General features: G+C 66.4%; 57 protein-coding genes. 29 read left to right on the plus strand and 28 right to left on the minus strand.

What is annotated here, in order from left to right; translation table 11 throughout:
• The first annotated feature begins 173 nt into the window (after window positions 1-173).
• From ACZY0X_RS06400 to ACZY0X_RS06410, 3 genes are all read left to right on the plus strand, one after another.
• Window positions 174-1,520: an MFS transporter gene (locus ACZY0X_RS06400; RefSeq protein ID WP_463768820.1), complete on the plus strand. Its 1,347-nt coding sequence runs from the start codon at window positions 174-176 to the stop codon at window positions 1,518-1,520.
• 20 nt (window positions 1,521-1,540) lie between these two features.
• Window positions 1,541-2,953: an FAD-dependent oxidoreductase gene (locus ACZY0X_RS06405; RefSeq protein ID WP_463768821.1), complete on the plus strand. Its 1,413-nt coding sequence runs from the start codon at window positions 1,541-1,543 to the stop codon at window positions 2,951-2,953.
• 77 nt (window positions 2,954-3,030) lie between these two features.
• On the plus strand, window positions 3,031-3,807 hold the full coding sequence (locus ACZY0X_RS06410) for an IclR family transcriptional regulator (protein ID WP_463768822.1): 777 nt from the start codon (window positions 3,031-3,033) through the stop codon (window positions 3,805-3,807).
• Between the two features lie 10 nt (window positions 3,808-3,817).
• Here ACZY0X_RS06410 and ACZY0X_RS06415 read toward each other — a convergent pair whose 3' ends face one another.
• The 3 genes from ACZY0X_RS06415 to ACZY0X_RS06425 are packed head-to-tail and all read right to left on the minus strand — an operon-like array spanning window position 3,818 to window position 6,117.
• Window positions 3,818-4,456, minus strand: coding sequence for a sensor domain-containing protein (locus ACZY0X_RS06415; protein WP_463768823.1), 639 nt, complete (start codon window positions 4,454-4,456; stop codon window positions 3,818-3,820).
• An 18-nt stretch (window positions 4,457-4,474) separates the two neighbouring features.
• On the minus strand, window positions 4,475-4,951 hold the full coding sequence (locus ACZY0X_RS06420; RefSeq protein ID WP_463768824.1) for a hypothetical protein: 477 nt from the start codon (window positions 4,949-4,951) through the stop codon (window positions 4,475-4,477).
• Complete coding sequence (locus ACZY0X_RS06425; protein WP_463768825.1) at window positions 4,948-6,117, minus strand: Rieske 2Fe-2S domain-containing protein; 1,170 nt, start codon at window positions 6,115-6,117, stop codon at window positions 4,948-4,950. Before ACZY0X_RS06425 ends, ACZY0X_RS06420 begins: the two co-directional genes overlap by 4 nt.
• A 141-nt stretch (window positions 6,118-6,258) precedes the next feature.
• Between ACZY0X_RS06425 and ACZY0X_RS06430 the strand changes: the two genes are divergently transcribed.
• Window positions 6,259-6,792 (plus strand): gamma carbonic anhydrase family protein, encoded by a 534-nt coding sequence (locus ACZY0X_RS06430; RefSeq protein WP_463768826.1) that lies wholly within the window; start codon window positions 6,259-6,261, stop codon window positions 6,790-6,792.
• A gap of 10 nt (window positions 6,793-6,802) precedes the next feature.
• Here the strand turns inward: ACZY0X_RS06430 and ACZY0X_RS06435 are convergent, their stop codons facing one another.
• The 4 genes from ACZY0X_RS06435 to ACZY0X_RS06450 are packed head-to-tail and all read right to left on the minus strand — an operon-like array spanning window position 6,803 to window position 10,460.
• Window positions 6,803-7,156: a nuclear transport factor 2 family protein gene (locus ACZY0X_RS06435; RefSeq protein WP_463770525.1), complete on the minus strand. Its 354-nt coding sequence runs from the start codon at window positions 7,154-7,156 to the stop codon at window positions 6,803-6,805.
• A 50-nt stretch (window positions 7,157-7,206) separates the two neighbouring features.
• Window positions 7,207-8,385 (minus strand): thiolase domain-containing protein, encoded by a 1,179-nt coding sequence (locus ACZY0X_RS06440; protein WP_463768827.1) that lies wholly within the window; start codon window positions 8,383-8,385, stop codon window positions 7,207-7,209.
• Window positions 8,385-9,452, minus strand: a complete 1,068-nt coding sequence (locus tag ACZY0X_RS06445; protein ID WP_463768828.1) for a thiolase domain-containing protein — start codon at window positions 9,450-9,452, stop codon at window positions 8,385-8,387. Before ACZY0X_RS06445 ends, ACZY0X_RS06440 begins: the two co-directional genes overlap by 1 nt.
• Before the next feature lie 15 nt (window positions 9,453-9,467).
• The gene (locus tag ACZY0X_RS06450; RefSeq protein ID WP_463768829.1) at window positions 9,468-10,460 is read right to left on the minus strand and encodes a Zn-ribbon domain-containing OB-fold protein; all 993 of its coding nucleotides are present in this window, start codon (window positions 10,458-10,460) and stop codon (window positions 9,468-9,470) included.
• Window positions 10,461-10,530: 70 nt separating this feature from the next.
• Here ACZY0X_RS06450 and ACZY0X_RS06455 point away from each other — a divergent pair, with 70 nt between their 5' ends.
• The 3 genes from ACZY0X_RS06455 (at window position 10,531) to ACZY0X_RS06465 (ending at window position 13,551) form a co-directional block, all read left to right on the plus strand.
• Window positions 10,531-11,562, plus strand: coding sequence for an LLM class F420-dependent oxidoreductase (locus ACZY0X_RS06455; protein ID WP_463768830.1), 1,032 nt, complete (start codon window positions 10,531-10,533; stop codon window positions 11,560-11,562).
• A gap of 100 nt (window positions 11,563-11,662) precedes the next feature.
• On the plus strand, window positions 11,663-12,343 hold the full coding sequence (locus tag ACZY0X_RS06460; protein WP_463770527.1) for an acetoacetate decarboxylase family protein: 681 nt from the start codon (window positions 11,663-11,665) through the stop codon (window positions 12,341-12,343).
• Window positions 12,340-13,551 (plus strand): cytochrome P450, encoded by a 1,212-nt coding sequence (locus tag ACZY0X_RS06465; RefSeq protein ID WP_463768831.1) that lies wholly within the window; start codon window positions 12,340-12,342, stop codon window positions 13,549-13,551. The genes ACZY0X_RS06460 and ACZY0X_RS06465 overlap by 4 nt, the downstream gene beginning before the upstream one ends.
• A gap of 70 nt (window positions 13,552-13,621) precedes the next feature.
• On the opposite strand, the gene ACZY0X_RS06470 is transcribed toward ACZY0X_RS06465, so the two are convergent.
• The gene (locus tag ACZY0X_RS06470; RefSeq protein WP_463768832.1) at window positions 13,622-14,638 is read right to left on the minus strand and encodes a LacI family DNA-binding transcriptional regulator; all 1,017 of its coding nucleotides are present in this window, start codon (window positions 14,636-14,638) and stop codon (window positions 13,622-13,624) included.
• Between the two features lie 102 nt (window positions 14,639-14,740).
• Here ACZY0X_RS06470 and ACZY0X_RS06475 point away from each other — a divergent pair, with 102 nt between their 5' ends.
• The 3 genes from ACZY0X_RS06475 to ACZY0X_RS06485 are packed head-to-tail and all read left to right on the plus strand — an operon-like array spanning window position 14,741 to window position 18,203.
• A complete protein-coding gene (locus ACZY0X_RS06475) occupies window positions 14,741-16,366 on the plus strand; it encodes an amidohydrolase (protein ID WP_463768833.1) in 1,626 nt (541 codons plus the stop codon).
• On the plus strand, window positions 16,366-17,829 hold the full coding sequence (locus ACZY0X_RS06480; protein ID WP_463768834.1) for an APC family permease: 1,464 nt from the start codon (window positions 16,366-16,368) through the stop codon (window positions 17,827-17,829). The genes ACZY0X_RS06475 and ACZY0X_RS06480 overlap by 1 nt, the downstream gene beginning before the upstream one ends.
• Complete coding sequence (locus tag ACZY0X_RS06485; protein ID WP_463768835.1) at window positions 17,829-18,203, plus strand: hypothetical protein; 375 nt, start codon at window positions 17,829-17,831, stop codon at window positions 18,201-18,203. Before ACZY0X_RS06480 ends, ACZY0X_RS06485 begins: the two co-directional genes overlap by 1 nt.
• Before the next feature lie 89 nt (window positions 18,204-18,292).
• Here the strand turns inward: ACZY0X_RS06485 and ACZY0X_RS06490 are convergent, their stop codons facing one another.
• The gene (locus tag ACZY0X_RS06490; RefSeq protein WP_463768836.1) at window positions 18,293-19,105 is read right to left on the minus strand and encodes a crotonase/enoyl-CoA hydratase family protein; all 813 of its coding nucleotides are present in this window, start codon (window positions 19,103-19,105) and stop codon (window positions 18,293-18,295) included.
• Window positions 19,106-19,138: 33 nt separating this feature from the next.
• Between ACZY0X_RS06490 and ACZY0X_RS06495 the strand changes: the two genes are divergently transcribed.
• From ACZY0X_RS06495 to ACZY0X_RS06505, 3 genes are all read left to right on the plus strand, one after another.
• Window positions 19,139-20,827 carry an acyl-CoA synthetase gene (locus ACZY0X_RS06495; RefSeq protein ID WP_463768837.1) on the plus strand — a complete coding sequence of 563 codons (1,689 nt, stop codon included), beginning with the start codon at window positions 19,139-19,141 and terminating at the stop codon, window positions 20,825-20,827.
• On the plus strand, window positions 20,827-21,948 hold the full coding sequence (locus tag ACZY0X_RS06500; protein WP_463768838.1) for an NAD(P)H-dependent flavin oxidoreductase: 1,122 nt from the start codon (window positions 20,827-20,829) through the stop codon (window positions 21,946-21,948). The genes ACZY0X_RS06495 and ACZY0X_RS06500 overlap by 1 nt, the downstream gene beginning before the upstream one ends.
• A gap of 103 nt (window positions 21,949-22,051) precedes the next feature.
• Entirely contained in the window at window positions 22,052-22,444 is a 393-nt protein-coding gene (locus ACZY0X_RS06505; RefSeq protein WP_463768839.1) for a VOC family protein, read from the plus strand.
• Here the strand turns inward: ACZY0X_RS06505 and ACZY0X_RS06510 are convergent.
• The 8 genes from ACZY0X_RS06510 to ACZY0X_RS06545 are packed head-to-tail and all read right to left on the minus strand — an operon-like array spanning window position 22,384 to window position 31,533.
• A complete protein-coding gene (locus ACZY0X_RS06510) occupies window positions 22,384-23,103 on the minus strand; it encodes a helix-turn-helix domain-containing protein (protein ID WP_463768840.1) in 720 nt (239 codons plus the stop codon). The genes ACZY0X_RS06505 and ACZY0X_RS06510 overlap by 61 nt on opposite strands.
• A gap of 10 nt (window positions 23,104-23,113) precedes the next feature.
• Window positions 23,114-24,253, minus strand: coding sequence for a Rieske 2Fe-2S domain-containing protein (locus tag ACZY0X_RS06515; protein WP_463768841.1), 1,140 nt, complete (start codon window positions 24,251-24,253; stop codon window positions 23,114-23,116).
• A gap of 5 nt (window positions 24,254-24,258) precedes the next feature.
• Window positions 24,259-25,800, minus strand: coding sequence for an FAD-binding protein (locus ACZY0X_RS06520; protein ID WP_463768842.1), 1,542 nt, complete (start codon window positions 25,798-25,800; stop codon window positions 24,259-24,261).
• Complete coding sequence (gene casI / locus ACZY0X_RS06525) at window positions 25,793-27,448, minus strand: steroid-22-oyl-CoA synthetase (RefSeq protein WP_463768843.1); 1,656 nt, start codon at window positions 27,446-27,448, stop codon at window positions 25,793-25,795. The genes ACZY0X_RS06520 and casI overlap by 8 nt, the downstream gene beginning before the upstream one ends.
• Window positions 27,441-27,674, minus strand: a complete 234-nt coding sequence (locus tag ACZY0X_RS06530) for a hypothetical protein (protein ID WP_463768844.1) — start codon at window positions 27,672-27,674, stop codon at window positions 27,441-27,443. The genes casI and ACZY0X_RS06530 overlap by 8 nt, the downstream gene beginning before the upstream one ends.
• The gene (fadD17, locus tag ACZY0X_RS06535) at window positions 27,671-29,221 is read right to left on the minus strand and encodes a long-chain-fatty-acid--CoA ligase FadD17 (protein ID WP_463768845.1); all 1,551 of its coding nucleotides are present in this window, start codon (window positions 29,219-29,221) and stop codon (window positions 27,671-27,673) included. The genes ACZY0X_RS06530 and fadD17 overlap by 4 nt, the downstream gene beginning before the upstream one ends.
• A 5-nt stretch (window positions 29,222-29,226) precedes the next feature.
• The gene (locus ACZY0X_RS06540; protein ID WP_463768846.1) at window positions 29,227-30,324 is read right to left on the minus strand and encodes an acyl-CoA dehydrogenase family protein; all 1,098 of its coding nucleotides are present in this window, start codon (window positions 30,322-30,324) and stop codon (window positions 29,227-29,229) included.
• Between the two features lie 30 nt (window positions 30,325-30,354).
• On the minus strand, window positions 30,355-31,533 hold the full coding sequence (locus ACZY0X_RS06545; protein ID WP_354523691.1) for an acyl-CoA dehydrogenase family protein: 1,179 nt from the start codon (window positions 31,531-31,533) through the stop codon (window positions 30,355-30,357).
• Window positions 31,534-31,717: 184 nt separating this feature from the next.
• Here ACZY0X_RS06545 and ACZY0X_RS06550 point away from each other — a divergent pair, with 184 nt between their 5' ends.
• The 12 genes from ACZY0X_RS06550 (at window position 31,718) to ACZY0X_RS06605 (ending at window position 43,654) form a co-directional block, all read left to right on the plus strand.
• On the plus strand, window positions 31,718-31,909 hold the full coding sequence (locus ACZY0X_RS06550) for a ferredoxin (RefSeq protein WP_463768847.1): 192 nt from the start codon (window positions 31,718-31,720) through the stop codon (window positions 31,907-31,909).
• Between the two features lie 13 nt (window positions 31,910-31,922).
• Window positions 31,923-32,852, plus strand: coding sequence for a 3-oxoacyl-ACP reductase (locus ACZY0X_RS06555; RefSeq protein ID WP_463768848.1), 930 nt, complete (start codon window positions 31,923-31,925; stop codon window positions 32,850-32,852).
• 260 nt (window positions 32,853-33,112) lie between these two features.
• A complete protein-coding gene (locus tag ACZY0X_RS06560) occupies window positions 33,113-33,877 on the plus strand; it encodes an MlaE family ABC transporter permease (protein ID WP_241403000.1) in 765 nt (254 codons plus the stop codon).
• Between the two features lie 64 nt (window positions 33,878-33,941).
• Window positions 33,942-34,784: an MlaE family ABC transporter permease gene (locus ACZY0X_RS06565; RefSeq protein WP_463768849.1), complete on the plus strand. Its 843-nt coding sequence runs from the start codon at window positions 33,942-33,944 to the stop codon at window positions 34,782-34,784.
• A gap of 12 nt (window positions 34,785-34,796) precedes the next feature.
• Window positions 34,797-35,999, plus strand: a complete 1,203-nt coding sequence (locus tag ACZY0X_RS06570) for an MCE family protein (RefSeq protein WP_463768850.1) — start codon at window positions 34,797-34,799, stop codon at window positions 35,997-35,999.
• Complete coding sequence (locus tag ACZY0X_RS06575; protein ID WP_463768851.1) at window positions 35,999-37,033, plus strand: MCE family protein; 1,035 nt, start codon at window positions 35,999-36,001, stop codon at window positions 37,031-37,033. The genes ACZY0X_RS06570 and ACZY0X_RS06575 overlap by 1 nt, the downstream gene beginning before the upstream one ends.
• Window positions 37,026-38,084 carry a virulence factor Mce family protein gene (locus ACZY0X_RS06580; RefSeq protein WP_463768852.1) on the plus strand — a complete coding sequence of 353 codons (1,059 nt, stop codon included), beginning with the start codon at window positions 37,026-37,028 and terminating at the stop codon, window positions 38,082-38,084. The genes ACZY0X_RS06575 and ACZY0X_RS06580 overlap by 8 nt, the downstream gene beginning before the upstream one ends.
• Complete coding sequence (locus tag ACZY0X_RS06585) at window positions 38,081-39,472, plus strand: MCE family protein (RefSeq protein WP_463768853.1); 1,392 nt, start codon at window positions 38,081-38,083, stop codon at window positions 39,470-39,472. The genes ACZY0X_RS06580 and ACZY0X_RS06585 overlap by 4 nt, the downstream gene beginning before the upstream one ends.
• A gap of 50 nt (window positions 39,473-39,522) precedes the next feature.
• A complete protein-coding gene (locus ACZY0X_RS06590; protein WP_463768854.1) occupies window positions 39,523-40,704 on the plus strand; it encodes an MCE family protein in 1,182 nt (393 codons plus the stop codon).
• Window positions 40,705-42,441 (plus strand): MCE family protein, encoded by a 1,737-nt coding sequence (locus tag ACZY0X_RS06595; RefSeq protein ID WP_463768855.1) that lies wholly within the window; start codon window positions 40,705-40,707, stop codon window positions 42,439-42,441.
• Window positions 42,438-43,160, plus strand: coding sequence for a mammalian cell entry protein (locus tag ACZY0X_RS06600; protein WP_463768856.1), 723 nt, complete (start codon window positions 42,438-42,440; stop codon window positions 43,158-43,160). The genes ACZY0X_RS06595 and ACZY0X_RS06600 overlap by 4 nt, the downstream gene beginning before the upstream one ends.
• Window positions 43,160-43,654 carry a mammalian cell entry protein gene (locus ACZY0X_RS06605; RefSeq protein ID WP_463768857.1) on the plus strand — a complete coding sequence of 165 codons (495 nt, stop codon included), beginning with the start codon at window positions 43,160-43,162 and terminating at the stop codon, window positions 43,652-43,654. The genes ACZY0X_RS06600 and ACZY0X_RS06605 overlap by 1 nt, the downstream gene beginning before the upstream one ends.
• A 6-nt stretch (window positions 43,655-43,660) precedes the next feature.
• Here the strand turns inward: ACZY0X_RS06605 and ACZY0X_RS06610 are convergent, their stop codons facing one another.
• From ACZY0X_RS06610 to ACZY0X_RS06625, 4 genes are all read right to left on the minus strand, one after another.
• On the minus strand, window positions 43,661-45,151 hold the full coding sequence (locus ACZY0X_RS06610) for an alpha,alpha-trehalose-phosphate synthase (UDP-forming) (protein ID WP_463768858.1): 1,491 nt from the start codon (window positions 45,149-45,151) through the stop codon (window positions 43,661-43,663).
• Window positions 45,151-45,315 carry a hypothetical protein gene (locus ACZY0X_RS06615; RefSeq protein WP_241403009.1) on the minus strand — a complete coding sequence of 55 codons (165 nt, stop codon included), beginning with the start codon at window positions 45,313-45,315 and terminating at the stop codon, window positions 45,151-45,153. Before ACZY0X_RS06615 ends, ACZY0X_RS06610 begins: the two co-directional genes overlap by 1 nt.
• A 58-nt stretch (window positions 45,316-45,373) precedes the next feature.
• Window positions 45,374-45,730: an intersectin-EH binding protein Ibp1 gene (locus tag ACZY0X_RS06620; RefSeq protein WP_463770529.1), complete on the minus strand. Its 357-nt coding sequence runs from the start codon at window positions 45,728-45,730 to the stop codon at window positions 45,374-45,376.
• A gap of 154 nt (window positions 45,731-45,884) precedes the next feature.
• Window positions 45,885-46,244: an intersectin-EH binding protein Ibp1 gene (locus ACZY0X_RS06625; RefSeq protein WP_463768859.1), complete on the minus strand. Its 360-nt coding sequence runs from the start codon at window positions 46,242-46,244 to the stop codon at window positions 45,885-45,887.
• A 254-nt stretch (window positions 46,245-46,498) separates the two neighbouring features.
• Between ACZY0X_RS06625 and ACZY0X_RS06630 the strand changes: the two genes are divergently transcribed.
• A complete protein-coding gene (locus ACZY0X_RS06630) occupies window positions 46,499-47,338 on the plus strand; it encodes an SDR family oxidoreductase (protein ID WP_463768860.1) in 840 nt (279 codons plus the stop codon).
• On the opposite strand, the gene ACZY0X_RS06635 is transcribed toward ACZY0X_RS06630, so the two are convergent.
• Entirely contained in the window at window positions 47,335-48,225 is an 891-nt protein-coding gene (locus tag ACZY0X_RS06635; RefSeq protein ID WP_463768861.1) for an NAD(P)-dependent oxidoreductase, read from the minus strand. The two genes, ACZY0X_RS06630 and ACZY0X_RS06635, sit on opposite strands and share 4 nt — an antisense overlap.
• A gap of 23 nt (window positions 48,226-48,248) precedes the next feature.
• Between ACZY0X_RS06635 and ACZY0X_RS06640 the strand changes: the two genes are divergently transcribed.
• Window positions 48,249-48,683, plus strand: coding sequence for a YdeI/OmpD-associated family protein (locus ACZY0X_RS06640; RefSeq protein ID WP_463768862.1), 435 nt, complete (start codon window positions 48,249-48,251; stop codon window positions 48,681-48,683).
• A gap of 11 nt (window positions 48,684-48,694) precedes the next feature.
• Here ACZY0X_RS06640 and ACZY0X_RS06645 read toward each other — a convergent pair whose 3' ends face one another.
• From ACZY0X_RS06645 to ACZY0X_RS06670, 6 genes are all read right to left on the minus strand, one after another.
• Entirely contained in the window at window positions 48,695-49,036 is a 342-nt protein-coding gene (locus ACZY0X_RS06645) for a DUF732 domain-containing protein (protein WP_463768863.1), read from the minus strand.
• A 50-nt stretch (window positions 49,037-49,086) separates the two neighbouring features.
• A complete protein-coding gene (locus ACZY0X_RS06650; protein WP_463768864.1) occupies window positions 49,087-49,560 on the minus strand; it encodes a (2Fe-2S)-binding protein in 474 nt (157 codons plus the stop codon).
• Window positions 49,553-50,428, minus strand: a complete 876-nt coding sequence (locus ACZY0X_RS06655; RefSeq protein WP_463768865.1) for an FAD binding domain-containing protein — start codon at window positions 50,426-50,428, stop codon at window positions 49,553-49,555. Before ACZY0X_RS06655 ends, ACZY0X_RS06650 begins: the two co-directional genes overlap by 8 nt.
• A 10-nt stretch (window positions 50,429-50,438) precedes the next feature.
• Window positions 50,439-51,149, minus strand: a complete 711-nt coding sequence (locus ACZY0X_RS06660; RefSeq protein ID WP_463768866.1) for an SRPBCC family protein — start codon at window positions 51,147-51,149, stop codon at window positions 50,439-50,441.
• A 2-nt stretch (window positions 51,150-51,151) separates the two neighbouring features.
• A complete protein-coding gene (locus tag ACZY0X_RS06665) occupies window positions 51,152-53,512 on the minus strand; it encodes a xanthine dehydrogenase family protein molybdopterin-binding subunit (RefSeq protein ID WP_463768867.1) in 2,361 nt (786 codons plus the stop codon).
• Window positions 53,513-53,616: 104 nt separating this feature from the next.
• Window positions 53,617-54,774 (minus strand): XdhC family protein, encoded by a 1,158-nt coding sequence (locus ACZY0X_RS06670; RefSeq protein WP_463768868.1) that lies wholly within the window; start codon window positions 54,772-54,774, stop codon window positions 53,617-53,619.
• 147 nt (window positions 54,775-54,921) lie between these two features.
• Between ACZY0X_RS06670 and ACZY0X_RS06675 the strand changes: the two genes are divergently transcribed.
• Entirely contained in the window at window positions 54,922-55,929 is a 1,008-nt protein-coding gene (locus ACZY0X_RS06675) for a VWA domain-containing protein (RefSeq protein ID WP_463768869.1), read from the plus strand.
• A 50-nt stretch (window positions 55,930-55,979) separates the two neighbouring features.
• Window positions 55,980-56,240: a hypothetical protein gene (locus ACZY0X_RS06680; RefSeq protein WP_463768870.1), complete on the plus strand. Its 261-nt coding sequence runs from the start codon at window positions 55,980-55,982 to the stop codon at window positions 56,238-56,240.
• The last annotated feature ends 3 nt before the right edge of the window (window positions 56,241-56,243 follow it).

The following is a 56,243-nucleotide window of genomic DNA, read 5'->3' on the forward strand; positions in this document are numbered from 1 at the left end:
GTTGCACTGGCTGAAGCGCATTCAGATCGAGATCTGACACAGGCTGTTGACACTGTGTTGTGACCCCGCTTACAGTAACCACCATCCCGATAGACGGGGTTTTATTCCGATAATCGGAATATGGTCTGAGATCAACGCGAAGAGGGTGAGACGTCGCAATGGAGCGAGCCCGAGTGGCAGTGGACGACGAACGCGAGAAGTCACCGATCAAGCGGGTCGCGGCGGCCAGCCTCATCGGCACGACGATCGAGTGGTACGACTTCTACATATACGGAGCGGCCTCGGCGACGATCGTCGGGACCCTCTTCTTTCCGGGTTTCTCGACCCTTGCCGGCACCCTTGCGGCGTTCAGCACATTCGCCGTCGGATTCATCGCACGGCCGCTGGGCGGGGTGTTCTTCGGACACTTCGGCGACCGGATCGGGCGCAAGAGAATGCTCATCATCAGCCTGCTGCTGATGGGTGCGGCGACGTTCGCCATCGGTCTGCTGCCGACATTCGACGCGATCGGCGTCTGGGCGCCAATCATTCTGGTGAGCCTGCGATTCATCCAAGGGTTTGCCGTTGGTGGCGAATGGGGCGGTGCGGTCATCATGGCCGTGGAGCACGCACCTCGGAACCGGCGCGGCTTCTACGGCAGTTGGCCCCAGATGGGCGTGCCCATCGGGCTACTCATGTCGACGGGCCTGTTCGCGGTGTTCGCGGCGATGCCGGATGACGACTTCCGAACGTGGGGATGGCGAGTGCCGTTCCTGCTGAGCATCGTGCTCGTCGCCGTCGGTCTGTTCATCCGGCTCCGCGTCATCGAGACGCCGGTGTTCGACAAGCTGCAAAAGGAGGGAGCTGTCGCGAAGATTCCGTTCTTCGAGCTTCTTCGGTCCAACACGAAGAATGTGCTGCTCGCCGGCGGCATCTATCTCGGTCACGGGGTGCTGTTCTATGTGCTGAGCGTCTTCACCCTGTCCTGGGCCACCACCGAGCTGGGGATGCCCAGAAGTGTCTTCTTCACCGGAATCATGATCGCCGCCGCGTGTCAGGCAGTCCTGGTCCCCATCTTCGGTCGGCTCTCGGACAGCCTCGGCCGCCGGCGGACATACGCCATCGGTGCGGTGTTCGCCACGCTGTGCGCCTTCCCGCTCTACTGGATGATCGGGACCGGCGTGCCGGCTCTGGTGTGGACGTCGGTGGTCGTTGTCCTGGGCGTGGCGCACCCGATGATGTACGCGCCGACTGCGGCCCTGTACGCCGAGATGTTCCCGCCTCGTGTTCGCTACAGCGGGGCATCTGTCGGTTATCAGATCGGCGGCGCGACAGTGGGATTCGTGCCACTATTCGCCGCGTCCATCGTCGGCTGGGCCGACGGCGCATCCTGGCCGATCTCCGTCCTGATCATCGTGAGCACCGTCATCGGCCTGATCTCCATCTACCTCGTCAAGACGACCTATGGCGACGACTTCACGGGTTCAGCTGAGTCCTTGGACACCGCGGATCTCGAGACCCTCACGAAAATCGCTGATTAGAAGAGAAAGTGGGAACGAATATGACCAACGAATATGACTACGACGTCGCTGTGGTGGGTGGTGGTACCGCCGGCGCGTTCGCCGGGATCGCAGCGGCCGCGACGGGTGCCAAGACGATCGTCATCGAGCAGTACGGTTACCTCGGCGGCATCCTCTCGCTGGGTATGAACCTCCTGGGATCGGCTGACGCAGAGGGGTATTGGGCGCTCGGCGGCTACCCCCGGGACATCGTTCGCGACCTGATCAAGAACGAGCACGCGACACCGCCGGTGAAGGACAGCCTCTTCGGCTCGATCCTCGCTCAGGATCCCGAGCCGTTCAAGATCTTCCTGCTGCGCGCGGCCAGGGAACACGGCGCAGATCTGCTCTTCCACACCATGTTTCTGGGCGTGGAACGCGAGGGTGATCGCGTCGCGAAGTTGACCGTCGCGAACAAGGCCGGTATCTCGACCATCAAGGCGAAGTACGTCGTCGACGCGACCGGTGACGCGGACGTGGTGGCGCGGGCAGGTGGCGAGTTCGTCTTCGGCAACGGGACAGACCGGGTGACCCAGCCGGTGAGCAATATCTTCCGCGTCGGCGGGGTCGACCTGGCCAAGGTGTGGGACTACCTCGAGGAGCATCCGGAGGACCGCACCGCTCCGACCGGCTGGACCGGGACGGGGTACACGATGGATTACATCCGGAACACCCCAGGCGTGCACCTCATGGCATTCCAGAACCTGATCCAACAGGCCAAGGACGCCGGTGATTTCACGATGCCGCGTAACCGTCTGGGTATCTACACCCTCCCCGGGCGCGACGATGTCGTCATCAACCTGACCCGGGTACACGGCATCGACGGAACCGATCCGTGGGACGTCAGCCGCGCGGAGGCAGAGACCCAGCTGCAGACCTACGAGGCGCTGCACTTCCTGCGCAAGTACGTGCCCGGCTTCGACCGCTGCTACCTGGCGAACCTCCCGCACCAGTTGGGTGTTCGGGAGTCGCGGCACATCGTCGGCGAGCACACCCTGACGCGCGAGGACGTCCTCGCCGGTCGGGACTTCGAGGATCAGGTCGGACGCGGTGCCTATCCTCTCGACATCCATGACACCGGAATCGGTGCCAAGGTGCTCGGGACGAAGGTCGAGGGCGGCGGTATCACACTGCAGTACCTGTCCCGGTCGTATGGGATTCCGAAGCGCGCGTTGATCCCCAACGGGCTGGACAACGTCATCGTTGCCGGCCGGTGCATCAGCTCAGATCACGAGGCCGCAGGGTCCGTGCGTGGCCAGGCCGTCTGCATGGTGAGCGGTCACGCCGCAGGCACGATCGCTGCGTTGGGCGCACAGAGTTCCGGCGTGGCTCTGCGCGATATTCCGCACGGCGACGTCCAGGACGTGCTGCGGCAGCAGGGTGCGGTGCTTGAGCGCAACCAGCTGATCGACTGACAAAGCGCAGTGAGGCCAAGGTCGCCATGCCGGAGTTCTCCGGACCTGCGTGTTCCGACGGGAGTTAGGATTCCGGCATGGCGACTGATGGCACCCTTGCCAAGGGCTTCATCTTGCTTGACGTACTCGTTGATCACCCCGATGGCGTGACCGTGACCGGGCTGTCTCGGGAGGTCGACCTGCCGCCCAGCACGGTTCATCGGTTGCTCACCGAGATGGTTCGCATCGGTCTCGCGCGCATCGACCCACAGAGCCGGCGGTATCAACTGGGTATGAAGCTCTTTGAGCTGCACCACCGCGCCTCCGAGGTGCGCACGCTGCCGGAGGTGATGCTCTCGGTCATGCGCCGACTCGCCGACAGCACCGGTCGAACCATCTTCATCGGTGCCCGCGAGGGCGCGGAGTACTACTACGTGGAACGGCTCGGTGGATCCGACCGAGTGCAGATCAGGGCCTATGTGGGGGAGCGGCTGCCGCTGCATGCGGCGGCCGGCGGCAAGTGTCTTCTGGCATTTCTTCCGGCCGCTGAGCAAGAGGAAATCATCAGGCAACTGCACTGGGAGAAGTTGACGCCCAATACCCACATCAATGAAGTGGACTTCCGCAGGGAACTGCGCCAGGTTGCCGAAAGTGGATATGCGGTGAACGACGGCGAGATTCAGCGGGGCATCCGAGCGGTCAGCGTGCCGATCATGAAGGGCGCAAGGCCCGCATACGCGCTGACGGTGTCCGCTCCCGACTTCCGGATGCCGCTCGACGAGATCGCCACGTTCCTCCCTCAGCTGCGAGACGCCGCGCAGGAGATCGCTCTCCAATTGCCGCGCGATGAGGATCTGTCGGTGCGCTCCGCCTGAGGGCGACAGGTCACGCGGTCAGATTGGCGAGTGCCTCAATACGATCCAGCGCGTCTCGAGCCAGTGCCAACACGTCATAACCGTTGACGGTTCCGCACGTGGAGATGCCCACGGCGGCGTTGTGCGCGGCGACGTATGCGCTGTCGCAGGCCCAGTCGGTGGCGGTGAGAGACCACAGCACGATATCGGGTGAACCGGATTCCACCGGGGGCCCGAGCCTGAAGACGTAGGTGCGGTCGCGCATGGTGGTGACCCGCAGGGGCGTGTCCCGACACGATTCGATGGTTCTCCGCGTCCGGTCGAGTGCGTCGCGTGCATCGAAGTCGGCCGGGTAGACGCCGGCCATCTCCTCGATGACCACCCCGTGGCCTGCGGTATCGGACCAGTGCCCACCATCGGTTGCGGCCGGGTCGAGGTCAAAGATGAAGGGCGGGTCAACTTCCCGGGCTATCCCACTGCACTGCTGCGGTTCGACGGTGGCGAACAGATTGCCGTCGACATCCTCGACACTCGGGCTCAACAAGTCACGGACCTGCCCAGCGGTGATGGGTGCGACCGCTGGCTCGGCCTGTGGCCGCGCAGTGTCGACGACCTGCGTGCAGCCGGTGAGAACGGCGCCGAGCACGAGCACCAGTCCCGGTTTCCACATGGCCAGGACAGTAGGCGCTCAGCCGTCGCCGGGGGAGGGGGCAGAGGACACTTCCTCCAGGCAACCCTCGGCCACCGCGTGCTTGATGCTGTCCGACAGCCGTGGGCACGATCGGCTGCGACTGCTGTTGCCACCGCCGGCGCGAATCTCGGAGAACACGGCGCACCGGGACGAGGCGTCCGAGTTCCACTGCACCGTGGTTTGGCTGGGGCCCAGCTTCTTCACCGCGACAGTGGCGTGGCAGAACCGGCAGTCGACCGGAACGAGACCTGCGGTGAGGTAACGCTCCCGGTCCTGGCGGCTCGCCTCGCGGATAGCGGCGGCGCGCGCCGGGTCGGCCGCGAAGTCAGGTGCCTTCGACCACGACCCGCTCGCCCGGCCCTCAGCCGTCGGGTGGTCGGTGCCGTGCTCGTCGTCATGGCCGCTGAGCTGCAGCATCGAGCGGGCCAGGCGGTCTACGTCTGGTGCCTGGGTCCGCTCGCCGCTGGTGGTCATGTCGCCGGCTGTTCCTCGGCGGCCTTCTCCTCGGCCTGCAGCGCCAGGTTCTCCTCGACCTGCACCTGCCACTTCTCAATGGCAGCCGTGGTGTCGACCTCGGTCTCGAAGCGGTCGGTCATATCGGCGGTGACATCCGCTGCGTCCACGTAGAACTGCTGGTACCAGCGACGCATCTGGTAGACCGCGCCGTCCTCCTCGACGAGCAGCGGGTTGTCGATGCGCGTCTTGTGCTTCCAGATCTCGACGTCCTGCAGGAACCCCTTGCTGACACCCTCGGTGAACACTCGGGCCAGCTTGTCAGTGGTCTTGTCGTCCAAGCCCTTCGGCTTCTCGACGATGACGCCCCACTGCAGTACGAACGAGTCCTGGCTGACCGGGTAGTGGCAGTTGATCAGGATGGACTCGGCCTTGAAACCGCCGTAGTTGTTGTGCAGCCAGTTGATCATGAACGACGGCCCGAAGTAGCTGGCCTCCGAGTCCAGGTGTGCCTCACCGTAAGTGGTGCCCATGTCGCCAACGTCCGGGCGGCCGACGTTGTGCAGGTACTGGCTGGCGATGTGGCCCTCGAACACGTTCTTGAAGTACGTCGGCATGCCGTAGTGGATGTAGAAGAAGTGCGCCATGTCGGTGACGTTGTCGATGATCTCGCGGCAGTTGGAGCCCTCGATCAGCATCGTGTTCCACCGCCAGTCGGTCCAGTCGTCGCTGTCGAACTCCGGGATCTCGGGGATGCGCACCTCGGGCTGCGGCGGGTTGCCCTCGACGTCGTGCCAGACGAACAACAGGCCACCGCGAACGTCGGTCTCCCATGCGCGGGTGCGGGCCAGGCGCGGCGTGCGCTTGGCGTAGGGCACCAGCTTGCACTTGCCGTCGCCGCCCCAGCGCCAGTCGTGGAACGGGCAGGCGACCTCGTCACCCTTGATGGTGCCCTGGGACAGGTTGCCGCCCATGTGCCGGCAGTACCCGTCGAGGACCTTGAGATCGCCGTTCGAGTCGGCGAAGACCACCAGCATCGTGCCGAAGATCTCGATGCCGTGCGGCTTGCCGTCCAGGAAATCCTTCACCGGTCCGAGGCAATGCCAGCCACGCGCGAACCGTTCCGGCAGCGCGCCGGTGTCGATCTCGCGGATGTTCGCGGTTTCACCAGAGATTTGGGTACTCACGGTGGGCCTCCCGTTTCTGAGCTTCTAACTAGAACACGTTACAGTTTTTCACCCCTGGAGCGCAATGTGAGCAGGTAGATGGGCTCTTCCGCAAGTGCTCATCGCCAGCCAACCGCGTCTACCACGCGGTATATGTAGGAGATGCCGCTGTATTCATTCGAGGGACGATCCCCAGTGATCGATCCGAGCGCGTTCGTCGCACCCACTGCGACGCTGGTCGGGGACGTTCACGTCGAGGCGGGGGCGTCGGTGTGGTTCAACGCGGTCCTGCGCGCGGACTTCGCCCCCATCATTATCCGCAAGGGCGCCAACGTGCAGGACTGCAGCGTTCTGCACGCACCGCCGGGCATCCCCACTGATATCGGGCCGGGCGCGACCATCGCGCACAGCTGTGTCATCCACGGTGTGAACGTCGGCCCCGAGGCGGTGATCGCCAACCATGCGACAGTGCTCGACGGAGCGGTCATTGGACGGCGCAGCGTGATCGCGGCGCACTCGCTGGTCGTCGGCGGCACCAAGATCCCCGACGAGGTGTTCGTCACGGGTGCGCCCGCCAAGGTCCGTGGACCGATCGCAGGGACCGGCGCGCAGATGTGGGTGGACACCAACCCGGGCGCCTATCAGGACCTTGCCCGGCGGTATCAGGCCGGGCTGGAACTCATCACCGAGATCTGACGCGTCCCGCTCAGAGCTTGCGTGCGCTTGCCGTGGCCTTGTCCAGCTCCCAATACGCCCGTAGCGCGACCATCTGGCCGTCGCCGTTGACCCGGTAGGTGAACACGCCCTCGGCGGTCACCTCGTATCCGCTGGATCGGATCACGATGCTGCCGACGTTGGCCTCCTCGTCACCGCAGATGTAGGTCTTCTCGAAGTTGAACGTCAGCTCGCTCGGGGCGATCGCCATGTCGTAGAACTTGGCGATCGCCGCCTTGCCGCGGTGCCCCTTGCCCTCGGGGTCGAAGTGCGACGGCCCGATCGGGTCCTCGATGACGGCGTCGTCGGCGAAGACCGACAGCCAGGCCTCCTTGTCATGGGCCATGGCCGCCTCGCGGGAACGCTTGCCCGCGAGGTGAACCGGCGCTACGTCACTCACTTCGAGACCGGCTTGTCGGCCGACACCACCCACATCGAGTAGTACTGGGAGCCACCGCCGTACGCGTGACCAAGGGCCTTTCGGGCGCCCTCGACCTGGTGGTCACCCGCCTTGCCCATGACCTGGATCGCCGATTCGGCGAAGCGGATCATGCCGGATGCGCCGATCGGATTCGAGGACAGCACGCCGCCCGAGGCGTTGAACGGGATCTTGCCGCCGATAGCGGTCTCGCCAGCCTCGGTGAGCTTCCAGCCCTCGCCCTCGGCGGCGAAGCCGAGGTTCTCCAGCCACATCGGCTCGAACCAGGAGAACGGCACGTAGACCTCGGCGACGTCGATCTCGTCGATTGGGCTGGTGATGCCCGCGTCCCGCCAGAGGGCAGCCGCGGCATCGCGACCGGCCTGCGGGTTGACCTGGTCGCGACCCGAGTAGGCCAGCGGCTCGGTGCGCAGCGCGGTGGCGTGGATCCACGCCACCGGATGGCCGTCGGCGACACGGCGATCCGCGATCTCCTCGTTGCCGATCACCATTGCGCAGGCGCCGTCGCTGGACGGGCACGTCTCATCGAAGCGAATGGGATCCCACAGCATCTGCGATGCCATCACCTTGTCCAGGGTGATGTCGGGCTGATGCAGATGCGCCAGTGGATTCTTGGCGCCGTTGAGGCGATCCTTCACCGCGACCATCGCCCCGATGTGGCTTGGTGCGCCGGATCGCCGAATGTAGGACCGCACGTGGGGTGCGAAGTAGCCGCCCGCGCCTGCGCCGACGGGCTTGGTGAACGGCACCGGAATGCTCAACGCCCACATGGCATTCGATTCGGACTGCTTCTCCCAGGCCATGGTCAGCACGCGCTTGTACTTGCCCGACTGCACCAGGCTGGCGGCCACGATCGCCGTCGACCCGCCCACCGACCCGGCGGTGTGCACCCGGATGAGCGGCTTACCCGTCGCACCGACCGCGTCGGCCATGAAAAGTTCGGGCATCATGACGCCCTCGAAGAAGTCGGGCGCCTTGCCGACCACCACGGCGTCGATATCGTCGAACGTCGAACCGGAGTCCTGCAGCGCCCTGTCGATGGCCTCGCGTACCAGGCCGTTCATCGACACGTCTTGACGTTTGGCGACGTACTTGGTCTGCCCGGTGCCCAGGACCGCGGCGTTCCGACCGGCCATCAGTTGTCCTTCCCTTCCATCACGGCAACCAGGTTCTGTTGCAGCGCAGCGCCACTCGTGGCATGCGCCAGCACCCGACCCGCTGAACCGTTGAAGATGTGCCGAGCGGCGAAACCGATGCGTTCCAGACCGGCGACGAACATCGGATTGGCCGCCAACGCCCCACCGGACGGGTTGACCACGGCGTTCGAACCGAGCCCGATGGCCTCGGTGAGGATCAACTGCTGATGGCTGAACGGTGCGTGCAGCTCCGCCACCTCGATCGAGCCCGCATCGCCTCCGGTCGCGGCGGCCGCAGAGGCCGCCGTCGACGTCGAGACCGTCAAGTCGCGTGCCCCGAGCACCGGTGTCTCGATGCGGTGCTCAATACCGGTGATCCAGGCGGGACGTTCGCGGAGTTCGCGGGCCCGATCGCCTGCGGCGAGCACTATCGCGGCCGCACCGTCGGTGATCGGCGCGATGTCATGGCGGCGCAGCGGATCGGCGAAGTACGGCCGGGCCAGCAGCTCATCGATGCTCTTGGCGGGCTTCTCCGAATCGGTGCGCTCGGAGACGGCGAAGGAGTCCAACGCCACCTGCGCCATCTGCTCGGCGGTCCACTTGCCGGCGTCGAGGCCGAAGCGGGCCTGCAGACCCGCCATCGACACCGAGTCGGGCCACAGCGGGGCCAGGGAGTAGGGGTCGGTCTGCAGGGCCAGAATCCTGCGCAGGACGCCGGCGCTGGACTTGCCGAAGCCGTACACCAGTGCGGTGTCCACCTGGCCGGTCAGCAGTTTGATGTAGGCCTCGTACAGTGCCCAGGCTGCGTCCATCTCGACGTGTGACTCGTTGATCGGGGGTACCGCACCGATCGAGTCGATCGCCGAGATGAACGAGAACGCCCGACCGGCAAGGTAATCCGAGGAGCCCGAGCACCAGAACCCGATATCGGTCTGTTTGATGCCCAGCTCCGCGTACAGCTCGGCGAAGCACGGCATCAGCATCTCGACGCCGTTGGTGGTGCCTTCGGTGCGGCGCACATGCGGAGCATGCGCAAAACCGACCACCGCGACATTGCGATCCGTCATCTTCTTCAACCGCCCTTAGAGGTGGTGCTTGTAGGTGTCGTAGTCGGCGTCGGGCTCACCCGTCGGCCGGAAGTACTCGATGTTGTCGATGCCAAGGCCCCACTCATCGCGGGGCCGCCACACGGCCTCCACTCGCATGCCCATCCGCACCTCCGCGGCGTCGATCTCGAGGATCAGGTGCAGGAATGGGATGTCGGCACCGTCCAGCAGCACGTAGGCCGCGACGTACGGCGGCTTGATGCGCTGGCCGGCGAACGGGATGTTGATGATGGCGAACGTCGTCACCGTGCCACGGTCGGGCAGCTCGACGTACTGATCGAGCGCCTGGCCGGTCCCCGGATCGGCCTCCTTGGGCGGGAAGTACACCTTGCCGTTGTCCCCGGAGCGCGCCCCGAGCAGCTTGCCCTCCTCGAGTCCACGCAGGAACGTGCTCTCGGGAAGCGATGCGGTGTGCTGGATCTCGAGGGTGCTCGGGCAGACGAGCATCGTGACCGGGTCCCGGTCATCGGCCGCGTCGGGCACCTCTTCGGCGTCCTCGCCGAGTTCGAAGTACGCGATGTCGGTGATGGCACCGATCGGCTCGTCGGCCCAGTGCACGTGCACCCTGGCACCGGTGCTGATCGCGTCGGGCGTCCCGGCGTCGACCGCGTGCAGCAGGGGGGTGTCGGCTCCGTCGAGTGTGATCAGTGCCCAGGCGAACGGACGGCGCAGCGGCTGTCCCTCCAGCGGGTTGGGCTGCCACGTCCACGACACCACCGTTCCGACGCTGGCCACCGGGACGACCTCGCTCAGGGGTGCGTAGGTGACCGGGTCATACTCAGCAGGAGGTACGTGCACCCGGCCATCCGATCCGCGCACACCGACGACATGTCGGCCGCGCAGCTCGGTGAAGAAACGACCGAGTACCGGACCTACTGAACGGGTGTAGTCGAATGACAGCTTCAGGGGAGCCGAAAGTGGAGACTCATGGCCGTCGATCTGGGCCGGACTGCTTTGGCTGGCGCTCACGGCATCGAGTAGAACAGGTTCTAACAATCGTCGCAAGGACGGGCTCACCAGCCCAGGAAGGTTGGCTCGCATGAAGTTGGGTCTGCAGCTGGGATATTGGGGCGCGCAGCCCCCGACCAACCACGCGGAACTGGTGGCCACCGCCGAGGAATCGGGTTTCGACACGGTCTTCACCGCGGAGGCCTGGGGGTCCGACGCCTACACGCCACTGGCGTGGTGGGGACGCGAGACCACCCGCATGCGGCTCGGAACGTCGGTCATCCAGCTGTCGGCGCGCACGCCGACGGCGTGCGCCATGGCCGCGCTGACGCTGGATCACCTCTCCGGAGGCCGACACATCCTCGGTCTCGGGGTGTCGGGTCCGCAGGTCGTCGAGGGTTGGTACGGGGCGAAGTTCCCCAAGCCCCTGGCCCGCACCCGCGAGTACGTCGATATCCTGCGCCAGGTGTGGGCGCGCGAGGCCCCGGTGCACAGCGACGGCCCGCACTACCCCCTGCCGCTGACGGGTGAGGGCACCACCGGGCTGGGCAAGAACCTCAAGCCGATAACGCATCCGCTGCGCGCCGACATCCCCGTCATGCTCGGCGCCGAGGGGCCCAAGAACGTGGCGCTGGCCGCCGAGATCTGCGATGGCTGGCTGCCGATCTTCTACAGCCCGCGCATCGCCGACATGTACAACGAGTGGCTCGACGAGGGCTTCGCGCGGCCCGGTGCCCGGCGCACCCGCGAGACCTTCGAGATCTGTGCGACCGCGCAGGTGGTCGTGACCGACGACCGGGCCGGTGTCATGGAGTTGATGAAGCCGCACCTGGCGCTCTACATGGGCGGCATGGGGGCTGAGGACACCAACTTCCACGCCGACGTCTACCGCCGAATGGGCTATTCGGAGGTCGTCGATGAGGTGACCGCCCTGTTCCGCAGCAATCGCAAGGACCAGGCCGCGTCGGTCATCCCCGACGAACTCGTCGACGACTCGGCGATCGTGGGCAACCTCGACTACGTCAAGGAGCAGATCAAGGCATGGGAGGCCTCGGGCGTCACCATGATGGTCGTCGGAGCTCGCTCACCCGAGCAGATCCGCGACCTCGCCGCGCTGGTCTAGTAGACACTTTCTTGCAGTTGTCTAGAACACGTTCTAGATTTGGCGTGTGACCGACGCCATACCTCCCTCGCAGCACACCATCGCGGGCACGGTCCTCACCATGCCGATCAAGATTCGCGCCGCCACACAGCACATGGCGATGTTCTCGGTCGACGCTGATGCCGCGCAAGCGATGATCGACTACAGCGGTCTGCGGGTCTGCCGTTACCGGCCCAACCGTGCCGTCGCGGTCCTCATGCTCATGCGCTACATCGACGGCGACCTGGGGGAGTACCTCGAGTACGGCACCAACATCATGGTGAATCCTCCGGGGTCGAACGAGAGCGGCATGCGCGCGCTGCAGTCGGCGGGCGCCTTCATCCATCACCTGCCCGTGGACCAGGCGTTCACTCTTGAGGCGGGGCGATCGATCTGGGGCTACCCGAAGGTGATGGCGGACTTCATTGTCAGGGACGGCCACAACTTCGGGTTCGACGTGACCATCGATGGTCAGTTCGCGGTGGGCATCGACTTCCGGCCCGGGCTGCCCGTGCCGTCGAGGTTCACCTCCAAGCCGCAGGTGCATCCGACCTATTCGCATCTCGACGGCGTCACTCGCGAAACCGCAGGGGAGATGACGCTTTCCGGCGTCCGCTACCGACTCGGTGGCGCAACAGTCCGGCTTGGCCAACATGCCTACGCCACCGAGCTCGCGTCACTAGGCTTCCCCAAACGCGCGATGATTTCGAGTTCAGCCGACAACGTCGAGATGACATTCGGCGACGCCAAGGAGATTGCATGACAACGGTTCTTGCCAACACCCGGCCCGACGTCGACCTCGCCGACGGCCGCTTCTACGCCGACGGCAAGGCGCGCGAGGCCTACCGCTGGATGCGGGCCAACGAGCCGGTGTTCCGGGATCGCAACGGGCAGGCCGCGGCGGCGAGCTACGCCGCGGTGCTGGACGCCGAGCGCAATCCGGAGCTGTTCTCCAGCGCGGGCGGCATCAGGCCCGATCAGCCCGGTATGCCCTACATGATCGATATGGACGATCCCGCACACCTGTTGCGGCGCAAGCTCGTCAATGCCGGCTTCACCCGCAAGCGGGTGATGGACAAGCTGCCCTCGATCGAGAACCTCTGCGACACCCTGATCGACGCGGTGTGTGAACGCGGTGAGTGCGACTTCGTCCGAGATATTGCGGCGCCGCTGCCGATGGCGGTGATCGGCGACATGCTCGGCGTCGCACCCAAAGACCGCGACATGCTGCTGCAGTGGTCCGACGACCTGGTCTGCGGCCTCAGCTCGCACATCGACGAACTCACCATGCAGAAGGTCATGGACACCTTCGCCGCCTACACCGCGTTCACCATGGACGTCATCGCCAAGCGGCGCTCAGAGCCCACAGACGATCTGTTCTCCATCCTGGTCAACTCCGAGGTCGAGGGACAGCGGATGGACGACGTGGAGATCGTCATGGAGACCCTGCTGATCCTCATCGGTGGGGATGAGACCACCCGTCACACGCTGTCGGGCGGCACCGAACAGCTACTGCGCCACCGCGATCAGTGGGATGCGCTGGTGGCCGATCCCGATCGGTTGCCCGGTGCCATCGAGGAGATGCTGCGCTGGACCTCGCCGGTGAAGAACATGTGCCGAACTCTGACGGCCGACACCGAGTTTCACGGCACAGAACTGCGCAAGGACGAGAAGATCATGCTGATGTTCGAGTCCGCCAACTTCGACGAGAGTGTGTTCGGCGACCCGGAGAACTTCCGCATCGATCGCCAGCCCAACAGCCACCTGGCGTTCGGATTCGGCACGCACTTCTGCATGGGCAATCAGCTGGCTCGCCTGGAGCTCTCGCTGATGACCAGCCGAATCCTCAAGCGGCTGCCCGATCTACGCCTGGCTGACGGAGCCGAGGTGCCCCTGCGCGCGGCCAACTTCGTGAGTGGGCCCGAGGGCATGCCGGTGGTCTTCACTCCCACCAAGAGGATCCTCGACTAGCGCGCCCGATCCTCAATTGTGAAAATCACGACGAAATCGGCCTGAGAACGTCGTCATTTTCACAATCGGGTCACTGACGCGCTGAACTTGCGCGCACCCGTAGCGTGCTGGGCACATAGACCGGTCCGCGTACGTCGCGGCCGTCGATGCGATCGATCAGAAGTTCCACCGCCGCCTCGGCCTGCCGGTCGGGGTGCAAGTCGATGGCAGTGACCGCCGGCTCGCTCTCACGCGCCTCCCGGCCGTCGATACCACCCACCACCAGAACGTCCTGCGGGACGCGTAGTCCCCGTTCGCGGCACGCGGTCACGACACCGTTCGTGTAGCCCTCGGCCGTCGCGTAAATGGCATCCGGAGGTTCGGGGCCGTCAAGCAATCGGCAGGCGGCCTGGTAGCCGGCGCGATGGTCGAATTGCACCGGCACCCGCACTCTCAGGTCCGGGAATCCCGTCTCCTTGCACCACGCCGAGTACGCCTCGTCGATGTCGATCGACCAGGCTCGGGTCCATGCCGTCGTGAGCAAGGCGATGCGGCGCGCACCCTGTGCCCGCAGGTGTTCCAGGACCAGCCGGGTGTTGGCGGCATTGTCGCCGGCCACGTAATGGACGCGATCGGGCCTGCCCGCGTCGCGCTCGATGGACACGACGGGAATTCCGATGCCCTCCAGCAGTTCGATCTGCGGATCGGACGCAATCGGATCGCACAGGAGGACCCCGTCGGGATTGATCGCCTCCCACTCCTCCGCGGTGGTGAGTTCCGGCGGGAGGACGAGCGCCCGCTGGTGCTCGAAGGCCGCCGACGCCGCGGTGGCGGCGATGGCCATGTAGTAATCGAGCGCCACGATCTGACGCGCGACCTCCCGGCCGTCCTCGCGCGGCAGGATGAGGACCAGCGACCCGGTCCGGCCGCGCCGCAGCGCCCGGGCTGTCGCGCTCGGCCGGTAGCCGAGCCGGTGTGCCGCGGCCCGCACGCGTTCGATGGTTACCGCGCTGACCTCACCCTTGCCGTTGAGCGCGTGAGAGACCGTGGTGGCCGAGACCCCGGCGGCATCGGCCACATCGCGGATGGTCACTCGAGCACGGGCCACGGGCTCACTTTACTCCGCAGAACCCTCGGGAAAGCGTCAGAAGAGCCAACCCAAATCGGTAAGGGCTTGACCCAAATCGATTTGGGTCTACGATTCCTCCCCATGGAACATGTGCTACCCATCACATCTGGTTCGGGGTTGATCGTGAACGCCGACATCCGCACCCTGGACACCGATCAGCCCAGGGCCGAGGCGGTCAGTTGGGTCAACGGGAGGATCACCGCCGTCGGCACCACCGCCGAGGTGCTGGCCGCCGCGCCCGCCGGGGCCGACCCGATCGACCTGCGCGGCGCAGCACTGACACCGGGTCTGATCGACTCCCACATCCACCCGGCCTGGGGCGCCGAGCTGTCCCGGGGAGCCGACCTGGCCGGGTGCACCACGCTCGAACAGGTACGCACCGCGTTGCGCGCCGAAGCCGCGCGGACACCGGCCGGCCAGTGGGTCCGCGCCTGGAACCTCGATTACGCCGCGTTCTCGGCAACCGGCATACACGCCGAACTGGTCGACGAGGCGGTCAGCGGCAGGCCCCTCATCGGTGTCTTCTACGACCTGCACACCGCCATGGTCTCGACCGAGGCGATCCGACAGAGCGGACTGACCGGCCGCGAGACCTTCCCCGACGCTGCGGCCGTCGTCGTCGACGACGCGGGCCGGCCGACCGGCGAACTCAAGGAACCCTCGGCGTACCAACCCCTGACCACGGCGCAGGCTGAGACGGATACCGCGGCCGTCCTGGATCGGCTGGCCGGTGTCCTTGGCGGGCTCAATCGGGTCGGTGTGACCGGCGGTGTGGTGATGGACGCCAGTGCCGCCGACCTCGACACCTACGCCGCGCTCGACGATGCGGGTCGGCTCTCCGTGCGACTCGTCACCGCGCTATGGCATCACCCCGACCGCGACGACGCGGGAGTCGCCGAGTTCATCAAGCTCGCCGCGCGCAGCGGCCCACGCTGGCGTTCCGGGCTGATCAAGATCTTCAGCGACGGCGTGATCGACACCGGAACCGCATGGCTGCGCGAGCTCGACACCTGCGGATGTGGATCGCATCCATTCTGGCCGGACCCCGAACGCCTTCGGGACGTGATCGCTCAATACACCGCGGCCGGAATACAACTCGCGATCCATGCGGTCGGCGACCAGGCCGTCTCGTTCGTCCTGGACTGCTATCGAGATGTGGGTGGCGGCGGCACCGTGCGACACCGGTTGGAGCATCTGGAACTACTCGAGGACGACGACGTGAAACGGCTTGCCGACCTGCAGATCACCGCGTCGATGCAGCCGCTGCACATGCAGTGGCGACAAGCCGACCACAGCGACTCCTTCGCCCGGCGACTCGGACGCCGCCGCGCCGCCCAAGCCTTCCGGGTCGCCGACGTCATCGCCGCAGGCGCTCCGGTATGCCTCGGCTCGGACTGGCCGGTCGCGGATTCCGATCCCAGGTACGGGATGGCCTGGGCCCGGTTGCGTCGCCGTCCCGGCGACCGCGACGGGCACGTCTTCGAGCCGGACCAACGACTCTCGGGTGAACAGGCCCTGCTTGGCTACACCGCGTGGGCGGCCGACGCCCTCGGCGACACCGACCGTGGCCGAATCCGGGTGGGGGCCAGGGCCGACCTGACGGCCTTTGCCGACGATCCCGTGCGGGTGTCCGCCGACGATCTGATCGACCTACCGATTCCGCTCACCGTCGTCGACGGCGAGATCGTTCACCGAGAGGACGTCTGATGACCGACAGCACCAGCGCACCGGCCCCGCCAACCGCCCGTTGGGTACCACGCCGATCGATCGGAGTGTGGGGACTGGTGTTCTTCGTCGTCGCGGCCGCTGCGCCACTCGCGGTGATGTCCGGTGTCGCACCACTGGCTGTGATGTTCGGCGGTGTCGGTGCGCCCGGCGGATATCTGCTGGGCGGAATCGTGATGGCGGTGTTCGCCGTTGGGTTCACCGCGATGAGCCGGCACGTCGACAACCCCGGCGCGTTCTACGCGTACATCTCGCGCGGGCTCGGCCGTACCGTCGGACTGGGCGCGGCGTTCGTCGCGGTGCTGTCCTATGTCCTCATCGCCGTCAGCTTCATCCCTGCGATAGGGGTATTCGCCCACGACACCGTGCTGTCACTGACGGGCGTGGACATCGCATGGCAGATCTGGGCGGTTGTCGGCTGGCTCGCAGTCGGTGTCCTCGGCTACCTGAACATCACCCTCAGCGCCAAAGTGCTCGGAGTGCTGCTGGGCCTGGAGGTCCTGGTGCTAGTGGTGTTCGCGGTGCCGATCATCGTCCAGGGCGGTGCCGAGGGCCTCAGTTTCGGCAGTTTCAACCCGGGCAACGTGTTCGGTGCCGGTGTCGGCGCGCTGTTCGTGCTGGCGTTCGGAGCTTTCCTCGGATTCGAGTCGACGGCGATCTACAGCGAGGAAGCCAAGGATCCCAAACGTACTGTGCCGCAGGCGACTTTCATCGCCGTCGGATTCCTCGCGCTGTTCTACACCGTCGTGCTCTGGGCGGCGATCATGGCCTACGGCCCGGAGCAAGCCGTCGTGGTGGCGACTGAGGATCCGACCGGCATGTTCTTCACCGCTACCGAACAATGGGTTGGCGCACCCGTTGCCAACGCCATGCACGTGCTGATCGTCACCAGCGCGCTCGCCGCGGCGCTGGCCTTCCACAACGCAAGCGCGCGCTATCTGTCGGCCCTGGCCACAGAGCATGCGCTGCCATCCCCGCTCGCCCGCCGCTCGAAGTCCGGCTCGCCCGGCGTGGCCAGCCTCGCCGTCTCGGCTGTCGCGGCCGTCATCGTCGTGGCCTTCGCGCTTGCCGGCGCCGATCCCTACACCCACACGTTCATCTGGCTCAACGCGATCGGCATCCCGGGCATCATCGGTCTGCAGGCACTGTGCTCGGCCGCGGTCGTGGCCTTCTTCCGGCGGGATCCCCACGGCCACGGTGTCTTCACCCGACTCATCGCCCCCGCGGTCGCCACCGTGGCGTTGACCGGCACACTGATACTCATCGTCATCAACTACGACCTGCTCACCGGGGCCGGGGCCGCCACCAACACGGCGCTGATCCTGGTGCTCCCCGTGACCTTCGTCGTGGGTCTGGTTGTCGCACGCATCCTGCGGGCTCGCCAGCCCGAGACCTATCGACAACTCGCGACGGTACGTCCGGATGAACCGACGAGCGTGGGTTGATGAGCGCATTCGTCATCGCGGGAGTTCTCGAGCTAACCGTTGGCGTGCTGACCGGCTGGCTGATGGTGGCGGCCGGCTCGGATCGCTGGCGAACCCGGCTGCGGATGACCGACACCCGGCGGATCCGGCAAGGTCATCTGGACCTTCTCATCATGGGCGTCATCCTCGTCGCGCTCGGTGCCGCGGATCTGCAGCTGCCGGCCGTGGCGACGGTTCTGATCATCGGAGGATCCTGGATCGCGCCGCTGTTGTTCTTCCCTCTGGCGTGGAAGCCGTCGCTCGCCGACTGCCGACCGTTGAACTGGCTCGACCGCGCCGGGTTCGTCATGCTGACGGTGGGCTACCTGATCACCGCCGTCACGGTGGTGTTCTGAACGTCCGCCGTTTGTGAATCTGACGACGAAATCTGCCGAATAGCGTCGTCAGATTCACAAATGAGAGCAAGGGGCTCGCGCAGCGAGAGCTACTTCATCTGGAAGTTCGGGGGCCGCTTCTCCTTGAACGCCAGCGGGCCCTCCTTGGCGTCATCGCTCAGGAACACCGGGATGCCGTTGGCGGTATCGGGCTTGAAGGCCTCTTCCTCGTGCATGCCCTCGGCCTCGCGAATGGTCTTCAGGATCGCCTGCACCGCGAGCGGACCGTTGTTGTTGATCACCTCGGCGATCTCGAGTGCCTTGTCCAGCGCGGTGCCGTCGGGCACGACGTATCCGATGAGCCCGTAGGACAGGGCCTCGGCGGCCGTGATGTGTCGTCCGGTCAGCAACAGGTCACACGCGATGGTGTACGGAATCTGGCGGGGGAGCCGCACCGCGGAACCGCCCATCGGGTAGAGGCTCCACTTGGCCTCGGAGATGCCGAACTTGGCGCTCTCACCCGCGATGCGGATGTCGGTGCCCTGCAGGATCTCGGTGCCACCGGCGATCGCGGGGCCCTCGACCGCGGCGATCAGCGGCTTGCGCAGCCGGCGGCCCTTGAGCAGGCCCTCGATCTTCGACGGGTCGTAGGCACCGCTCTTGAATGCGTCCCCGGGCGGCGCCTTGGTGGCGGCCTTGAGGTCCATGCCCGCGCAGAAGTAGCCACCGGCGCCGGTCAGGATGCAGGTGCGGATCTCGGGATCCTCGTCGACGCGGTCCCACGCCTCGACCATTATCCGCATCATCTCGCCGCTGAGCGCGTTGCGCGCCTCGGGGCGATTGAGCGTCACGATCAGGGTGTGTCCGCGCTGCTCAATGAGGGCGTCAGGGGCCTTCTCCGGATTAGTGGAGGTGTCGCTCACGGATATCCGCCTTCCAGCGTTGATGCCACAGACTTGTCTCGAAATGTAACACGTTCTAGTTTAGGTTCTGTGGCCCTGAATATTGCCGATCTTGCCGAGCACGCGATCGATGCCGTGCCTGACCGTGTCGCCCTGATCGCGGGCGACGAACAGCTCACTTATGCCGGGTTGGAGGAGAAGGCGAACCGCTTCGCCCACTACCTCATCGACCAGGGCGTCAAGAAGGACGACAAGGTCGGCCTCTATTGCCGCAACCGCATCGAGATCGTCATCGCGATGCTCGGCATCGTGAAGGCCGGTGCGATTCTCGTCAACGTCAACTTCCGCTACGTCGAGGGAGAACTGCGCTACCTGTTCGAGAACTCGGACATGGTGGCGCTGGTGCACGAGCGCCGGTACGCCGACCGCGTGGTCAACGTGCTGCCCGAGACACCGAACGTCAAGACCATTCTGGTGGTCGAGGACGGCAGCGATGATGACTACCAGCGCTACGGCGGCGTCGAGTTCTACTCCGCGCTGGAGCAGAGCTCGCCCGAGCGTGACTTCGGTCCGCGCAGTGCCGATGACATCTACCTGCTCTACACCGGTGGCACCACGGGCTTCCCGAAGGGTGTGATGTGGCGCCACGAGGACATCTATCGGGTGCTGTTCGGCGGTACCGACTTCGCGACGGGCGAGCCCATCGCCGATGAGTACGACCTGTCCAAGCAGGCGGTCGCCAACCCGCCGATGATTCGCCTGCCGATCCCGCCGATGATCCACGGCGCCACGCAGTCGGCCACCTGGATGTCGTTGTTCTCCGGTCAGACCGTGGTCCTGGCGCCGGAGTTCAACGCCGACGAGGTGTGGCGGATGATCCACGAGCACAAGGTGAACCTGCTGTTCTTCACCGGTGACGCCATGGCACGTCCGCTGCTCGACGCGCTGCTCGCGCATCAGGACGAGGGCAACACCTACGACCTGTCATCGCTGTTCCTGCTCGCGAGCACCGCCGCGCTGTTCTCCACCAGCATCAAGGAGAAGTTCCTGGAGTTGCTGCCCAACCGCATCATCACCGACTCGATCGGATCCTCGGAGACGGGCTTCGGCGGTACCAGCATCGTCGCGAAGGGCCAGTCGCACACCGGCGGGCCGCGCGTCACGATCGACAAGAACACCGTCGTGCTCGATGACGACGGCAATGAGGTGGTGCCGGGTTCGGGCGTGCGCGGCATCATCGCCAAGCGCGGTCACATCCCGGTCGGCTACTTCAAGGACGAGAAGAAGACCGCCGAGACGTTCCAGACGATCAAGGGTGTGCGGTACGCGATACCGGGTGACTACGCCGAGGTCGAGGCCGACGGCAGTGTGACGATGCTGGGCCGTGGGTCGGTGTCCATCAACAGCGGTGGCGAGAAGATCTACCCCGAAGAGGTGGAGGCCGCGCTCAAGGGGCATCCCGATGTGTTCGACGCCCTTGTTGTCGGCGTGCCCGACCCGCGCTTCGGTCAGCACGTCGCCGCCGTGGTGCAGGCGCGCGAAGGCGCCCAGCCGACGCTGGCGGAACTCGACGCGTTCGTGCGCAACGAGATTGCGGGATACAAGGTGCCACGCAGCCTCTGGCTGGTCGACGAGGTCAAGCGCTCGCCGGCGGGCAAGCCCGACTACCGGTGGGCCAAGGACACGACCGAGGAGCGTCCGGCTGATGACGTCCATGCCAAGCACGCTGGAGCTAGCACCTGATGCGCACTGAACTCTGCGATCGGTTCGGCATCGAGTACCCGATCTTCGTCTTCACCCCGTCGGAGAAGGTCGCGGCGGCGGTGACTCGCGCGGGCGGGCTGGGCATGTTGGGCTGCGTGCGGTTCAACGACGCCAACGATCTCGAGGACGTCCTGCAGTGGATGGACGCCAACACCGACGGTAAGCCCTACGGCGTCGACATCGTTATGCCCGCCAAGGTGCCGACCGAGGGGACCTCGGTCGACATCGACAAGCTGATTCCGCAGGGTCACCGCGATTTCGTCGCGAAAACCCTTGCAGATCTCGGTGTTCCGCCTCTGCCCGAGGGTGAGGAACGCAATGAGGGGACACTCGGCTGGCTGCACTCGGTTGCCCGGAGCCACGTCGAGGTGGCGCTGAGACACCCGATCAAGCTGATCGCCAACGCGCTCGGCTCACCGCCCAAGGACGTCATCGACCAGGTGCACGCCGCGGGTGTGCCGGTGGCTGCGTTGGCGGGTAGCGCCAAGCACGCCCAGCGTCACGCCGAGAACGGCGTCGACATCGTGATCGCCCAGGGCCACGAGGCGGGCGGCCACACCGGTGAGATCGCCTCGATGGTGCTGGTACCCGAAGTCGTTGACGCGCTGGGTAGTGAGACCGCGGTGCTGGCGGCGGGTGGTATCGGAAGCGGTCGCCAGGTCGCCGCCGCCCTCGCGCTCGGCGCGCAGGGGGTCTGGATGGGATCGGCATTCCTCACGGCCGCCGAGTACGACCTCGGCGTTCGGACGGAGAGCGGTGTGTCGGTGGTGCAGCAGGCGCTGCTTGCCGCGACCTCCAGCGACACCGTGCGTAGGCGCGTCTACACCGGCAAGCCCGCGCGGCTGCTCAAGAGCCGGTGGACCGACGCCTGGGACGCCGAGGGCGCACCCGAGCCGCTGCCCATGCCGCTGCAGAATGTCCTTGTGAGTGAGGCGCATCAGCGGATGAGCGAGTCATCGGACCCGACCACGGTCGCGATGCCCGTCGGTCAGATCGTCGGCCGGATGAACGAGATTCGGCCCGTTGCCGACATCATCGCCGAGCTGGTGGCTGGTTTCGAGGATGCGACCAAGCGCCTCGACGGTATCCGCGAGGGCTAGGAACCAACCCTCGTTCATGGCCGTGTAGCTGGGCGGGCTTCACCTGAGCACGTGTCCGATTTGTTCATGACTCGCCCCGCCGAGGCGTTTAACGTCAGTGCACATGGAGATCCTCGTGCAGTCGACCGTCGTCGAGATCGTCGCCAATGACATTGGCCGATCCCTTGAGTTCTATCGACTCCTCGGGCTCGACGTGCCGCAACCCCAGGGGCCGCATGTCGAGGTGGCTCTACCGGGCGGCAACAAGCTCGCCTTCGACACAGAAGACGTGATCGCGGGAATGCACCCGGGGTGGACGCCGCCGACTGGACCGGGTCGGGTGGCCATTGCGTTCGGGCTTGCAGCGACCAGCGATGTGGACGCGGTCTATGAACGGCTCACTGCTGCAGGGCACCCGGGCACGTTGGCACCCTTCGATGCGCCGTGGGGCCAGCGCTATGCGACGGTCGAGGACCCCGACGGCACCTCGGTGGATCTGTTCGCGGCGCTGTCGTAGGTCAGCACGCGCAGCGGCACACCGGAGAACTCGCGCGCCTCGCGGTGCAGGTGCGACTCGTCGGAGTAGCCGGCGTCTGCCGCAGCTGTCGTCGTCGACTGTCCGGTGCGCAGCAGTGCCAGAGCCCGCCGAAAGCGCATGATCCGGCGCAGTGTCGCGGGTCCGTAGCCGTACACGGCCAGGCATTGGCGCTGCAGAGTCCGTGCCGACCAGCCGAGTTCGCGGGCGACGCCGCTGACCGCGGCGCCCCCGGCCAGGCGTGAGGTGACGTGATGCACCGCGGGCAGTGCCCATGGCGAGGTCTGTGTCCTGGCGGGCCGTGACAACAGGTCTGCCACGACAACATCGAGGCGCGCAGAGGCGACGGCGCACACCGAATCCAGTGGAACTCGCTGATCTCTGAACTCGGAGGCCGGCACACCGAGCAGACGGGGCAGCACGCCGGGGCGAAACCGCAAGCCCGCGAACGACTCCGCCTCTCGATGGCTGATGTGGGCGCGTGTGTCGGGCCCGGCGATCATGATTCGACCACCCATGATGATCAGATCCATGCAGCCGTCCGGGAGCACACGCGCCGCGCCACCTGGGCCGTCGAGGGTCCAGGTCGTCTCGATCAGACCGCGCAGAGATGTGGGCGCAGGCCCCTCGCGATATCCCACACCGCCCAGGCTACTGCCGGGCAGCGACCTGGTCGCGGGCGGCGAGATTGTCGGTCACCTCCTGATGCCACACGTCATAGGCGTGCGTGGTGTCCACCTCCATCTCGAATCGGTCGGTCATATCGGGGGTGACATCGGCCAGGTCCACATAGAACTGCTCATACCAGCGGCGGTGCTGGTAAACGGCGCCGTCCTCCTCGGTCAGCAGCGGATTATCGATACGCGTCTTGTTCTTCCAGATTTCGACGTCCTCGAGGAAACCGTCGCCGAAGGAGCGGTTCATCGCAGCGGCGAGCTTGGCGGCCTTATCGGCGGGCAATCCCTCCATCTGCTGCACAGCCACACCCCACTGGAGCTGGAACGAGTTGTGGCTGACCGGATAGTGGCAGTTGATCAGCGCCACTTCGACGGTGAAACCGGGGCCGAGGTCGTTGTGCAGCCAGTTGATCATGTAGGCCGGACCGAAGTACGTCGCCTCGGAACGCAGATGTGTTCCTTCCCAGAGCTTTTCCGGATTGGCGGTGAAATCCGGCCGGGGCTTGGACTCCATGAACTGGCTGGCGGTGTGGCCCTCGATGACGTTCTTGAAGAACGTCGGGTAGGCGTGGTGGATGTAGAAGAAGTGCGCCATGTCGACGTTGTTGTCGACGATCTCGCGGCAGTGGGCGCCCTCGATCAGTATCGAACTCCACTGCCAGGGCGACCATTGGCCCTCGTTGTAGCCCTCGATGGTGGGCGGGGTGAGTTCCGGGGCCGGCGTTGACCCCTCGGGATCGTGCCAGACCAGCAGCTGGCCGTTGACCTCGTCGGTGAGCCAGCTGCGAGTGCGGGCCAGACGCGGTGTTCGCTTGGCGTAGGGGACAAGCGTGCACTTACCGTCACCGCCCCAGCGCCAGTCGTGGAACGGGCAGGCGATGGAGTCGCCCTTGACGGTGCCCTGCGACAGGTCGCCGCCCATGTGCCTGCAGTAGCCGTCCAGGACCTTGAGGTCGCCTGCCGAGTCGGTGAACACCACCAGTTTGGTGCCGAAGGCGGTGATGCCGTGCGGTTGACCGTCCCGGAAGGACTCCGCCAGGCCCAGACAGTGCCAGCCGCGCGCGAACCGGGACATCGGTGCGCCGGTGTGGATTTCGCGAATATGATCCGTCATCGCCTCTACTCCTTGATCATGTCTCGCACCGCCAAGTGCGAGAACACCATGCTGGTGCCGATCGGATTGCCACCGCCCGGGTAGGTGGTGCCGCTGGGGGCGGCCATTGTGTTGCCTGCCGCGTACAGGCCGCCGATCACCTTGCCGCTGGTATCGAGCACTCGAGCCGCCGAGTCGGTCCTCAGACCTCCCTTGGTGCCCAGGTCGGAGACGCCGAATGCGGCTGCATGGAACGGCGGACGCGCTATGGCGTACAGCGGCGGCGCACCTCCCGAGAACGCCCGATCGTAGGGTTCGTCGCCGCGGCCGAAATCCCCATCGACACCCTGCGCCACGAAATCGTTGAACCGCGCGACGGTCTGGACCAGATTGCCCGGCGGCACACCAATTTTGGCGGCCAACTCCTCAAGAGTGTCGGCGGTGTGCCAGAGCCCGGCCGCGACATACTTCTCGGGCTCGACCATCGACACGTTGGTGGCCTTCACCGGAGGAACGCCGTCGTCGGTGTCGTCATAGACCATCCAGTACGGCACCGACGCGGTTCCCGCCGCGATCGCGGCGACGATCTCCCGGCCGAGACGGTCATACGGTGCCGACTCGTTGACGAATCTCTTGCCGTCGCGGTCGACGAAGATGCCGCCGGTGAACCACAGTGCGAATGCCGAGCGTCCGTCCGGGTGAGTCAGGCCAGGCGACCACCAGGCCTGATCCATCAGGTCGGTGTCGGCGCCGGCTTCGATCCCCGCCAGATGCGCCAGGCCCTGATTGCCCCACGGGCCCATGGTGTCCCGGGAGGACCCGGGAACACCGTAGCGCGCCCGCATCTCGTCGTTGTTCTCGAAGCCACCCGCGGCCAGTAACACGCCGCGACGCGCTCGGATGGCGGTGCGCTTGCCTGCGGTTTCCACGATGGCGCCCACCACCGCGCCGTCCTCGACGACCAGTTCGGTCAGCGCGGTGTTCAGCAGCACCGAGCTGTGCGGGTATTGCCTTGTCGCGATGAGGAATCGGGCGATCAGGGCGCGGCCGCCCACGAAGTAGTCGTCGGGCTGCGGCGCGCCGAGGCGATCAGAGTCGAGCGGCCCGCGGATCAACTCGCGCAGATCCGGCGCCGCGGCCACCTTGAGCGCCTTGGCGGCGATATGCCGCATACCGTCGGCGCGCGCCTTGGGGGCCTTGCCGAAATAGTCCGGCCAGGGCAGCAGCTGGAACTTCAGCAGGTCGTCCTGTTCGAGGTAGGAGATCAGCGGTGCGCCGCTGCGGACGTAGGTCTCCTGCAGTGCGCGCGGGGTCCGGTCGCCGACCACGGCGGTGTAGTACTCCAACGCATCGTCGATGGTGTCGTCCGTGCCGGCGCGCTGCAGCACCGGATTGACGGGAAACCACATGCCGCCGCCACCGGAGTATGCGGTTGTGCCGCCGAACTTCTCGGTCGCCTCGACCAGAATGACGTCGAGTCCCTCCCGGGCAGCGGTGTAGGCGCCGGTGACCCCACCGGCACCAGAACCGGCCACGATGACGTCGACCTCGGTATCCCAGTCAGACAAGGCTTTCCCTTCCATGTCGAATGAATTCATCGTCAAGTTCGCGCTTGTCCCCATCGGTCATCCGGTGGTATTCGGGGTGGTCCCGACCGATCCAGCGGTAGACCGGTTCGTCGCAACGCCAGCGCTGCGCCTGGAGGTCGCGCTTGAGCACCTTGTTCGACCCGGTCACCGGTAGGTCCGCAGAGAGCCGGATGAGCCGTGGAATTCCCTTGCTACCCAGGTCATTCTGCGCAGTCAGATAGCTCGCCAGAGCGCCGATGTCGAAGCTGTCCGGATCGGCAACCTCGAGTGCCGCCATCACCTGGTCGCCCGAGCGGGGATCGGGCACTCCGTACACGCCTGCCGCGATAACCCTCGGATGACGGCGCAGGACCCGCTCGATGACCAGGGCCGACGTGTTCTCGCCATCGACTCGGATCCAGTCGCCCCGGCGTCCGGCGAAGTACAGGAAGCCGGCCTCGTCGATGTAGCCGAGGTCACCGCTCCAGTACCAGCCGTTGCGCACCCGCTCGGCGTCGGCGCCGTCGTTCTTGTAGTAACCCTCGAAACTGCGTGATCCGTTCTTGTCGACGATCTCCCCGATCGCGGCGTCGGCGTTGGTCACCCGACCGTGCGGATCGAGGATCGCCCGCGGGCAGTCGTGGAGTGTTTGGGGATTGACGATCGCCACGTCGTCGTGTGCCGGACGCCCGAGTGCACCCGCGGGCGCGTTGGGCACCACCGTGGCCACCGCGCCGCCCTCGCTGGACCCGTAGCCCTCGAAGAGCTGCGCGCCGAACCGTCGCCGGAACTCGGCCTGATCGTCCGGGGAGGCCTCGGTGCCGAAGCCCCGGTTCAGCGTGTTGTCGGCGTCATCCGGTTCCTCGGGGGTGGCCAGTAGATAGCCCAGCGCCTTGCCGACATAGGTGAAGAACGTCGCGCCGAAGAACCGGACATCGGACAGGAATCCGGACGCCGAGAACGCCGGGGTGAGGCAGACCGTCGCGCCGTTGGCGAGCGCTGGCGCCCACAGCGCCATGATGGCGTTGCCGTGGAACAACGGCATGCAGCAGTAGTCGACGTCCTCGCGCACGTGACCGAACTTGTCCGTCGCCGCGTACGCCACCGCCGCCAGGCGTCCCTGCGTGCAGCGGACCGCCTTGGACGTGCCGGTGGTACCGGAGGTGAAGAGCAGCAGCACGAGTGAGTCGGGACCCGCGCTCGTCCCGATGGGTTCGGTACGGCGCGCGGCCACCGCTGACAGGTACGCCGGATCGTCGATCACCAGGAACCGGTCGGCGTCGAGGCCGAGGTCGAGCTCGCGCAGCCGCGCCATGCCCGAGCTGTCGGTGACAATCAGTTGGCAGTCCGCGTGCCGGATCTCGGCGGCCAGTTCGGTGCTGCCACGGGTGGGGTTGATGCCCACGATGGTGGCACCGGCCAGGGCTGCCCCGCCGAGCCAGAAGATGAAGTCAGGCACGTTCTGCAACAGCACGCCGATGTGGAACGGGCCGTCGGCCCGAAGCGCCTCGGCCAGCGCACCGCGCGCGGCCGATTCGCGGACCACCTCGTCCCAGGACCAGTCCTGGGTTCGGGTCCGCAGCCCGAGCCGCTCATCGCCGATGCGATCGAGCAGCATTGTGGCGATGTCGTTGCGAGGCTCAGGCATGGGCGTAGTCGCCGACCTGCTGGGCGGCGACGCCCGGGTAGATCACCTTGAGCCAACTCTCGGTCATCACACAATCATCGTCGACGGCGAGGCGGTCGATGTCGAAGACCAGCACATTGGCGCCACTTTCCTCGAACGCCGTGTAGGGGCACCCAGGTGTCACCAGTCGCAGCACCGAGACGGGGTCCGAACCCAGCTCAGAGAGCCGAACTCGGGGGAGCGTCATGGCCGGGCGATCGGGTACACCGCGTCGGTGCAGTCGGTTCCCTCCGCCGACAGCAGCCGCTTGATGACCTTGAACGTCTCGGTGCGGGGCAGGTTCGTGCCGATCCGGACGAACGATGGCCACTGCTTGGGGCCGAGATCGGGTTGTTCGGTGAGGAATCCGATGAACCCCTCGGGACTGAACTCGACACCGTCGCGCAGTACCAGCGCGGCCATCACCTGGTCGCCGACCGCCGGATCGGGGATGGCATAGACCGCCACCTCGATGGTGTCGGGGTGGCGCAGCAGAATTCGTTCGATCGGTGCGGTGCCGAGGTTCTCGCCGTCGACGCGCATCCAGTCGCCCAGACGTCCGGCGAAGTACGCGTACCCGTCCTCGTCGCGGTATGCCAGATCACCCGTGTGGTAGACGCCGCCGGCCATCCGCTCGGCCTCGGCGCCCTCGTCGCGGTAGTAGCCGCGGAACCAGCCACGCCCGGTCGGGTTGATCAACTCGCCCACCTTGCCCGGTGGGCACGGCGCACCCGTCTCGACGTCGACTATGGCGACCTCGTCGGTCAGCGGACCGAGCGAACCCGCGGGAGTGTCGGGTGTCCGGGCGATGGCGACGCCACCCTCGGTGGACCCGAAGCCGTCGACGACCGTGACGCCGAACCGCTCGCTGAACCGCACCAGGTCACGCGGCGCGCCCTCGTTGCCGTACAGGATCCGCAACGGGTTGTCAGCGTCGTCGTCGCGCGGCGGCGTCGCCAGGACATAGGACAGTGGCTTGCCGACGTAGTTCGCATACGTCGCGCCGTGGCGCCGGATGTCCGGGATGAACTGTGATGCGGAGAACTTGCGCCGCAACGCGATCGACGCGCCGGCGGCCACTGCGACGGCCCACCCGGCCAGCACCGCATTGGAGTGGAACAACGGCATCGACAGGTAGCACACGTCGGCGGCCCCGAGCCCGAACCGTTGCGCGAGCATCACGCCGGGCACGGCCACCTTGTCGTGGGTGATGCGTACCGCCTTGGGCTCGCCGCTGGTCCCGGAGGTGAAGATCAGCATGAAGAGATCGCCGGGATCGGCATCGGCGAACGTGACGGGCGCACCGCGGTGTGCCTCGAGTTCGGCCGTCCAGTCGCTGGATTCGACGCCCTCGGATTCGACCCCCTTTGATGTGACGTCGATGACCGCAACCCCGGGATCGCATGACGCCCACGCCTCGACATCGTCGGTGAGGATCACCTGGCAGTCGGCGTGCGCGACGTCGCGGGCCAGTGCCGCACCGCGGCGGGTCGGGTTCAGGCCAACCACGACCAGTCCCTCCAGCGCCGCCGCGACCAGCACGCTGGAGAAGAACGGTGTATTGCCCAGCAGGACACCGACGTGCGGTGGCCTGTTGGGATCCAACCTTGCCCTCAGCGCAGCAGCGAGCACGGCGGCCGACGCGATGTGGTCGCGCCAGCTGATGAAGTTCTCGCCGTCGTGCACTCCGCGGTCGGTGACGCCGGCAAGCGGCAGCACCAGGTCACCGACCGTCGGGTTGAGCGGGGTGGTCACCTGGTTCAGGCGGGCGTCTCGGCGAGTTCGCGGCCGATGCGCAGCAGCGCACCGGTGGCTCCGCCGACCGCGAACTCTGTCTGCTTGGCCGCCAGGAAGTACCGGTGCACGGGGTGGTCTGTGTCGATGCCCACGCCACCGTGCACGTGCACCGCGGTGTGGGCCACCCGGTGGCCAGCCTCGGCAGCCCAGAATGCCGCACTGCTGACCTCGAGGTCGGCCGGCAGATCCTCTGAGAGCCGCCATGCCGCCTGGGTCAGGGTCAGGCGCAGGCCCTTGATGTCGATGTACCCGTCGGCCAGGCGCGACGAGACGGCCTGGAAGCTGCCGATCGGCCGGTCGAACTGTTCACGCTCGCGGGCGTACAGGGCCGTGAGCTCCAGAGCGCGCTCGACGACCCCGAGCTGAAATGCGCTGCGGCCCAACGTGCCGTGGGTCCTCAGCCAGTCGAGCACGTCTTGCCCGCCGACCACGCGGTCGGCGGAGACCTCGACACCCTGCAGGTCCAGGTGTGCCACGCTGCCATGGCCCGTGGTGCTCAGTGATTCCACCGACACCCCGGCATCGGTGGCCGCGACGAGAAACACCGTCACGCCCGACTCCGTCTCGGCGGGTACCAGGAACGCGTCGGCGACCGGACCATAGGCGACCAGCGCGCGGGTCCCCGTCAGACGGTGCCCGGCGCCGCTGGCGGTTGCCTGAACCGGGCCCTGACCCATGTCGCCGTCGAGTGCAACGGTCAGGATCTTCTCGCCAGCGATCGCAGGGGTGGCCCAGTCGGCCTGCAGCGCAGGCGTTCCGAACTTGGCCAGGGCGCCCGCGCCGAGCACGACCGACTCCAGGTAGGGCACGGCGGCCATCTGCCGCCCGAGGGCGACCAACACCGCGACCTCCTCGAGAACGCCGAACCCGCCGCCGCCCAACGCCTCCGGCGCGGTGGTCGACAGTGCGTCGGCGTCGATCAGCTTGGTCCACAGGTTGCGGTCGAAGCGCTGGTCGAGCCCGTCCAACTCGCGCTGGTGTTCCGGCGTGCACACCGATTCGGTGATGGTGCGCACCAGGCCACCCAGGTCGGTGGCTGCCTCAGTTGTGGTGAAGTCCATGTTCTTTTCCTCGTGTCCTTGGATCGCCGGTTAGCGGTTGACCCGGGGCAGCCCGAGGGCCACCATGCCGATGATGTCGCGCTGGATCTCGTTTGTGCCGCCGCCGAACGTGAGGATCAGGCAGGAGCGGTGCATGCGCTCGACGCGACCGCGCAGTAGCGCGCCGGGGGTGTCGGTGCGCAGGGTTGCGGCCGTGCCCAGGACCTCCATCAGGAGGCGGTAGGCCTCGGTGGCCAGCTCGGTACCGAAGACCTTGGCTGCCGACGCGTCGGCGGGTGAGGGCGCGGCCTCAGTGGAGGCCAGTTCCCAGTTGATGAGCTTGAGTACCTCGGCCTTGGCGTGCACCCGGGCGAGGTTGAGCTGCACCCACTCCGAGTCGATCAGCCGCTTGCCGTGCGCGTCCTTGGTGTTCTGCGCCCATTCGCGAACTCCGTCGAGTGCGGAGAAGATCGGCTGCGCCGAGACCAGGGCCACGCGTTCGTGGTTCAGCTGGTTGGTGACGAGCTTCCAGCCGGCGTTCTCCTCGCCCACCAGGCTGGACGTCGGAACCCGGACATCCTGGTAGTAGGTGGCGCTGGTGTCGACGCCGGACATGGTGTGCACCGGTGTCCAGGAGAAGCCCTCGGCCGTCGTCGGCATGATCAGCATCGAGATACCGCGGTGCTTCTTGGCCTCGGGGTTGGTGCGCACGGCCAGCCAGACGTAGTCGGCGTAGGCGATGAGGCTCGTCCACATCTTCTGGCCGTTGATGACGTAGTCGTCACCATCGCGTACCGCGGTGGTGCGCAGCGCGGCGAGGTCGGTGCCCGCGCCGGGCTCCGAGTAGCCGATCGCGAAGTGCAGGTCGCCGGACGCGATCTTGGGCAGGAAGAACTTCTTCTGCTCCTCGGTGCCGAACGCCATGATGGTCGGCGCGACGCTGTTGATCGTCAGGAATGGCACCGGCACATTGGCGATGGAGGCCTCGTCGTTGAAGATCAGACCGTCCATCGGCGGACGGGCCTGTCCGCCGAACTCCTTCGGCCAGCTCAGCGTCAGCCAGCCGTCCTTACCCATCTGCGCGACGGTCTCGCGGTAGACGTTGCCACGCCCCATCTCGCCGTCGCTGGAGCGGAGCGCGTCGGCGCGCTCGGGTGTCATCAGCTTGGTGAAGTACGCGCGCAACTCGCGTCGCAACTCTTCCTGCTCTGGGTTGTAGCCGATCCGCATTGGGATTTCCTCACTCGTCGGGGACTTGTTCGACGGCCACCGGGGACCCTTCGATCACTCCGGTTGTAACACGTTCTAGTCTTGGAATCCAGGCCGGTGATCTACCTGCCTTCGGTGCGGCGGAGTCGTATCCTTCCCGTTATCGACTGCGGGCCGTCCGTCCAGTGTCTGCGAGGAGGTTGTCATGCGAGTTGAAGTAGACCGTGATCGCTGCGAGGGCAATGCAGTGTGTGTGGGTATCGCCCCCGACCTGTTCGATCTTGACGACGAGGACTATGCCGTCGTCAAGGTGGATACAGTGCCCGAAGATCTGGTGGACGCGGCCGAGCAGTCCATCGCCGAGTGTCCCCGAGCAGCCCTGAATCGCAGAGACTAGAGGTATTCATAAATTGACGAACGACAATCAGCACTCCAGCGGTGGCGATCTGTCCGGACTGGTCGCGGTTGTGACCGGTGCGGGCGGGGGCCTGGGTCGTGCCGAGGCCATCGGATTGGCGCGCCAGGGCGCGACTGTGGTGGTCAACGACATCGCCCAGGCACTGGACAAGTCGGACGTTCTCGACGAGATCGCGGCCGCGGGCGCCAAGGGTGTCGCGGTGGCCGGCGATATCAGCGAGCGCTCCACCGCCGATGAACTCGTCGCGACCGCCGACGGGCTCGGCGGTCTCGGAATCCTGGTGAACAACGCGGGCATCACTCGCGACCGGATGCTGTTCAACATGACCGACGAGGACTGGGACGCTGTGATCGCGGTCCATCTTCGCGGGCACTTCCTGCTGACCCGGAACGCGGCGACGTATTGGCGCGATAAGGCGAAGGCGAACAACGGCACCGTGTACGGGCGCATCGTCAACACCTCGTCGGAGGCCGGGCTGGTCGGTCCCGTCGGGCAGGCGAACTACGGCGCCGCCAAGGCGGGCATCACCGCTCTGACGATGACGGCCGCGCGTGCCCTTGGCCGGTACGGCGTCCGGGCGAACGCGATCGCGCCGCGGGCGAGAACTGCGATGACCGCCGACGTCTTCGGCGCGGTACCCGAACTCGCCGACGGCGAGGTCGACGCGCTGTCACCCGAGCACGTCGTCAATCTGGTCCGATTCCTGTCCTCTCCGGCCTCTGAGGGAGTCAACGGACAGCTCTTCATTGTCTACGGTCCAACCGTGACTCTGGTCGCGGCACCGACGGTGGAGAAGCGGTTCACGGCGGACTCCGGCGCATGGGCCGCAAACGATCTTGACGCGACTCTGGGGCAGTACTTTGCTGAACGGGACCCCGACGTGGGATTCTCGGCCAGCGCCCTCATGGCGGCCGAAGATTGACGGTCTAGAGCGTCAATTCTGACAATCGACTAGAACACGTTTCAGAATGATCTGTGTCACACATGTCCTGACCAGCGCAAATAGGGCGATTCCCACTGATTTCACCGTTCGTTGACACTGCGAACGTGTTCTAGTTAATATGACCGGGCTCACTAAGAACAGTGCTTAACCAAGGGGTGGGAAGGCCGTTCCGGCGGGCAACTTCTTGGCCTTCGCCGTAACTACTTCAACAGTCCCGTCCCAAAGAAATGGAGCCGAGGTTGATCGAACAGCTTGCGGCTCCGGCGCGAGCCGTTGGCGGGTTCGTCGAGATGTCCTTGGACACGTTCGCCAAGATGTGGCGACGACCGTTCCAGTTCCGTGAGTTCCTCGATCAGACGTGGATGATCGCTCGCGTCTCTCTCGTACCGACTCTGCTGGTGGCCATCCCGTTCACCGTCCTGGTGGCATTCACGCTCAACATCCTGCTGCGCGAAATCGGCGCCGCGGACCTGTCCGGCGCGGGAACCGCGTTCGGCACCATCACCCAGCTCGGTCCCGTCGTGACGGTGCTGGTGGTCGCCGGAGCCGGCGCGACGGCCATCTGCGCCGACCTGGGTGCCCGCACGATCCGCGAGGAGATCGACGCGATGCGCGTGCTTGGCATCGATCCGATCCAGCGGCTGGTGGTTCCACGCGTGCTCGCGTCGACATTCGTGGCCCTGCTGCTCAACGGCCTCGTGTGCGCTATCGGAATCGCGGGCGGCTACGCCTTCTCGGTGTTCCTGCAGGGGGTCAACCCCGGCGCCTTCATCAACGGCCTGACCATCCTGACGGGCCTTGGCGAGCTGGTTCTCGCGATGGTCAAGGCGCTGCTCTTCGGAGTGTTCGCCGGGCTGGTGGGCTGCTACCGAGGCCTCACCGTGCAGGGTGGCCCCAAGGGCGTGGGCGTCGCGGTCAACGAGACCGTGGTCTACGCGTTCATCTGCCTCTTCGTGATCAATGTGATCATGACTGCGGTCGGCGTGAGAGTGCTGGACCGCTGATGAGCGCTTGCGCGAAGAACGAACAGCCGCTGATGAGCGCTTGCGCGAAGAACGAGGCGTTCTGATGAGTTTCGATGCGACACTTCGCTTCCGCCGCATGTTCCGCGGTGTGCCCAAGGTGGTCGACACCATCGGAGAGCAGGCACTCTTCTATGGCGAGTCGGTCCGCTACATCCCCAACGCGCTGACCAGGTACCGCAAGGAGACCATTCGCCTGATCGCCGAGATGACGATGGGCACCGGCGCACTGGTGTTGATCGGCGGCACCGTCGGCGTCGCGGCGTTCATGACGCTCGCCTCGGGCGGCGTCATCGCGGTGCAGGGCTACTCGTCGCTGGGCAATATCGGCATCGAGGCCCTGACCGGATTCCTGTCGGCGTTCCTCAACGTGCGCATCGTGGCTCCGGTCATCGCGGGCATCGCACTAGCGGCCACCATCGGTGCGGGTACCACCGCGCAGCTGGGGGCGATGCGGGTGGCGGAGGAGATCGACGCCGTCGAGGCGATGGCCGTGCACTCGGTGTCCTATCTGGTGTCCACGCGCATCATCGCCGGCCTGATCGCGATCGTGCCCCTGTACGCACTCTCGGTGCTAGCGGCGTTCTTCGCGGCCCGTTTCACGACGGTGTACATCAACGGGCAATCCGCGGGTCTGTATGACCACTACTTCAACACGTTCCTGGTGCCCAGCGACCTCTTGTGGTCGTTCCTTCAGGCCATCGTCATGTCCGTTGCGGTCATGCTCGTGCACACCTATTACGGCTACAACGCGTCGGGCGGCCCTGTCGGCGTCGGCATCGCGGTCGGCCAGGCCGTGCGGACCTCGCTCATCGTGGTCGTGACCATCGTCCTGTTCATCTCGCTCGCGGTTTACGGGGCGTCGGGCAACTTCAACCTCTCGGGATAGGGCGGGACGTACATGTCGGACATCGAGGCGAAGCGCAGCCATGTGAGGATCGCGGCTGCGATTCTTGCGGCTGTCGTCCTCGCAGCCGCGGTGTTCACGTATCTGTCGTACACGGCGGCGTTCACCTCCACCGACACCGTGACGGTGACGTCGGAACGCGCGGGCCTGGTGATGGAACGCGACGCCAAGGTCAAGTACCGCGGGATCCAGATCGGCAAGGTCTCCGACATCCAGTACGCGGGCAACGAGGCCAAACTGACGCTGTCGATCGACAGCAACCAGATGCGCTACATCCCGTCCAACGCCACGGTGAAGATCGGCGGCACCACGGTGTTCGGCGCGAAGGCCGTCGAGTTCCTGCCGCCCGCCGATCCCAAGAGCGAGTCGCTGCGGCCCGGCGCCACGGTGGCGGCCAAGGATGTGCAGCTCGAGGTCAACACTCTCTTCCAGACGCTTACCGACGTGTTGAAGAAGGTCGACCCGATCAACCTCAACGCCACCATCACCGCGCTCGGTGAGGGATTGCGTGGCAACGGCGACAACATGGGGGAGACCCTCGCGGGCCTGAATTACTACCTGCAGCAGCTCAATCCGAAGCTGCCGACGTTGCAGGAGGACTTCCAGAAGGCTGCGGTGGTGACCGGCATCTACGGTGACGCGGCACCCGATCTGGTGACGGTGTTCGACAACGCGCCGACGATCAGCCAGACGGTCATCGATGAGCAGGAGAACCTGAACGCCGCCCTGCTCGCCGCCACGGGGCTGGCCACCAATGGCACCGCGACGCTCGAACCCGCCGCCGACGATTTGATCGCGGCCATTCAGCGTCTGCGTGCTCCGCTGAAGGTGCTGGGCGACTACTCACCAGTGTTCGGCTGCTTCCTGCAGGGCTCGGCACAGGCGTTGAGGACATTCGCCCCCGTCATCGGTGGTATCCGGCCGGGCCTGTTCGTCGCGTCGAGCTTCATTCCCGGCTCTCCTGACTACACCTTCCCCGAGAGCCTGCCGATGGTGAACGCCTCCGGCGGCCCGAACTGCCGCGGCCTTCCGAACGTGCCGACCAAGCAGTACGGCGGGTCGTGGTACCACACGCCGTTCCTGGTCACCGACAACGCCTACGTGCCTTACCAGCCGAACACCGAGTTGCAGTTCGACGCGCCGTCGACGCTGCAGTTCCTGTTCCACGGCGCATACGCAGAACGGGATGACTACTGATGAAGGCCGATAGGACAGTCGTCGGTGTCAGCATCTTCACCGTCGCCATGCTCGTGGTGGCCGCGGGTCTGGTCGTGGTGTTCGGTCAGTTCCGGTTCGCGTCGGGCAGCTCCTACCACGCGACGTTCAGTGATTCGTCACGGCTGAAGTCCGGCCAGGATGTCCGGATCGCGGGTGTCCCGGTTGGCTCGGTCAAGAAGGTCGCCCTCAACCCGGACAACACCGTCGACGTCGAGTTCGACGTGGACAACCGCTACCAGCTGTACACGTCGACCAAGGCCGTCGTGCGCTACCAGAACCTGGTGGGCGATCGCTACCTCGAGATCACCTCCGGCCCAGGCGACCTGCGCAAGTTGGCGCCTGGTGACACCATTGCCAAGGAGAACACTCAGCCAGCTCTGGACCTGGATGCCCTGCTCGGCGGGCTTCGGCCAGTGCTCAAGGGACTGGACGGTGGGAAGGTCAACGAGGTCAGCAACGCCGTCATCGAACTGCTGCAGGGCCAGGGCGGCGCGTTGTCGAACATGCTGGCCTCGACCAGTTCGTTCACCCAGGATCTGGCATCCCGTGATCAGCTGATCGGCGACGTCATCAACAACCTCAACACCGTCCTCAGCACGGTCGATGAGAAGGGTGCGCAATTCGATGCGAGCGTCGACCAACTCCAGCAGCTCGTGACGGGGCTGGCGGAGAACCGCGACCCGGTCGCCGGGGCCATCCCACCGTTGGCGTCGGCCACCAATGACCTCACCACCATGCTGGAGAAGAGCCGGCGACCGATTCAGGGTGTGCTCGAGAACGTTCGACCGTTGGCGCAGCGTCTCGATGAGCGCAAGCAAGACGTCAACAAGGTCATCGAACCGCTCGCCGAGAACTACCTGCGGCTCAATGCGCTCGGTGCCTACGGGTCGTTCTTCAACATCTACTACTGCTCGGTTCGCTTGAAGATCCCCGGCCCCGCGGGCAGCGACATCCTCGTCCCGTTCGGTGGCCCGCCCGATCCATCGAAGGGGAGGTGTTCGGACAATGGCTAGACCCGATGGTGGCAACGCCACGCGCACCGGGATCTTCGGCATCGCTTTGGTGGCGTGCCTGGTACTGGTGTCCTTCGGCTACACCAGCCTGCCGTTCTGGCCGCAGGGCAAGAACTACCAGGCGTACTTCGCCGACGCGGGCGGCATAACGCCCGGTAACGATGTCGCCGTCTCCGGTATCAAGGTCGGCAAGGTGTCGTCGGTCGAGCTGGCTGGCGACTCGGCTGAGGTGACGTTCACCGTCGACCGCAAGATCAGGGTGGGCGACCAGTCGCTGGTGTCGATCAAGACGGACACTGTGCTTGGGCAGAAGTCGATCTCGGTGACCCCGAAGGGCTCGGGCAGCTCCACGGTCATCCCGTTGGGCCGCACCACGACTCCCTACACGCTCAATACCGCTCTGCAAGACCTCGGCCAGAACGCCAGCGCGCTGGACAAGCCGAAGTTCGAGCAGGCGCTGCAGACTCTGACGTCCACGCTGCGCGACGCCACCCCGCAGTTGCGCGGCGCGCTCGACGGCGTCGCCAACCTGTCGCGGAGCCTGAACGCCCGCGACGAGGCGCTGGATCAGCTGCTGGCACATGCGAAGCGGGTGTCCGACACGCTGGCCCAGCGCTCCGGCCAGGTGAACCAGCTCATCACCGACGGCAACCTGCTGTTCGCTGCTCTCGATGAGCGCCGCCAGGCACTGAGCAACCTCATCTCCGGTATCGACGATGTGTCGCACCAGCTATCCGGCTTCGTCGCCGACAACCGGCGTGAGTTCGGGCCCGCGCTGCAGAAGCTCAACCTGGTGATGGACAACCTGCTTGAGCGCAAGGAGCACATCGGAGAGGCCCTGCGCAGGCTGCCGCCGTACGCCACCGCGCTCGGCGAGGTCGTCGCCTCGGGGCCGGGCTTCCAGATCAACCTCTACGGCCTGCCGCCAGCGACCATCTCGGAAGTCCTGCTTGACACCTACTTCCAGCCCGGCAAGCTGCCCGACAGCCTGGGTGATTATCTGAAGGGACTCGTCTCCGAGCGCCTGATAGTAAGGCCGAAGTCACCATGACACAGCAGAATTCGCAATCGAGATTGCCGCACTGGGTGCGACCCGCGCTGACGGTAGCCTTCGTCGCACTTCTGGCCGCCGGCGTGTACACGGTGTGGCCGTCGCGTGCCGGCCATGAGGTGGTGGCATACTTCCCGACCGCGGTCGGGCTGTACCCGGGCGACAATGTCAGCGTCGTCGGGGTTCCGGTCGGCACGATCAACTCGATCGAGCCTCGGGCTCGCGATGTCAAGGTCACCATGACCATCCGCGACGGTGTGAAGTTGCCCGCCGACGCCCGCGCGCTCGTCATAGCGCCGAATCTGGTGTCTGCCAGGTTCGTTCAGTTCACGCCCGCCTACACCGACGGTCCAGTGATGGCCGACGGCGCCGAGGTGGGGCTGGACCGGACGGGTGTCCCCGTTGAGTGGGACGAGGTCAAGGAGCAGCTCACCGAGCTCAGCGCACAACTCGGCCCGAAAGAGGGCGGGGTCCAGGGGCCGCTGTCGGAGTTCGTGAACCAGGCCGCGGACACATTCGACGGCAACGGCGACTCGTTCCGAAACGCCCTGCGCGAACTGTCGCAGACTGCCGGCCGGCTCGGTGACTCGAGTTCCGACCTGTTCGGCACGGTGCGCAACCTGCAGGTGCTGGTGAACGCGCTTTCCAACAGCAACGAGCAGATCGTGCAGTTCTCCAACCACGTGGCATCGGTGTCACAGGTGCTGGCCGACAGTTCACAAGATCTCGACCAGACGATGGGCGCGCTGAATCAGGCACTATCCGACGTCAAGGGCCTGCTTACGGAGAACAACACGGCGCTGATCGGCCAGGTCGGCAAGCTGACCGAGTTCACCACCCTGCTTACCGAGCACAGCGATGACATCGAACAGATCCTGCACATCACGCCCAACGGCTTGGCCAACTTCTACAACATCTACAACCCGGCGCAGGGCACCGTCGGCGGTCTTCTGTCGCTGCCCAACTTCGGCAACCCCGTGCAGTTCATCTGCGGTGGCACCTTGGACGTTGGCGCATCGCCGGACAACTACAAGCGTGCGGAGATCTGCCGCCAGCGCATGGGCCCCGTGCTCAAACGCCTCGCGGTGAATTACCCGCCCGTGATGTTCCACCCGATCAACAGCATCACCGCCTACAAGGGGCAAATCATCTACGACACCCCTCAGACTGAGGCCAAGGCGCAGACGCCGGTGCCCTACCTGCAGTGGCAGCCTGCGCCCGGTGTGACCCCGCCGACGCCGAGTCCCGACGGAATGCTCAGCGACATGATCCTGCCGCCGCCCGCGGTGACGGGTCAGATATCGCCCGCGGGTCCGGTGCCCGCACCCCCGCCGATGGGCGCAGGCCCACTGCCGGGGCCGGCACCGGCCGAGACAGCGGGTGGCTAGCCATGCGGTGTTCAAACAAGCGGCGTCCAAACACGCGGCGTTCACACACGATGGGTGACAAGGTGCTACGGACCACGTGTCGTACCTTCGCGATCGGGTCGGGGGCGGTGCTGCTCGCGGGCTGCTCGTTCGGCGGCCTCAACTCGCTGGACATGCCGGGCACCGCCGGCCACGGCAAGGGCTCCTACACGATCACGGTGGAACTACCGGACGTCGCGACGCTGCCGCAGAACTCGCCGGTCATGGTCGATGACGTCACAGTCGGCAGCGTGTCGGGTATCGAAGCCGTGCAGCGGCCCGATGGCAGCTTCTTCGCTGCGGTCAAGCTATCGATGGACGGCAACGTCGACCTGCCGGACAACGCGACAGCGACGGTCGCACAGACGTCGCTGCTGGGCTCGCAGCACGTCGCACTGGCGAGCCCAGTGGGCAAGGCCTCCGAGGGCAGACTTCGGGAGGGTTCGAACATCCCGATGTCGCAGACCGGACGCTATCCGACCACTGAGGAGGTGCTCTCATCGCTCGGTGTCGTGGTGAACAAGGGCAATCTCGGTGCGCTGCAGGACATCACCGACGAGGCCTACGCCGCCGTGGCGGGCCGAGCGGGTAGTTTCGTCGACCTCATCCCGAGACTGGCCGAACTGACCGGGTCCCTGGACAAGCAGACGACCGACATCATCGCCGCGGCGGACGGGCTGAATCGCTTCGCCGGCATCCTGGCCCGTAGCAAGGACAATCTCGGCCGGTCACTCGACACCCTGCCCGAGGCACTGAAAGTCCTCAATGCCAATCGCGGCAATATCGTGGATGCCTTCACGGCACTGCGCACATTCGCAGGCGTGGCCTCGAACGTGCTGTCGAATATTAAGGACGACTTCGCGGCGGACTTCAAGGATGTCTACCCAATCGTCAAGGCGCTCAACGACAATGCCGACGACCTCATCTCGGACCTGGAGTTCCTGCCGACGTTCCCGTTCCACTACAAGTACCTGCGCAACGCGGTGCGTGGCGACTACCTGAACGTGTTCGCGACGTTCGACCTGACGGTCCGGCGCACTGGCGAGACGGTCTTCACCACATCGAAGGGCCTTGATCCCAATATGAAGCGGATGAGCGAGGTCATCAATCCGCCGGACTTCCTCACCGGAGCCATGTCGAACCTGTCCGGGCAGGCCGCAGACCCGTTCAAGATCCCTGCGGGCGCGGCCACGCAACACGGAGAGGGGCCGTAAATGCGGGATCGACTCATTCGGATACAGCTCACGATCTTCGCGATAGTGACAGTGCTGTGCGTCGGCGCGATCTCGGCGTTCTACCTGCACGTGCCGTCGGCCCTGGGCATCGGCTCCTACAACGTGACGGCGAACTTCGTGGCAGGCGGCGGGCTGTATGAGAACGCCAACGTCACCTACCGTGGCGTGACGATCGGGCGGGTCGAGTCGGTGGGGCTGTCGAAGGACGGCGTGGTCGCGGGCATGCGACTGAACACCGAGTTCCCCGTGCCGGAGAACGTCACGGCGACGGTCAAGAGCGTGTCGGCGATCGGCGAGCAGTACATCGACCTCGTGCCGCCGGACGATCCGGCCGCGAAGACCCTCGGTAACAACGCCACTATCGACGTGAGCCGCACCGCCATCGGGCAGGACATCTCCAGCCTGCTTACGCAGGCCGACAACCTGGTGAACAGCATCGGCGACAGTCGGATCCAGGATCTGCTTCGGGAGACGTTCAAGGCGTTCAACGGTTCCGGGCCTGAGCTGGCCCGACTGATCCAGTCATCCCGGCTGCTCATCGATGAGGCCAATGCGAACTACGGCCAGACCACCGCGCTGATCGACCAGGTCGGTCCGTTCCTGGACGCGCAGATCCGCAGTGGTGACGACATCAGGTCGCTGGCGGACGGCTTGGGTAGGTTCACGACAGAGGTCGCAGGAGCCGACCCGCAGCTGCGTAACGTGTTGCAGACCGTGCCCGGCGCCGCCGAGGCCGCCAACACCACGTTCGACGGCATTCGACCGAACTTCCCGATGCTGGCCGCCAACCTCGCCAACGCGGGCCGGATCGGCGTCATCTACCGCAAGTCGATCGAGCAGGCGTTGGTGATCTTCCCCGCGCTGATGGCCGCTCTCGTCACCGTCGGCGGCGGTCTGCCCGCAGACGAGGGCGCCAAGCTGGACTTCAAGGTCGATATCGGCGCCCCGCCCTGCAATGTGGGCTTCATCCCGGCACCGCAGATCCGCACGCCAGCCGACACCACGCTGCGTGATCTGCCAACCGATCTGTACTGCAAGACGGCGCAGAATGACCCGTCGGTGGTGCGTGGCGCGCGCAACTATCCGTGCCAGGAGTTCCCCGGCAAGCGCGCACCGACCATCCAGCTGTGCCGCGACCCCGTTGGTTATGTGCCGGTCGGCAGCAATCCGTGGCGGGGTCCACCGGTGCCCTATGGCAGCACGCCGATCACCGATCCGCGCAACATCACGCCCGCCAACAGGTTCCCCAACATCCCGCCGAATGCGGACTATGACCCGGGGCCGCCGGTGGTCCAGCTGCCGCCGGGGGTGCCGCCCGGTCCGGGACCTGCGCCGCACGCGCCCTTCCCGCTGCCGGTCCCGCCGAGTGACCCGGGTGTACCACCGCCGCCGTGGCCGTTCTTTGCGCCGCCGGACCAGGTCCTTCCGCCGTACGCCCGCACGCCACCCGGGGCTCCGGCTCCGGTGCCGCCACCCGGCCCCTTGCCTGCTGAGGTGCCTCCGCCACCGATGCCTGCTGACGTGCCTCCGGCACCGATGCCCGCCGAGGTGCCTCCAGCACCGCTGGCCAGCGGCCCGGCGACCACCACGTACGATTCGAGGACTGGTGTATTCGCCGATCCCAATGGCGGAACGGGTGTCCTGGCCTCGGGCTCGGAGAAGTTCGTTCCCGCTGAGACGTGGGTCGATCTGATGATGGATTCAAGGCAGGCATGACAGAAGAGCACGAGGCTTCGGGCGACTCCGCGACTGAGACGCCCAAGCCGGCAATCGGTGCTGCGCGGCGACGGGCATCGCGCGCCGCCGGGCCCGCGGTCGGTGCCGTCGGGGAGGCCCCCGCCGGCGTACGCGTCGAGACACCGGCGACGGTGCGTCAACGGGCTGCGGGACGTCCCGCAGCACCGCCACCGCGTAGGCAACCGCACCGCAGTCGCGTCGCCGCGATCGCACTGGGAGTGGGCGCCGTCGCGGTCGCCGTGCTCGCTGGTGTGGCACTGCTGCTGGCGGATCAGCAGCGCGATGCGCGGGCTGAGATCGAGCGGGACCAACGGTTCGTCGACACCGCGCGCCAGACGGTGGTCAACATGTTCAGCTACGACCAGAACACCATCGACGAGAGCGTGAACCGCTTCGTCAACGGCACCAGCGGCCCGCTACGTGACATGTTGAGCCAGTCCAACAACGTCGACAATCTCAAGGCGATCTTCCGTGACACCCAAGCAACGTCGGAGGCGGTGATCAGCGGTGCGGCACTGGAGAAGGTCGACAACGTCGCCGGGAACGCATCCGTGTTGGTGTCGGCCCGTGTGACCGTGACGGATATCGACGGGGTCAACAAGCCGTCCCAGCCGTACCGGCTTCGCCTCATCGTGCACGAGGACGACAATGGCCACATGACCGGCTACGACCTCAAGTACCCAGACGGCGGCAACTGATGGGTCGGTGGACCACCAGGCTGGTGGTGTTCGTCGGTGCCGTCCTGGCGCTCGGGTTCGTGGTGCTCAGCGGCGCCGGTGGCTACCTGTACTGGAATCGGATGCAGGCCAACGCCGAGCGGCAGACGGCTGCAGAGTTGGCACCGCTTGCCCAAGAACAGATTCCGCTCGTGTTCGGCTACGACTACCAGACCGTCGAGGGAAGCCTCAACCAGGCCGCGCTGTTGCTGACGCCGGACTACCGCAGAGAGTTCGACGAGCGGGCGACAAAGGACATCATCCCGCAGGCGCGTGAGCGTCAGGTGATCTCCCAGGCGAATGTCGTCGGAGTCGGCGTGCTTGACGCGCAACGCAATTCGGGAAGCGTTCTGGTGTTCATGAACCGCACGGTGACCGACAAGTCCAAGCAGCCCGTGTATGACGGCAGCCGGCTGCGCGTCGACTACGAGAAGGTCGACGGGCAGTGGAAGATCCAGTACATCACGCCGATCTAGCTCCGATCAGGCGTCCGCGCTCGATGATGTGCCGGCGTGCGTGTCCGCGAGTGCATCGAGAAAAGCTCTAGCCCACCGGTCCACATCGTGTGCGAGCACCTGTCGGCGCATCGCACGCATCCGGCGGCGCCCCTCCTCGGGGTCCTGGTTCAGGGCCGCCTCGATGGAGTCCTTCACGCCGTCCAAATGGTGCGGATTGGTCAGGTAGGCCTGCCTGAGTTCGGCTGCGGCACCGGTGAACTCGCTGAGCACCAATGCGCCGCCCAGATCGCTGCGGCAGGCCACGTACTCCTTGGCGACCAGGTTCATGCCATCGCGTAGCGGAGTGACGAGCATGACGTCGGCGGCGACGAAGAACGCGATCAATTCCTCACGCGGCACAGGCTTGTGCAGGTAGTGCACCACCGGGTGTCCCACCCGCCCGTACTCGCCGTTGATGTGGCCGACCTGACGCTCGATATCCTCGCGCATCGCGATATAGCTCTCGACGCGTTCGCGGCTGGGCGTGGCCAACTGCACCAGCACGGTGTCGTCGCGGTTGGCCCGGCCCTCCTCGAACAACTCGGTGAGCGCCTCGAGGCGCACGTTGATGCCCTTGGTGTAGTCCAGCCGGTCGACGCCGAGGAGCACCTTGCGCGGATTGCCGAGTTCGGCGCGGATCTCGCGAGCCCGCTGCCGGACTCGCCTGTCGCGGGCCTTGCCGTCGAGTTCGGCGGAGTCGATGGAGATTGGGAACGCGCCGACCTTCACCGTGCGGAAGCCCACCTGGACCTCACCAAGCCGAGATCGCACGCCGACGCTGGCTCGTGAGGTTTGTGCACCGGTGAGGCGGCGCGCCAGGTACATGAAGTTCTGCGCGCCGCCGGGCAGGTGGAATCCGACCAGGTCCGCGCCAAGCAGACCGTCGATGATCTCCGTGCGCCACGGCATCTGCATGAACAGCTCGATGGGCGGGAACGGGATGTGCAGAAAGAAGCCGATGGTGAGGTCGGGCCGCAGCATGCGCAGCATCTTCGGGACCAGTTGCAGCTGATAGTCCTGGATCCACACGGTTGCGCCCTGGGCGGCGGTCTTCGCCGTCGCCTCGGCGAAGCGCCGGTTCACGGCGACATAGGTGTCCCACCAGCGACGGTGGTAGATCGGTTTGACGATGACGTCGTGATAGAGCGGCCACAGGGTGGCGTTGGAGAAGCCCTCGTAGTACTGGGCGACGTCGTCTGCCGACAACCGCACCGGCAGCATCGTCAGGTCGTCCTCGACGATGGGCTCCTCATCACCGTCGGTGATGCCGGGCCACCCGATCCAGGCCCCGCGCCGCCGCCGCAATAGCGGCTCCAGCGCGGTGACCAGTCCACCGGGGCTGCGTTTGTACGTCGTGGTGCCGTCGGGAAGCCGCTCCATGTCGATCGGCAACCTGTTGGCGACCACCACGAAGTCGGCGTCCCCGATATCCCCAGTGCTAGCGGGGATCTCGGAGTCGCCGTCTCCCGAGGTCACTACGCGTCTTGCTTTGCCGGTCCAATACCCAGCATCGACAGGAAGACGCGGCACTCGTCGGCATCGGTGGCGTACGCAGCGACAACTCGCCTGGCCTGACGGGCGGTGCTGTCGGCCAAGGGCTCCACGTCGCCGAGTTCGGCCGGATCAGATTTAGCTGCCATGACGCAATTCTAGGCGAACTCCGGGCGACTAGACGATTCGCCGGAGTTCGACCGGGAATTAGGAGACGCCGTGGACGGTCGGGCTGCTGCCCACTGACGACGTCGGAGGTACGTACTGCGGGGCGTCCTCGGCCAGGCCGATGCACTGCCCGCTGTTTGCGCCGGTGCACGGGATGCCGTCGATTTCCGGGACGTCGGGGTTGCCGGCGATGCTCCCGAAGGGGGAACTCGGCACGGTGTGCGGTACGCAGACGCCGGTGAACTGATCGGCCTCCTCGCCAGCCGAACAGGCGAGCGGCGCGGCCGGGGCCGTCGAGGGCCCGGCGAACGCGGCAACCGCGGGAGCCGCGGCGACCGCGAGCGCAAACCCGCCCGCAATGATCAGTCGTCGAGCTGAGATCTCCAAGATCGCCATCGTCACGCTTTCTTCCGTAATTGACCGAGCCGTGAAGTGGATTCTATGGAAGCTGAGAGAAATCTGCACAACTTCTTCGAGTTCCCTGATCACACAGCGCGTGAGGTTACGGCCAGCGCGAGGTTGGGTGGGCTCCCCGCCCGTTCTGCGAGGGCTAGGAGACGCCGTGGACGGTCGGGCTGCTGCCCACTGAGGACGTCGGAGGAACGAACTGTGGCGCGTCCTCGGACAGGCCGATGCACTGGCCGGAATTGGCGCCAGTGCAAGGGATGCCATTGATCTCGGGAAGGCCGCCGGCGGGCGAGGTCGTGCCGAATTCCGGCGAGTTGGGCACCAGATCAGGGGTGCACACTCCGGTGAAGGTGTCGGTGGACTCCCCGTTGGGGCAGTCCGCAACCGAAGGTGCCGCGACGGAGGGTGTCGACACGGCGACAAGCACGGGTGTTGCGGCTGTTGCCACCGCGAATCCCGCTGCGAGGACCATTCGTCGTACTGAGATCTCAAGGCTCGCCATCGTCGTGCTTCCTGTCGTAGAGGTACTGCCAAAAACGATACGCTGACGAGCCCCGTTTCATCGGCTGAAGATCGACAAAACTGGTGCGTATGTGCCATTTCTGTGAGGGCGCTGACAGGCCACTGTGGCGTTGCTGGCCAAGTGGTGGCAGCGGCGCGCCTATGCACCGGTCCCACGCCGTGGTTCGATGACGAGAACGTGTTTCAGTTTTGTTGGCACGAATGGACTAACCCGAATTGATGCGGAGGACAGCGGTGCAGATTTCGTTGGCGGATCGGACGTTTCTGGTCACGGGCGGCGGCAGTGGGATCGGCAAGGGTGTGGCCGCCGAGGTCGTGGCCGCCGGCGGTGACGTGATGCTCGTCGGGCGCAACGCCGACCGTCTGGCCGCCGCGGCCGACGAGATCAACGCCGCGTCCGTCGACGGCAGCGGCACGGCGCGATACGAGCCCGCCGACGTGACCAACGAGGACGAGGTGGCCCGGGCTGTCGCGGCGGCGACCGCGTGGCACGGTCGGCTCAACGGTGTCGTGCACTGCGCAGGCGGGTCGCTGACTATCGGGCCCATCACGCAGGTGGACTCCGAGGGTTGGCGTCAAACCGTGGACCTCAACGTCAACGGCACGATGTACGTGCTCAAGCACAGCGCACGGGAGATGGTCCGCGGTGGCGGCGGCTCGTTCGTCGGCATCTCGTCAATCGCATCGAGCAACACCCACCGCTGGTTCGCGTCCTACGGCCCCAGCAAGGCGGCCGTCGACAACCTGATGATGCTGGCGGCCGACGAACTCGGTGCGTCCTGGGTGCGGGTCAACGGCATCCGTCCCGGCCTGATCCGGACGGACATGGTTGCGCCCATTCTGGATTCGCCGGAGATCAGCGCCGACTACGCGGCCTGCACGCCGCTGCCGCGCCCGGGTGAGGTCGAGGATATCGCCGGTACGGCTGTATTCCTGCTCAGTGACGCGGCTGCGTGGATCACCGGACAGGTGCTCAACGTCGATGGTGGGCACTGCCTGCGGCGCGGCCCGGACATGTCGTCGATGCTCGAACCGATCTTTGGCGCAGACGGCCTGCGCGGCGTGGTCTCCTAACGCACCGGGCTGGCGCCGCCCGCCTCCCACGCCGACAGAGCGCCCACCGCGGACCAGTCCAGCGCGCCGCCTCCGTTGGCCAGCAGGGTCAGGAAGCGATCGCGCAGCAGGCTGGCGATCGGCATTGGCACCTGCAGGTCCTCCCCGGCCTCCAGGACCAGGCGGACATCCTTGAGGCCGAGCGTGGCGGCGAACCCGGCGGGCTCGAACTCCTCTCGGGCGATTAGGCCGCCGTAGACCTGGTAGGCCGGTGCGCCGAACAGTGTCGAGGTGAGGATCTCCACGTAGGTCTGCTTGTCGACACCGGCCTTGCCGATCAGTGCCATCGCCTCGCCGAGTGACTCAATGACCGACGCGATCAGGAAGTTGCCGGACAGCTTCACCAGGTTCGCGGTGCTCGGCTGCTCGGCGACGACGAAGGTGCGCTGCCCGAGCGCGTCGAACACGGGTGAGAGCGTCTGCAGCAGTTCAGGTTCACCGGCAGCGACGATGAACAGCTTGCGGGCGGCCGCGGCCTCGGGGCGGCCGAAGACCGGTGCGGAGACAAATCGCTGGCCCGCCTCGGCGTGCGCCTCGGTCAGGCGCTGGGCGAGGTCGACGCTGATCGTCGAGCACGAGACGTGCACGGCCCCGGGGCGCAGCGAGCCGAGGATGCCGCCGTCGCCGAACGTGACGGCTTCGACCGCCTCATCGTTGGCGAGCATCGAGATCACGGCGTCATCGCGACAGGCCTCGGCGACGGTGTGAGCCGGCCGTGCCCCAACGGCAACCAACGCGTCGACCTTGGCTCTGCGGCGGTTGTGGGCGGTGACCGAGTGACCGGCCCTCAACAGGTTCTCCGCCATCGCCGCGCCCATGTTGCCCAACCCGATGAATCCCATGTCCATGGCTCCACTTCTACTCTGGGAGCGTGAGGTTCTCGACGACGATGTTCGTCGACGGCAACAACACCGGCATCGAGGTGCCCGCCGACGTTGTGGAGGCGCTCGACGCGGGTAAGCGGCCGCCTGTCTTGGTGGATGTCAACGGGTACCGGTACCGCTCGACCGTCGCGCCGATGGGCGGCAGGTTCCTGATCCCGTTCAGCGCCGAGCGCAGACGGGAGTCGGGCATCGGTGGGGGAGACGCGATCGATGTCGAGTTGGTGGTCGACACCGCGCCGCGCACTGTGGAGGTGCCCGCGGATCTACGGGTGGCCCTGGACACATCACCGGGTGCGGCGGCCGCGTGGGCGGCGCTGTCCTACAGCAATCAGAAGGCACACGTGACGGCGGTCCTGGGGGCCAAGGCGGAACAGACCCGGGCACGTCGGATCGCCGCGGTGGTCACCAAGCTCGCGGGCTGAGCGCTTCGGGGTTATCCGGGTGCGGAGCCGGGGCAGTACGCCTGCACCGCGAGGCTGCCGAACGTCGTGAGGTCGTCGACCTTGGTCCACTCGGTGCCGTTCTTGACGTGCAGCAGCGCCGTCTCGACCGAACCGCCGCGGCCGAGCACATCGCAGGTCGAGTGCGCGAGGTCGATCGCATCGGCCTTCGACTTGATCGGTAGCCGTTTGTCGCGGATCGCATCGATGAACAGCTCGTCGATCTGCTTGTCGTTGTCCGTGCCGGGGCCGGGTTCGGCGAGCGCGGGGACGGCCCACGCGGTGGCAGCTCCGGCCGCGACGAGCAGCGCGGCGGCGACGTGCTTGCTTCTCATCTGTCTCCCTGTCGCGTTTCGATCCAGCGGCCAGAGTACGCCAGCAAAGGTCAGGTGTGGGCTTGGGCGACCTGTTGCACCGCGTTGACGATGCCCTGATAGCCCGTGCACCGGCAGAAGTTTCCCGACAGGCCCTCGCGGATCTCCTCCTCGGTGGGCGTGGGATTCTCGGTCAGCAACGCCGTGATCGACGTGACGAAGCCTGGTGTGCAGAACCCGCACTGCAGTCCGTGGCAGGCGCGCAGCGCCGTCTGCACAGGGGACAACTCGCCATCGGCGTCGGCCATGCCCTCGACCGTGGTCACCTCCTGCCCGTCCACCTGGACCGCGAAGATGAGGCATGACCGCACGGCCTGACCGTCGAGCAGCACCGTGCAGGCCCCGCACGCCCCGTGCTCACAGCCGAGATGCGTGCCCGTCAGACCGCAGTTCTCGCGCAGATAGTCCGCGAGCGTGACGCGCGGTTCGACCGTGCCACCGTAGGGGCGGCCATTGACCGATACCTGGACTGGAAGTTCATGCATCGAGTGCCTCCGTGATCGCGTCCGTCCAGGCGCGTGCCACCATCGCGGCGCCGACGCGCGTGCGATAGGACACGGACCCCTGCAGGTCCTTCGGGACGGCGTGCAGCCCCGTCATGGCCAGCGCGCCGATCTCATCGGCGTGCAGATCGTTCGCCGGCCGGCCGAGCACCGCCTCCTCGGCCGGTGTGCCGCGCTCGGGGGTCGAGCCCAGCCCGAGCAGTCCGACACCGCAGCGGGTGACGCGTTCGTCGCTATCGAGTTCGACGGCGACCGTGGCGCCCGCGATGGCGAAGTCGCCGTGGCGCCGGGCGTACTCGTGCACGGCGAACCCGCAGCGGCCCGACCACACCGGGAAGCGCACCGCGGTGAGAACCTCGTCGGCGGCCAGCGACGTCTCCCACAGGCCGGTGAAGAACTCCGCTGCCGGGATCTCACGGGGCCCGCGCGATGAGGCCGCCTCGATCGTGGCATCGAGGGTGAGCGCCACCGCCGCGTACTCGCTGGCGGGATCGGCGTGTGCGATGGCGCCGCCGAGCGTGCCCCTGGTCCGGATCTGGAAGTGTCCGATGTGGGGGGTGGCCCGCGTCAACAGCGGCACTGAGTCGGCGACCTCGTCATCCATGCCGACGAACGCGTGCGGGGTGGCCGCACCGATACGCACCTCGTCACCGATGAGGTCGATGCTGCGCAGTTCCTCAACTCGCGAGATGTCGACCAGGTTCTCGAAGTGGGTGAGACGCATGGCGAGCATGGCCACCAGGCTCTGGCCGCCCGCCAGAATCTTGGCCTCGTCGCCGTACTCCGCGAGCAGTTTCACCGCACCGTCGACGCTGTCGGCCCGGTGATAGACGAAGTTGGCCGCTTTCATGACTGGGCCTTCACGACAACAGCCGGGCCAGCGCGGCCGCCAGATCGTCGCTCAACACGCCGGCAGCGGTGCCGGCTCGGCGCCTGCGCTTGCCGACGAGGAAGCCGACGGCGCCTGCCGCCGCGGCCACGGCCAACACCGGTCCGAATCGCTTGGCGACCGGCAGGGCGACAACCTTGAGCAGGTCGACGGAGTCGCCCGCATCGGCCTGCGGTGCGGCCGCGGCCCGGGGTGCTGAGGAGGAACCGTTCTGCGATGCCACAGGAGCGGGTGCTGCGCCGCCGAGCAGCTCGGCCTCCAGGCTCTTGGCGAACTGCGCGATCAGGTTGCCCGAGACGTCGGCCAGCACGCCGCGGCCGAACTGGGCGGCCTTGCCCGAGATCGCCAGATCGGTGGTGATCACCACATGGGTTGCGTCGCCCTCATCCTTGAGCTGGGCGGTGACGAGTGCCGCGGCGGTGCCGTTGCCCCGCGTCTCCTTACCCTCGGCCTTGAGCACGATCCGCTGCGCGGTGGCGTCCTTCTCCTGGAACGACGCAACACCCTTGTAGGACACCGTGATCGGGCCGACCTTCACCTTGACTGCGCCGGTGAAGTCGTCGCCGTCGACCGACAACAGGGTGGCGCCGGGCAGGCAGGGCGCGACGCGCTCGACGTCGGTGATGAACTCCCAGGTCTTCGCGGCGGGGACCGCGACTCGGAACTCGTTGTTCAGTTCCACGGTTAGTGGTCCTTTCGGGCTGCTTGGTCGATGAGGTCGACGATCGTGGCGGGGCTTGCGGGAAGGTGCGTGACCGTGACGCCCAGCGGTGCGAGTGCGTCGTTGATGGCGTTGATGACCGCGGGGGGTGATCCGATGGCGCCGCCCTCGCCTGCGCCCTTGTATCCGCCGACACCCGGGCCGGGTATCTCGACGTGGCCGAACTCGATGTGCGGCACCTCGGTGGCGGTCGGCAGCAGGTAGTCGACGAACGTCGAGGCCACCGGGTTGCCCGCGTCGTCGTAGGCGAGGTGCTCGAGCAGCGCGCCACCGATGCCCTGCACGGTTCCGCCCGCGACCTGACCCTCGACGACGTTCGGGTTGATCATCGGTCCGACGTCCTCGCTGACGATGTAGCGGGTCAGCGTCACGTGCCCGGTCGTCACGTCCACCTCGCACGTGCATGCGTGAGTGGCGTTGGCCCAGTGGATCATCGCCTGGGAGTTGAACCGCGCCGTCGCCTCCAAAGTGGGTGACACGCCGCCGAGTTGGCCGGGTTCGTAGTACGAGCGATAGGCGATGTCGGCGAAGCTCGCGCTCTTCTCCGGATCGTCGCGGACGCTCGCCTGGGAGTTCGCGAGCACAATGGTGGTCGGGTCGGCCCCGAGAATCTGGGCCGCGATCGCGATGATCTGATTGCGCAGGATGGTGCCCGCCTCGTTGACCGCACCCGCCGTCATCGGCGCGCTGCGGCTGCCCTGCGTGCCCGCGCCGTACGGCGTGACTGCGGTGTCACCCTGGATGGTGGCGACGTCATCAATGTTGGCGCCCAACGCATCCGCGGTGAGCTGGACGACGGTGGTCTCGATGCTGTTACCGCTGGATCCGCCGTTGACGTAGACGTTGATCTTCCCGGTGGACTCCATCCGGATGGTGGCGCCCTCGGTGGCGAGGTTGCCCGTCGCGGCGCCCGTCGGCTCGATGTAGGCGGAGAAGCCGAGCCCGAGGTAGCGGCCCTGCGCCAGGGCCTCGGCCTGCTCCTTCCGGAAGCCCTCGTGGTCGAGGATCTTGACCGCCTGCTCGAGCGTGTCCGACGGTGCGACGTGGTCATAGGGCATGCCGTTGGGATTGAAGAACGGCATCTCGTCGCCGCGCAGGATGTTGATGCGCCGAAGCTCGAGGGGGTCCATGCCCATCTTGCGGGCCGCGCAGTCGAGAAGGATTTCGCGCGTGAGGGTCTCGTACTGCCACGGGCCGCGGTAGGCGTGCAGTCCCGGAGTGTTGGAGAACACCGTCTTGTAGTTGAAGCTGGCCTTCGGTACCCGGTACGGACCGGGGAAGAACATGCCGATGGCCGCCGTGGTCAGCACCGGGTACGGCGTCGGGTAGGACCCGACGTCCTGGACGAAGTCGATATCGGCGGCCAGGATCCTGCCGTCGGCGTCGAAGGCCATCCGCACTGTGCCGTCGACATGGCGGGACTGGCCAGCCGACATCAGGTTCTCGCGCCGGTCCTCGATCCACTTCAACGCGGACGGTACCTTGCGCGCGGCCAGCAGAATGCACATGTCCTCGCGCATCGGCACGACCTTCTGACCGAACGCGCCGCCGGTGTCACGCATGATGACCCGCACGCCCTGGGCGGGGATGCCCAGCAGGCGGGCCGAGAACGCACGCAACTCGTGTGGTGTCTGGGTGGAGGCCCAGATGGTGAGTTCATCTGTGGCCGAGGTCCATTCGGCCACCATGCCGCGGGTCTCCATGGGCACCGGGACGTACATCTGCTGATAGATGTGCTCGGTGACGACGTGTGCGGCGTTGGCGAAGACCTCCTCATCGGGCGGCATACCCGCCATGCCTCCCGCGACGTTGTCGGGGTAGGCGTCGTGCACGACGGGGATACCCGCCTCGGCGCCCCCCACGGCCTTGCGGAAGTCGGCGATGGCGGGCAGCGGCTCGTAGTCGACGTCGACGAGGTCGACGGCGTCCTCGGCGACGTAGCGGCTGTCGGCGATGACGAGGGCGACCGGGTCGCCGACGAACTTCACCTCGCCCTCGGCCAGGGGCGGCCGGGGTGTGTCGGGGACATCCTTGCCCGCGACGGCGTGCCAGGCCTCCTGCACCGCGGGGTTGATGTCCTGCGCGGTGAACACGGCGTGCACGCCCGGCAGGGCCAGCGCCGCCGCCACGTCGATGCCCCTGATGGTGGCTCGCGCGAAGGGGCTGCGCACGAAGCAGGCGTGCAGCATCCCCGGACGCGAGACGTCGTCGACGAAGGTGCCCTTGCCGGTCAGCAGGCGGGTGTCCTCGACCCGCGGTACCCGGGTCCCCGAATAGCGGGTCGCGACAGGCCCCTTAGCTGATGAAGTGGCGGTTGAAGTCACGTCTGCACTCCCTCGAGCTTTCGCGTGTAAGTGGCCGCCATCACATTTTCGGCGAGTTTGGTTATCGTACAAGAGAAGGATGATTCCAAAAAGGGAGAGTGGCGTTACCGCACGTCAACCCCGGCGTTTGTGGCAGTTCTGGATGCTTCGTGGTGAATCCGGCCATCGAGTTCGGTAAGCGGCCGGCCACCGCCGCCCCATCGGCGCGCGATGATCTCGCCGATGATCGACACCGCGGTCTCCTCGGGCGTGCGCGCGCCCAGATCCAGGCCGATGGGGCTGGACAGCCGGTTCAACTGGGCCTCGGTAAGGCCCGCTTCCTGTAATCGGGCGAGCCGGTCGAGATGCGTCGGCCGGGAACCCATGGCGCCCACATAGCCGACCTTCGCCAACCGCAGCGCCACCTCCAGCACGGGGACGTCGAACTTCGGATCGTGGGTGAGCACGCAGATGGCGGTGCGTTCGTCGAGTGTCCCCGCGGCGACCTGGGCACGCAGGTAGCGGTCCGGCCAGTCGACGACGACCTCATCGGCGGCGGGGAAGCGCGCAGGCGTGGCGAAGACCGGCCGGGCGTCACACACCGTGATCCGGTACCCGAGCAACGCCGCCTGTCGGGTCAGCGCCGCCGCGAAGTCGATCGCCCCGAACACCAGCATTCGGGGCCGCGGGGCATGGCTGGCGACGAACACCTCCATGCCCTCGCCCTGACGCTCTCCGTCGGGACCGTAGGTCAGCACGTCGGTGCGGCCCGCGCCGAGGAGGCCGCGGGCATCGTCGGCGACAGCGGCGTCCGCGCGCGCAGACCCGAGCGTGCCGTCGACCGTGCTCTCGCCGATCACCAGCCTGCGGCCGACCCGCTGCGGGTCCGGGTGGGTGATCACGGTGGCCACAGCCGTGGGCCGGTGTGCCGCGATATCGTCGGCGATCGCCTCGAGTTGGGGAAACGTCGAGCGTGAGACCGGCTCGGCGAAGATGTCGATGATGCCGCCGCACGTCAGTCCCACGGCGAACGCGTCGTCGTCGGTGATGCCGTAGCGCTGGAACTGCGGATGCCCGGTCCGGGCCACTTCACCGGCCAGTTCGTAGACGGCGGCCTCGACGCAGCCGCCCGAGACCGAGCCCGCCACGGTGCCGTCGGGTGCGACCACCATCGCCGCGCCGGCCGTCCGAGGGGCGGACTTGATGGTGCGCACAACGGTGGCCACGCCTGCTGTGCCACCGTTTCGCCAGACCGCCAGCACTTCGTCCATCACGTCGCGCACAGCAGAAGTGTATGTCCGGGGTCGACGCCGGCGCGTGCTGGCCTGAGCGAGTGCTCAGCACGTGGCGGCGGTGCCGCATGCCGGGCGTGTCCGGCGGACCTTTGTACTCTCGGGTTGGGATTGTGTCGTTATCGAAGGGAACTGCTAGTGAATCTGCCCGTGTTGGGGCCATTGCCGCTGTCGGGCTTCACGCACATCTGGTTCTTCCTGTTCCTGTTCGCGGTCGCCGGCCTGGTCTTTCTGTACTTCTGGATCCAGCGCAGCAGGAGGGCCCGACTCGCACGGTTCGCCGACAGCGACATGATCGAAAGTGTCGCCCCCAAACCGCAGAGTCGGTGGCACCATCTACCCCCGGCACTGGTCGCCGTCGCCCTCGTGATGTTCACCATCGCGATGGCGGGCCCGGCACTGGACCGCAAGATTCCCCGCAACCGCGCCGTGGTGATGCTGGTGATGGACGTGTCGACCTCGATGGATGCCACCGACGTCTCGCCGAGCCGGATGAAGGCCGCGCAGGAGGCCGCCAAGAAGTTCGCCGACGAACTCACGCCCGGGGTGAACCTCGGCCTGATCTCGTTCGCCGCCAACCCCACCATGCTCAGCTCGCCGACCACCAACCACGAGGCGACCAAGGTCGCCATCGACAAGATGCAGGTCGCCGAGCGCACCGCCACCGGCGAGGCGATCTTCGCGGCACTGCAGGCGATCTCGACCGTCGGTGCCGTCATCGGAGGTGGTGACGAGCCGCCCCCCGCCCGCATCGTGCTGTTCTCCGACGGCAAGGAGACCAGCCCGGGAAACCCCGACAATCCGAGAGGCGCGTTCACGGCCGCTCGCGCGGCCAAGGATCAGGGCATCCCCATTTCGACCATCGCGTTCGGAACTCCGGACGGCACCGTGAAGGTCGACAATGCCGATGTGCCGGTGCCGGTCGACGACACCACGATGAAGCAGGTCGCGCAGTTGTCCGGGGGCACCTCCTACCTGGCGCAGGACGCACCGCAGCTCGACCAGATCTACAAGACCCTGCAGGACCAGATCGGTTACGAAACCGTCCGCGGGGACGCCAGCACGGGCTGGCTTCGGCTGGGAGCGTTGGTGCTCGCGATTGCGGCCATCTCGGCGCTGGTGATCAATCGCACGTTGCCCCTGTAGATCCCGTCGGTTTCGCCGATCGAACGGTGGGGTATCAGAGTTCGGTGATCATGAAGCGCAGCAGCTCTGATGTCCACGATCCGATGACCGAGGTCGCCGCAACGGCGGGTCTGCTGCTCATGTTCGTGGCAGTCATCGGTGCCGTCTTGGGTCTCGCCGTGTTCAGCGGCGGGGAGATAGTCTTCGCCACGGTCGTCCTCGCGATGGCCCTGACGAGCTTCATCGCCAGCCTGGCCTGCTTCGCGGTCGACGCTCGGCGTCTCGAGCGCGCCGAGGTGACGCTGCCCTTCCCGAGCATGTTGCGGCGCTAGTCT

The organism is Mycobacterium sp. IDUB_39 (assembly GCF_055419205.1).

Excerpts from the sequence above, each read along its gene's own strand:
- ACZY0X_RS06405 (WP_463768821.1), top strand. The coding sequence starts at position 1,541 with ATGACCAACGAATATGACTACGACGTCGCTGTGGTGGGTGGTGGTACC.
- ACZY0X_RS06410 (WP_463768822.1), top strand. The coding sequence starts at position 3,031 with ATGGCGACTGATGGCACCCTTGCCAAGGGCTTCATCTTGCTTGACGTA.
- ACZY0X_RS06415 (WP_463768823.1), bottom strand. The coding sequence starts at position 4,456 with ATGTGGAAACCGGGACTGGTGCTCGTGCTCGGCGCCGTTCTCACCGGC.
- ACZY0X_RS06420 (WP_463768824.1), bottom strand. The coding sequence starts at position 4,951 with ATGACCACCAGCGGCGAGCGGACCCAGGCACCAGACGTAGACCGCCTG.
- ACZY0X_RS06430 (WP_463768826.1), top strand. The coding sequence starts at position 6,259 with ATGCCGCTGTATTCATTCGAGGGACGATCCCCAGTGATCGATCCGAGC.
- ACZY0X_RS06435 (WP_463770525.1), bottom strand. The coding sequence starts at position 7,156 with ATGGCCCATGACAAGGAGGCCTGGCTGTCGGTCTTCGCCGACGACGCC.
- ACZY0X_RS06440 (WP_463768827.1), bottom strand. The coding sequence starts at position 8,385 with ATGGCCGGTCGGAACGCCGCGGTCCTGGGCACCGGGCAGACCAAGTAC.
- ACZY0X_RS06445 (WP_463768828.1), bottom strand. The coding sequence starts at position 9,452 with ATGACGGATCGCAATGTCGCGGTGGTCGGTTTTGCGCATGCTCCGCAT.
- ACZY0X_RS06455 (WP_463768830.1), top strand. The coding sequence starts at position 10,531 with ATGAAGTTGGGTCTGCAGCTGGGATATTGGGGCGCGCAGCCCCCGACC.
- ACZY0X_RS06460 (WP_463770527.1), top strand. The coding sequence starts at position 11,663 with ATGCCGATCAAGATTCGCGCCGCCACACAGCACATGGCGATGTTCTCG.
- ACZY0X_RS06465 (WP_463768831.1), top strand. The coding sequence starts at position 12,340 with ATGACAACGGTTCTTGCCAACACCCGGCCCGACGTCGACCTCGCCGAC.
- ACZY0X_RS06475 (WP_463768833.1), top strand. The coding sequence starts at position 14,741 with ATGGAACATGTGCTACCCATCACATCTGGTTCGGGGTTGATCGTGAAC.
- ACZY0X_RS06480 (WP_463768834.1), top strand. The coding sequence starts at position 16,366 with ATGACCGACAGCACCAGCGCACCGGCCCCGCCAACCGCCCGTTGGGTA.
- ACZY0X_RS06485 (WP_463768835.1), top strand. The coding sequence starts at position 17,829 with ATGAGCGCATTCGTCATCGCGGGAGTTCTCGAGCTAACCGTTGGCGTG.
- ACZY0X_RS06500 (WP_463768838.1), top strand. The coding sequence starts at position 20,827 with ATGCGCACTGAACTCTGCGATCGGTTCGGCATCGAGTACCCGATCTTC.
- ACZY0X_RS06505 (WP_463768839.1), top strand. The coding sequence starts at position 22,052 with ATGGAGATCCTCGTGCAGTCGACCGTCGTCGAGATCGTCGCCAATGAC.
- ACZY0X_RS06515 (WP_463768841.1), bottom strand. The coding sequence starts at position 24,253 with ATGACGGATCATATTCGCGAAATCCACACCGGCGCACCGATGTCCCGG.
- casI (WP_463768843.1), bottom strand. The coding sequence starts at position 27,448 with ATGCCTGAGCCTCGCAACGACATCGCCACAATGCTGCTCGATCGCATC.
- ACZY0X_RS06530 (WP_463768844.1), bottom strand. The coding sequence starts at position 27,674 with ATGACGCTCCCCCGAGTTCGGCTCTCTGAGCTGGGTTCGGACCCCGTC.
- ACZY0X_RS06540 (WP_463768846.1), bottom strand. The coding sequence starts at position 30,324 with ATGGACTTCACCACAACTGAGGCAGCCACCGACCTGGGTGGCCTGGTG.
- ACZY0X_RS06545 (WP_354523691.1), bottom strand. The coding sequence starts at position 31,533 with ATGCGGATCGGCTACAACCCAGAGCAGGAAGAGTTGCGACGCGAGTTG.
- ACZY0X_RS06550 (WP_463768847.1), top strand. The coding sequence starts at position 31,718 with ATGCGAGTTGAAGTAGACCGTGATCGCTGCGAGGGCAATGCAGTGTGT.
- ACZY0X_RS06565 (WP_463768849.1), top strand. The coding sequence starts at position 33,942 with ATGAGTTTCGATGCGACACTTCGCTTCCGCCGCATGTTCCGCGGTGTG.
- ACZY0X_RS06570 (WP_463768850.1), top strand. The coding sequence starts at position 34,797 with ATGTCGGACATCGAGGCGAAGCGCAGCCATGTGAGGATCGCGGCTGCG.
- ACZY0X_RS06575 (WP_463768851.1), top strand. The coding sequence starts at position 35,999 with ATGAAGGCCGATAGGACAGTCGTCGGTGTCAGCATCTTCACCGTCGCC.
- ACZY0X_RS06580 (WP_463768852.1), top strand. The coding sequence starts at position 37,026 with ATGGCTAGACCCGATGGTGGCAACGCCACGCGCACCGGGATCTTCGGC.
- ACZY0X_RS06585 (WP_463768853.1), top strand. The coding sequence starts at position 38,081 with ATGACACAGCAGAATTCGCAATCGAGATTGCCGCACTGGGTGCGACCC.
- ACZY0X_RS06590 (WP_463768854.1), top strand. The coding sequence starts at position 39,523 with ATGGGTGACAAGGTGCTACGGACCACGTGTCGTACCTTCGCGATCGGG.
- ACZY0X_RS06595 (WP_463768855.1), top strand. The coding sequence starts at position 40,705 with ATGCGGGATCGACTCATTCGGATACAGCTCACGATCTTCGCGATAGTG.
- ACZY0X_RS06600 (WP_463768856.1), top strand. The coding sequence starts at position 42,438 with ATGACAGAAGAGCACGAGGCTTCGGGCGACTCCGCGACTGAGACGCCC.
- ACZY0X_RS06605 (WP_463768857.1), top strand. The coding sequence starts at position 43,160 with ATGGGTCGGTGGACCACCAGGCTGGTGGTGTTCGTCGGTGCCGTCCTG.
- ACZY0X_RS06615 (WP_241403009.1), bottom strand. The coding sequence starts at position 45,315 with ATGGCAGCTAAATCTGATCCGGCCGAACTCGGCGACGTGGAGCCCTTG.
- ACZY0X_RS06620 (WP_463770529.1), bottom strand. The coding sequence starts at position 45,730 with ATGGCGATCTTGGAGATCTCAGCTCGACGACTGATCATTGCGGGCGGG.
- ACZY0X_RS06625 (WP_463768859.1), bottom strand. The coding sequence starts at position 46,244 with ATGGCGAGCCTTGAGATCTCAGTACGACGAATGGTCCTCGCAGCGGGA.
- ACZY0X_RS06635 (WP_463768861.1), bottom strand. The coding sequence starts at position 48,225 with ATGGACATGGGATTCATCGGGTTGGGCAACATGGGCGCGGCGATGGCG.
- ACZY0X_RS06645 (WP_463768863.1), bottom strand. The coding sequence starts at position 49,036 with ATGAGAAGCAAGCACGTCGCCGCCGCGCTGCTCGTCGCGGCCGGAGCT.
- ACZY0X_RS06650 (WP_463768864.1), bottom strand. The coding sequence starts at position 49,560 with ATGCATGAACTTCCAGTCCAGGTATCGGTCAATGGCCGCCCCTACGGT.
- ACZY0X_RS06655 (WP_463768865.1), bottom strand. The coding sequence starts at position 50,428 with ATGAAAGCGGCCAACTTCGTCTATCACCGGGCCGACAGCGTCGACGGT.
- ACZY0X_RS06680 (WP_463768870.1), top strand. The coding sequence starts at position 55,980 with ATGAAGCGCAGCAGCTCTGATGTCCACGATCCGATGACCGAGGTCGCC.